Below are 57,671 nucleotides of genomic sequence, written 5' to 3' on the forward strand. Positions count from 1 at the left end.
TGGATGCGTGAACTCATGCTGCAAACTGCTCCTGGTGGGATTGATCACTGGGACTGCTGAACCCAGCAATCAAGTCAGCCAGCATAGCCTTTGCACGAAACAAAGGCCAGCTACGACGCGGAACATGATCACACGAAACTAAACAACTAATCTCCAGATTAAAAATGTGATGGCGTTTGTTCCGGCCAAGGATTTCCGGTTGAGCAGCAGGTTCTATGAAGATATTGGCTTTACTAAGGCCGCCGCGACCGGTAAATCGACACAATTTGTCATGCAGGATTATGGCTTTTGGCTGCAGGACTACTATGTAGAGACATGGGCGGCGAACAGCATGTTATGCCTGTATGTGGAAGACATTCATGCGTGGGCTCTGCATCTGGACGGCCTCGATTTGCTTAATCGTTACGGCGGTGTAGCCATGGTTCTTTCTGCTCCACATGAGCAGGAGGGCGGGGTCATGATGCAATTTTGCGATCCTGCCGGCGTGTTGTGGCACGTGCGCGAGGCGGCCTCACCTCGCTGAAACTCGTACGTCCGTATATGGACGCCTCCTCTTTTGCAAACAATCCGCTTTCAGGCCGTGAGGTACGACTGCTCACGTATATCCGGTCTCGTACTACTGCACCTGCTCGAGGTGCTGGACCCTGATGGGCTATTCGCACGCTGACTCCCTATCGCAATGACGGGCTCAAAGGCCTCAGACGTTATCGGGTTTTGTCAGCGCCGGTTCGACCTGTTGGCCATCATGCGGCTTGTCATGCAATCGTGGTTCGGATTGTTCTTCAGATACTTCTACAGCAGTGCTTATGCGGCTTGCGGTTGGTAGTCAGTTCCTTTAGTCAGCATTGCCCAGGCGATGCGTGTCGTCTTGTTTGCCAGCGCAACCGCGGCAATATTTGGATGCCGGGTTGTCGCAATACGCATTACCCATGTGCTCAGTCGATCTGTCTTGGTCTGGGCCGTTCGGATAACTGCTCGCGCGCCATGCACGAGCAAGCTGCGCAGATAGGCATCTCCACGCTTGCTAATGCCGAGCAATCGTTCCTTTCCTCCCGAGCTGTTTTGCCTGGGCGTGAGCCCAAATGAAGCAGCCATCTCCCGACCGCTGGCAAACTGACTTGCGTCCCCGACCGTTGCCAGCAGAGCCGTTGCGGTAAGAGGGCCAATGCCGCGTACTTTTTGCAGGCGCATTGCTACCGGATCGTGCCGAGCAATCTGTTCGATCTCACGGTCGAGTTCTTCAACGCGCTCGTCAAGGGACATGATGTCGCGCCATAGGCCGCGCAAGAGCCCTCGGAAACGTTCGCTCAGCCCGTTATCTTCGTCCTCGATCCATCGAGGGATCGCCGACCTCAGGTGTAGCAACTCCCTTGGCGCTACCAATCCGTATTCCGATGCCAGGCCACGAAGCTGGTTCGCTTTCGCCTTGCGTTCTTCCATCAATCCCGAACGTACCCGGTGAACAGCCTGAATGTCCTGCTGCTCGACGGTTTTGACCTCTACAAAGCGCATGTTCGGCCGGCTCATCGCCTCGCAAATCGCCTCGGCATCGTTCGCATCATTCTTGTTGCTCTTGACGTAGGGTTTGACGAACTGCGGAGCAATCAGCTTGACTGTAAATCCCTTTGCCTGCAGCAGTCGGGCCCAGTGATGAGCGCCACTACAGGCTTCCATTCCGATTTCGCAACCTGACTCGACTCTGTCGAGCAGGACCTTTATCCAGCTGCCACGGTCAAGTTTGCGCTTCCAGACCTCCTTCTCCGAACGATCTACACCGTGCAACTGAAAGACATTCTTTGCCAAGTCGACCCCAACGCGGATAAGCTTCATGACGGACTCCTTCATCCTGAACCGGTAGTGTGGAAACTCCAGTTTGGCACTTGCGTGCCCTCGCGGGGAGGAGGAGTCCATCCCATTGGAATGGGTCGAAAGCTGCCGTACACCAGAGGCAGCAATCCGAGGCATGCAGGTCGCCTCTTACTTTCAGAAAACGGTTTTTGAAATTTCATGGGCAAGATCCGATCTATAGCTCTTATATTTTGCGGCGGTATTTTGTTGTCGTACTTGTTGCATCGTTCGACTTTCGACCGAGTTATTCTGCAGATAGCGATACAAGATATAGCCATGGTAATGATAATCGGTGTTTTATTCAGGGGGCATATCGGCAATTCCAAATTGTCGAGCCCCGCTGGGCTTGTAGCCGGATTTTTAATTGCGTCGCTATTTTCGTTATTGTTATTCACAATTCTTCACCTCGCCACTAATTCTTTATATCTAGCAAACTATTTCACCTTTAATCTTCTGCTCTCATCTTTTATAGTTTCGATATTTGCTGGCGCACTTGAAGAGCTTGTTTTCAGGGCGCCATTAATATTTATTAAAAATTACAAGCCAAAATCGGCCCGACTTTTGTTAATTTTTATCGTATTACAAGCAATTCTTTTCGGCTTACTACATTATAGCACTCATCGACCTGTTATTTTTGTCGTAAGTGCATCTGTAGTAGGAATGTTGCTAGGATTTGTGTCAGTTCAGTTGAGATCGCTTTGGTTCGCGATTGGATTGCATGCCGGCCTAGATTTTGTTGGTTACGCAGTGAGTGGTGTGCGTTTCGGAAAACAATTGGATTATCCGGGCATTCTTTCATTTGATGATGCCGGCAACTCGATAAAAATGGCAACATCCGCGTTGTTTCCTGTCCTAGGCCTTCTATTTTATTTTTGGCGCAAAAGATTCTTAATTCCAATAGCTAATGTTTTACCATAACGAAGCCTCTACATCACGAACATACGCGATTCGGTCTGCATACATTAAGATAGTCGCGTTAGATGTGACAGTGCTTCCTGAGCCGGACTGGCATTAGGACAAACGTCCGGTTAGGGTCGGTTCCCGCCGGTCGTAACCGCTTTCGAATTTTCTGCTTCGGCAACCTGCTATGCTGTGTCGAACGGCCGAGTTCGGCCACAAGCGGTCCTTGTTTAATAATCGTCTACGCCGAGATTCGTTACCTTTATTGATCTGATTTATGCCGAGAAGCGCACGCTTAACGAACATCGCAGCCGGATTGTGCGGGTCGTTCGCTAGCCGTAACAACGATCTTGCTGGCTATTGGGCAATCGGGAAACTGCGTTCGCTTGCAGAGCAATATTCGCAAAGTGCGGTGTCGCTTGACTTGCTTGCGCCGTCTATGCAGCCGTTGTCTCCGGAGTTCGCACAAGTGCTCGCGGACTATCACCTCCTTCTTCGAAAGTTAGCGAGCCGATCCGGCATCCTGCTCGAGACAATCAATGCGGCGTATATCACCGTCGATTTTTTACCCTCTCCGTGGCCCAGGGCGAACTATGACAAGAAGCAGTGGGGGCAGCAGTTCCTCGTGACTGTGAGTATTAGCAGCGACGGCAGAGCGGATGGCATCGTTAGCCATGCTGGCTATTGTCGGCCGCACGATCCCAACAGAGAACGTCGTCGGTCCGGTGCTTGACGAAGCTGGGCTAGGTCCGCTTTGGGTCGATAGCGGCCTCAGCCAAACGACGGCAGCTGGCTGACAGCGGTTCTACTTGGTCAGTCCAATTGAATCGACACGGCGCAGACCTAGCGGCTGCTCACTATTTTCGTCGTGCCTGCTTTCATTCAATGGTGCTCGAGCGGATAAAGCTCACACCGGGGGCGAGCATTCCAAAGTAGCTCTGCAATGACTTCGAAAGCGATGTCGCGATCAAGCAGGAAAAACGCTGCGTAGGCTATGCCGTGGATGCGGGACAATTCGAGGGCGGCTGCAAGTATGGCTGGGCTCATGGTTGCGTGCGTCATCGTTACTCGTGTTTAGATAGTCTCTCAAGTTGACCACTAAGTTTTGAGCTGTCTCAACACTGGAGGCTGTTATGGTCGAGTGTTCCTCTAACCGTGCTGTGATGTACGTTCGCATGTCGACAGAGAGCCAAGATTACTCGACGGATCACCAGCGCGCCAAGATTCGAGAATATGCAGCAGCCCACGATATCCCGATCATTCGAGAGTACGTCGATGACGGTAAAAGCGGGCTCGATATCAAGGGGCGCGCCGGCCTATCGTTTCTCATGCGAGACGTACAGTCGGCCAAGCCTGACTTCAGCCACATCATCGTGTACGACATCAGTCGGTGGGGAAGATTCCAGGACATTGATGAGGCTGCATACCATGAGCACACTTGCCGCCGCGCTGGGATCGAGGTGATCTACTGTGGTGAGCGGTTTGCCAATGATGGCGGGCTTTACTCATCGCTACTGAAAAGCATGAAGCGGGTCATGGCCGCGGAGTACAGTCGCGACCTATCCGAGAAGGTCTTCGCCGCGCAATGCCGATTCATCGAAATGGGGTTCAAACAAGGTGGCCATGCTGGCTTCGGGCTCAGGCGCCTTGCGATCAAGGCTTGTGGAACGCCACGAGCCATACTTGAGCATGGCGAATCGAAGTTCTCAGCAACAGATCGCGTAGTTCTTGTCTGGGGGCCGGATGACGAGGTGGCTACAGTCCGGCGGATCTACTCGCTCTACATGGAACATGGCTTCAGTGAACGCGCCATCGTCCGGCTGCTCAATGCCGAGCAAGTTCGGAACGAGTGGGGCCGACCCTGGACATACGACATGGTCCACACGATTTTGACCAACGTCAAATACTACGGTGCCCTCGCGTACAACAGGCGCACCTGCAAGCTATCCAAGCCACGCACGTGCAATGCACCAGATAAATGGATCGTGAACCCAGACGCGTTCGACGGCATCGTTTCCCGAGAGCTGTTTGAAGCGGTGCAGGTCGAGCGCGCACGGCGAATGCGACGATACAACAGGTCCGAACTGATCGTGCTACTTCAAGACTGTCATCAACGGCACGGCAAGCTCAGCGCAAAGATCATCGCAGAAGACCCAGCATTACCAGATCCGGACTTGTTCGTCAGGGCTTTCGGATCACTGGTCCTTGCATACGATGCAGCCGGATTGCCTCGCTCTCGCGCCTATACGTTTGCTGGCAGGATAAAGCTGGCGGGCCTGAGGAAGAAACTGCTGGTACAAGTCGAGGAACTCGCCCGAGCCGCGGAGGCGACCGTAGAGCGAACACGAGAGCGTTATGTCCTGCAGCTGAACGATAGTGTGCGAGTACGTGTTGAGGTGGCCGTCCCATACGCCCCCCAAGGTTGCTCACGGACCTGGAGGATATTCGCAAGGCCCAGAATCGACTTCATCATCAGCGGCCGCTTGAATAGGGAAACGGGCGAGATCATTGATTACTTCCTGGTGTCTGCGGCCGACTTGGCGACTCGACCGATCCGTTTGCGGGAGTCGAACCTAGAGCGCTATTCCTCAATGCGGTTCGCATCGCTCGACGGGATGTTCGGTCGTATCACAGCTGACCAACCGGAGGAGGAATGCTGACAGCTTCCGCCGGTCGTGCTGCCCTATATGTTCGTGCCTCTACTGAACACCAGAACTATTCGACCGATCATCAGGAGGCAGCTCTGCAGGAATATGCAGTAGCACATGACTTCCAGATCACGCGCATATACCAAGACAAGGGCCGAAGTGGGTTGACCTTGCATGGCCGGTCCGGCCTGCTACAGCTGCTGACTGATATCCAGTCCGGCAGCGCCGATTTCAGCATCGTTCTCGTCTACGACGTGAGCCGTTGGGGCCGCTTCCAGGACGTCGACGAGAGCGCCTACTACGAGTACGCCTGCCGCCGCGCAGGCATCGCTGTCGCATACTGCGCGGAGCCATTCAGTAATGATGGATCACCGCTCGCTGCTGTGCTTAAGGGACTGAAGCGCGCGATGGCAGCGGAATATAGCCGGGAGCTGTCAGCCAAGGTCTTTCGCGCACAGTGTCGCTTCACTGAGGCTGGGTTCAAGCAAGGTGGGCAAGCTGGGTATGGATTGCGACGCATTGCAATTTCTGCCGCTGGTCAGGCTAAAGGAGTGCTCGGCCCTGGCGAGCGTAAGCCGATGTCGACCGATCGTGTTAGATATGCGCCCGGTCCAGGCGAAGAGATTGCAGTCATTCGGCGGATCTACGACATGTATCTCGTCGAGCACCTCACCGATATTGGTATCGCCCGGCGCTTGAATAGTGAAGGAGTCGAGACTGGGTTTGGCCGAGCTTGGTCGTCTCACCTCGTCAAGCAGATCCTTACGAACGACAAGTATGTCGGCACGCTGGTGTTCAACCGCAGCACGCAACGGTTCAGAACGTCGAGACGCCTAAATGCGCCAAATACATGGATAAAGGTTGAGGATGCCTTCGAAGCCATTGTATCTCGTGAAAAGCTGGAAGAGGCACGAGTCGAGCGCCAGCGTCGGCGGAAACAGTGGACTCACGACGAGATGCTGGACGTGCTGCGAGATCTCTTCGTTGAGCACGGCAAGGTCACGCCCGACTTGATCAATTCCAGCGGTGGGCCAGCCGTGAAGTCTTACGCCTTTCGCTTCAAGGGTATTGTCGCCGCCATGGATTTGGCTGGTGTGAGCAGGCCGTGCCTATCACGCAGCACAATCACCAGGTATCGCATGCGCTGTATCACACGCGATGCGGCCATTGAGCTGGAAAAATGCGCTGCCGCGGCCAAGGCTCAGGTTGAGAAGCTCAGCCCGCGCACCTATCGCCTGAACGGCGTGACGGTTCGTCTCATCTGTACCCGATGCCGGTATGAGCGCAGCCACCCATGCTGGAAGGTGACGATTCGGTTCTCGCCGGCGGCCGACTTCGTTATCTGGGTTCGGATGGACGAGACCAATGAGCATACTTCTCAAATCTATCTGCTACCGACGGCCTCGTTTCCTGAGCATCATTTCCTTTGGCCATCTACCAGAACTTTGTGGCGGTACGACCAGTTTGCCCAGCGGTCGATAAAAGCGCTGTTTGGCCTTGCTTGACGCGCCTTAAGGCTGGGGACAAGTTATTGATCTCGTATCTCGTTGCTCTCAACATAAAAAAGGCCCACCGGAGATAGCGGGCCGGAAGAGAAATGACTCTTGGGATTTCCCTCACGAGAAAGGCAGAATAAGTGTAGCTCATCAATAATTGAAGAATACCAACCAATAGTAACTACCTAGCAAAACTTTCGATAATAGTGCCGGGACTATGGTCGCGTACGCCCGCTATCGACCCGAACCCGACATTCGATGTGCAGTTCAAGGTGAGCTATTGTCCCTGCCGGATTGGGGCTCTCCTTTTCAGAACGCCACAGCCAACAGAAGACCGCCCAGCGCGCAGCCATACAGCGCTACGAACATCGGCCCATAGAATGCCAAAGCCGTTACGCCACCTATCAGCAATACAAAAAAGGTCGCTAGAACCGCCCATCCTTGCCACACTTGAGGAAGGCCCCATCCCCAGCCGTTCCTAGCTGGCATGGTCTGCGACCGCTCGCTTTTGGCCTTACCAGTCTATGACAGGCCGGACCCGACCCGAAGCGGACACAACAAATCGGTTACGTAACAACTTAAGGCCGCTCGCCTCAGTTGCCCTTACTGACTACTCGAAGGACCATGCCGCCAAGCGCGCGATCTTCGTCAAACTCGACTGTGACTGCGTTCGCCCCCTTTGCAGAATCATATGAAAGCGAAAATGTTCCGCGCTCGATGCTCACTTCATTACCAATACGTGAGCTAGGAGATAGGCAAAGCAATGTCTGGAGCGGACGTTCCGCTACTGCCGTTAGTTCGTGTTTTTCCGCTCTTGTTGCGGCTCTTTGACCGACTTCGACACATATCGGAAGACTGGATAAGCGCCGAGCAGAACCGCCACACCCGCCAGGCTTGGCAGGGTATTCCCGGCCAAATAAATGACTACCAAAATGCAAGCGACAATGAAAATTCCGAAAGGAATATATGGGTAGCCAATTGCGCAGAAAGGCCGAGGCAAGTCAGGCTCTTTTATTCTCAATATGAACAGCGCCGCATAGCAAAGGACGTCTCCGATCAGCCCTAAAAAGGCGGCAATCGCGAGCAAGGTTTCAAAGGAGCCCGAAGCTGAAAAGAATGTCGCCATTGCAGCCGTCACCCACAGTGCAACCAACGGCGTACCGCCCGCTGTGACGTAGGTCGCGCGGTCGCTAAGGAGGCCGTCCCGAGCCATTGCGTAGACGGTTCGCGGGGTGTACAAAATCATGGTATTGATGATCCCTAAGATTGCAATCAACCCGAGAACGATGACACCGGTGCGTGCTTTCTCGCCGAATACCTTGGCCATGGCGTCCGACGTTGGAAACTTGGAAGCGCTGAGCTCCTCAAGAGTCAGAACATGCAGAAGCGCCATCTGGACAAGTAGGTACATGGCAATGACGATCAGCACGCCAGTGAACATTGCCCGAGGTAGTGTCCTTCCTGGATCAGTCGTTTCTTCTGAAAAATAGCAGCTGGAGTTCCAGCCGGCATACGTTTCCATTACCATTTGCGTGGCAACGACGGCAGCCGCAAAGCTAACGAGCAAACTCTCGGTGCTCGTTGTAACGGCGGCTACCTTAGCCATGGCGTTCGCTGGCGGACTGCTGGCAAGGAGCGCAGCAGCGATCAGGCCAGCAAGCAGCAGCACCTTAAGCAAGCTGGATATTTGCTGAGCAAGGCTGCTGGTACGCATGCCGAACGAATGCAATATTCCGAACGCCAGGACCACGACAGGGGCGAGCAGGTTCTCGCTACCTTCTAATCTAGGGATGAGTACGCCAAGAAGCTCGCCTCCCGCAACGGAAAGATAGGCGATGGCGATTGTGTTGATGACAAAGTCATTCCACCCGGCGACAAACCCTGGGAACGCGCCGTATGTTCTCCTCACATATACGTAGCCTCCACCCGCCTTGGGAATGCAAGTTGCAAGTTCGGCAAAGCTGTTCACCGCAACAAGTGCGTACAAGCCGCCCACTGCCCATACGACGTAAACCATCCATTGACTGTGCAACTGCGCAGCAACGGATCCTGGGGTCCGCAGTATTCCGGCCCCTATCATTCCGCCAACAACCACAGCGATGCCGAACCCTAGTCCCAAGACACGTAGCAAGGTTCGCTTTGGTTGCTGCGTCGCCATAGTAAGGGCGGACATCATGGAGCTCCCTTGTATTGTCAACCATAGGACACCCAGTCGCCGGATGTGTTCATCCTTGGGGCGATGGGCGCATTAGTCACCGGCAGCTCCTGGCCGACTCCAGCCGATCATCAAGTACCGGCGGCAGTCGGCTGTGAATTCGAGTTAGACCTCCGTCTGCTCCGCGATCTCAAGGGCATCATCGACCTCGATGCCAAGATACCGTACAGTGCTTTCGAGCTTAGTATGCCCAAGAAGCAACTGGACCGCTCGAAGATTTTTCGTTCGCCGGTAGATGAGTGTCGCTTTCGTTCGCCGCATCGAATGTGTTCCGTACGCTGTCGCATCCAGACCGATGGATTCAACCCACCTGGTAACGATGCGTGCGTACTGACGGGTGGACAGGTGCGGCGAGTTTTTCACTCGGCTCGGGAACAGGTACTGGCTTCCTGAGAGATTTCGCCGGTCGATCCAGGCAAGCACCGACTGCCGGGTCTGCTCCGTAATTTCGAACTGGACCGGCCTGCTGGTCTTCCGTTGCATCACTATCGCACGATGAAAGATGCTTCTTCCCTGCGATATGTCCTTAACGCGCAGGCTGATCAGGTCACAGCCACGCAGTTTGCTATCGATAGCGAGGTTGAAGAGGGCAAGGTCGCGGCAACGTTCGGATAGTTGTAAGCGAATACGGATCCCCCATATTTCGCGTAACTTCAAAGGAAGCTTCTGTCCGACAAGACGTCCCTTATTCCAAGGCCCGACGATCTCGGTTTTACAAGTGTTCGAATCCATGACACCTCCTCCGTGGTTGAGGAGTCCCATTGTGGGCGCTCATGGCTGGAACCTTCGTGCACCCATTACTTGTCGCGACAGCAACGACAACCGAATACTCAGCCGTATAGAAGGACAAAAGTGGCTAGGCGCGAACGCATCAAGCGTGTATCGCGCCTGCTAACGCAATTTCCTAATCGGTTCTTGTGAAGTGCAGCCTTTCCAGGCCGCTTGCCCGCGAATACCCCCATCAAAGGCGTGCGTATGCTACGGTATGGCCTTCTCCCAAGCCAACAAACCAGGCCAACCATGCAAGATTTGTCCAAATATTCGATTGCCCAACTTCGTGCGCTTGAAGTACAAGTGATCGACGAGTTGAAAACACGCCATTTTCTCAGTATCAGCAAGGCACGTGAGCAGATCCTTCACATTGCCCAGAGCGCCGGACTATCCGAAAAAGATCTTCGCGCTATCAAAACGTCGAAGACGTTTCAGCAAAGCACTGTCGAGGTTAAGTATCGTAACCCTGCCGATCCAACCCAGCAATGGAGCGGGCGTGGGCGCCAGCCGGCGTGGGTCAAAGCTTGGATCGCGTCGGGAAAGGCTTTAGAGGAAGCGAAAGCGTAAGTGGAAGGCTAATGTCAGCTGTAATCGTTTGCGACCGGCTGGTGTCGGCCAAAAGTAGACTTTCGACGTTAGTGATCCAAAGAGAGTAGTGTGGATGCACTTAGACGTTCCGCGAAGTGAACTAGCAACTCTTCTCCGCGCCATTGTTCCACACGGAGAAGAACCATGTTCCCAGGTCTTGCCTATGTCTGCCGTCGCAAAAACTACGTTCACGCAGCGTATGTAAATGCGGCGCTTACTCTGCTTAACGAAGTGGGTCCCCATCGAGTGAGACTGATGCTTTATAACTACAATGTCCCGGAAGAAGTGATAACGCGTACGCTTTCGCCTAATGGCCCATTTAGGACACGCTTAGCGATTGACAATGTGCAGTTCTCATTACCTCCCTACACGCAATTAAAACCTAACTGAACGTCTGCTTGGGGTCGGTTCCTGCCGTACACTGGACTGCGGTAGTCGGCCAAGAGCAGACGATGTACGATCCAGAATTTTCAAATAAGGCCTCAGATGAGAAGCGGCAGAACAGCCACGATGTTCGGGATTGGTATGGTTGCTGGTAGCTTACCAGTGCACACTGGCTATTTTGCTCTTTTCTCAACTTATGGCGGCACGTGAAGCTGGCCACCCTGCTGGTGGCGACGCTATAGGGCTGATGATGATTTCACTCTTAGCGTATGCGATCGCACTACTCAGTTTTCTAACCGGGCTCATCTACTTCGGCTTTGCCGTGCTCAAGAACAAACTAGTGCTACGCGTTTGGCACTGGATTGGCATCGTGTATTCATTGATCCAAATTACGATCCCGATCATCTATTTCGCTACAACGTAAATACGCCGCGAACGTCTGCAGTGAATCGCTTTAGTCAGTCGTGACGATCCGTTGCTTTCTCGCGATGACAACCCGCTATGCTGAGCCGAAAGGCCGGGTTCGGCCAAAAACGGACCTTCAGTCGAACAGCTATAAAAATGACATAGACCGCAACAAAAGAGAGTGAGCAATGACCCAAATTTTGTTCTACGCGACAAAGGAAGATTTGCTACCGATCTTTGAGTTTGCCGAAGCCAGCAAACCTTTAAAGTACGCACGAACCGGACGTTACGCTCGGCCAGAGCCGGAGGTAATCCTTAGTGGAACGAGCATTCCTAAGCTCGGAACGGCAAACAACGACTCATCAATAGCATGCGACAGCTACCTGATTCTCTGCAAGTCGAGCGCTGTGGTGGTCCGGGAAATGCCGCAAAAAGACGGGCCGACGAATTATCTCGTTGACCAGCTAATAAATCCTGATTCCGTGGTTATCACAGCAGGCGGCGTCAGGATGCCTGGGGTCCTCTTGCATGGGCGAGTGGCAACCGCATCTGAATCGCCTCAGTCGCAGGAGCTCATGAAGCTGTTTGCTTCAGCATTTCGCAAACGGTTCAGAAAAGTTAAGGCGTTCTGGGTTGGCGATCATGCGGTCTCCCAGTTAGAACGCGGGACGAGGCTCACGATGGCTGTCAGTTCACCAGACGAATACGATTTAAAACTTTAACCATCGGACCGTCTGCTTTGGGTCGGCAGCTGCCTATCGCGACAGTCCGTGACTTTTCCGCGTTGGCAACATGCTATGCTGGTTCGCCGGCCGGTTCCGGCCTATTGTGTTGAAAAAGTCGGATGGCAACATTTTCGGAACATTTTTGGACACCTCTGCGCGCCAAACGACCGACGATCGAGGCGTAGCGGCCGTTCTGGACAGTCGAGTTATCGATCTTTCGTTATATGTCGGCAACCGAGTCGAGTTTTTCAACACAATAGGTCGATTGCGGACGTACGCAGGCTCAGTCTGGGCGCTAACATAGCGCCCGTGTTCGTAGACGGACTGATGCCATGGCCCGAGCACTTCTTCCCGAAGACCTGTGGTCGCTTATAGCAGCTCACCTTCCGGCGCATCGCCAATCGCCGAAAGGCGGACGCCCACGTATCGATGATCGCGCTGCTCTGACCGGAATCCTGTTTGTCCTCAAGACTGGAATACCGTGGGAGTACCTGCCGCGCGAACTTGGCTGCGGCAGTGGCATGACATGCTGGCGTCGCCTCCACGAATGGATGCTAGCCGGCGTTTGGCAGCGTATTCACGAGGCGATTCTGCGACGGCTCCGAGAGCACGATCAGATCATGTGGGATCGAGCTTGCGTTGACGCTGCTAGCGTACCGGCACCTGCCGGAGGCGAGCACACGGGCCGAAACCCGACCGATCGCGGCAAACTCGGCTGCAAGCATCATCTGCTGGTGGATGAGCGTGGGCTTCCACTAGTAGCCCAGATCTCGGGCGCGCAGGTGCACGACTCGCGTTTCCTCATTCCGCTGGTAGAGTCCATCCCGGCAGTTAAAGGGCTGGCAGGCCGTGCTCGCAAACGTCCAGGTAAGCTGCATGCCGATCGAGCGTACGCTTCGAGAGCCCATCGGGCTTGGCTGCGCCGTCGGGGCATCGCAGCGCGCATTGCGCGGTACGGCGTGGAGTCGCGCGAAAGGCTTGGCCGATGGCGTTGGGTCGTCGAGCGCACCTTGGGTTGGCTGCACCGCTTCCGCAGATTGCGCATTCGACATGAGCGGCGGGCAGACGTGCACCAGGCGTTCCTTTCGCTTGCCTGCTCGCTCATCTGTTGGCGGTATGTCGAACGGTTTTGTTAGGCGCTCTTAATCGCCTCAACTAGGTCTGCTAGCTCATTGGGAAGTATCTAGCTTCATAAGCCTCGATAAGTGCCGCTAGGTCCTCTCTAACCGCTGCTCGCTGTCGCAATTGGAAAAGCTGTACTTGGCACGGTCAGCTTTACCTAACAGCCCTATCCAGCAAGCGAATTAGTACATGGTGAGCCCACGGGAAACAGATCCAGGCTCGCTTTCGAGCATCTTCACGATTCGCGACAAACGATTTTAAATGAAATACGTGGACGAATTGTGTCGTTTTATAGAACACAAGTTTTTACAATGTAAAAAGTCGCAAATTAACTATAAGTTGCCCAGCATTCGCATTTGGCGTAAATTATTGACAATAATTAAAACCTGAATGAGAAACCATGCTGGAACTTTGTCTCTTCGATTTGGACCAGACGCTTCTTGATACAGAAGATTTAGCAGAACTTCGACTGGCTGGAAAGCGAAATGCAGACCCGGTCTACCAGCAACAACTTCGTGTGCAGCTGAACAGACGTAGTAACCGCCACATCTATACGCTACAGACGCTCAACATGATCCGCCTGCGTTTCCCCCAGATGAAACTGGGTGTTTTCACGCGGTCACCGAGCAGCTATGCGCAGACGGTTTTGCAGTGGGCATACCCGACATTTAGATGGGACGTTGTTGTCAGCTATGAAGACGTGGAGCGAACCAAACCATCCGGTGATGGCATTTTGCTTGCCATGCAGCGCCTTGAAGTTGCAGACCTGCGGCGCATAGTTATGGTGGGCGATGGTGTAAGCGATGTTCGTGCCGCGTACCATGCCGGATGCTGGGTTGTCTTGAACAAGGGATACTGGCCAGCGAAGCCGCAAAACGAGCACTGGTGGGCACTTGAACGGGTGCCTGACGCCATCATCTCCAGTCCGAACGAACTGATTCGGGTTTTGGACAACCCGGAGCCCTTCCTCCCAGAGCTTGAACGACTGCTAATCGGGGCACAAAGATTCACCCCTTGGGGTCGCTTCGACCGGATTAACCACTTCGCTCCCGAAGAGAGAGGGATTTACCCCATCCACTGCGCTGGTCGATCATTTGCAAACTACGAGTCGCTACAACGACGCCAAGCATGGCACGACCTAACAGCAGCAATCCAAGAGCATAAAAATTCCGCAGTGTTCCCGGCAGAGTGGGTTACAGCAGTTCGGACTTTCATCAACCCGATACTTCGTCGCGTTGACCGTATCTTTGTTACAGTAGTACCGCATCGCCCCGGCCGTTCAGCTCGACTAGAAGCATTTTTGCAGCAAATTCAGACCAGTTATGGCGGCGAAGCTCAAGCCAGGGAGCGGGGTTTGTGGTTTGTTCCAGGTTTACTGGCCTACAAAGCCGGGGTACGTTCTAACAGCAATGACCATCTGAAGAAGGATGAGCGATTCGCGAATGTGAGGGACCATCTTTTCGTCAATCGCCCCGAACTGGTACATGATGATGCACTTTATGTTGTGATCGATGACGTGACCACAACTGGCTCTACTTTAATTTATGCCAAGAAATACTTGCAAGCGGCCGGGGCCGGCGATGTAACATTGTTTTCTTTAGCAAAGAACATTAGTGACGTGGAATGATCGAGACCTCTGCAAAAACTGCCTTCCTGTTAGCCTTCTCCATGTTAAAGGGGGTCGGCCCTGCAATGCTCCGAAAGATCGCGGCGGTTCCGGCGTTTGAGTCTCTCCCGGTCGAACACGTTGCAACGCAGGTCCCTCAACTCAGAAAAATTTTAGACGACCAGGACGCATGGCCGAGGGCACTTGAGGCTGCGGCATCCCAACTTGATCAAGCTGAACGCTATAAAGCTTGGATTTTGTCCCCATTCGATCCTAGTTATCCGAACTTGCTTGCGAGGGCAAAAGACGATCCGTTTTTGTTGTTTGTGCGTGGCACCCTTGCACCTGACCCCGCTAAGTCCATCGCGATCATTGGTACGCGTGAGCCAACGCCACATGGAGAAGGTGCTACGGTTCGTCTTACCAAGTACTTTGGTGAGCAGGGCTGGAGCATTGTCAGTGGTCTGGCTCTTGGATGTGATGCAATCTCTCATCGTACAGCCGTAGAAACGGGTGCTCACACCATTGCTGTCTTAGCGCACGGGCTTCATACGGTTTCACCAAGCGCAAATCGAAAACTTGCGGAGAGCATACTCGATGCGGGGGGAGCACTGGTCAGTCAGTATCCTTTCGGACAAGGAGCGCAAAAGGCTTACTTCGTGCAGCGCGACCGCGTGCAAGCAGGTCTAGCTCAAGGCGTAGTAATGATGCAATCAGATGTGAAGGGTGGTAGCCTCCACGCTTCTCGTGCGGCGTTGGATTATGATCGTTGGCTTATTGTGCCGTACCCCACCTCAGCTGATCGAGAGAACAAAGAGCCAAAAATACAAGCTAACCTATTGCTCGCAGATGGGAAAGATTTTGAGAAGGCAGATTTACTACGCTGTCACACGAATAGTCTTGTGCGACTGATGGTAATTCGAACCAAAGAAGACTATCCGGCGATGCTGGAGAAGTTACGATCTAACGAGGAGATTCTGCCCTCACTTCAGGGCAGCCTTGTGTAACACGTGTATGGATTTACTTGGGTTGAGACATCTTGCAAGAGGCTGCGTCGTCACTGCGTGTCCAGTTGCAAGTGCCTCTTACGCTGCTTTCGGTTTCGTCGCACGGGCGAGCCAGGCGATGAGCAGGGCCCAGACCATGCCGCCTGCGATTTTGGCGACCAACTGCGCCAGGACGATCGAGGGCAGTGCGGTGCCGAATGCGAGCAGTGGGAAGATCAGCGAGTCGGCGGTGGCGCCGACGACGTTGGAGCCATTAGCGCGGATCGCCCATGAACGCCCTTCTAGCATGTGGTAGGCGACGGCGTCGGCGAGCGATGCGACACTGAAGGCGACCACTGAGGCGATCGCGATTTGTCCGCTGACGGGGTTGAGTGCGTAGGAGACCACGCCGGCCACGGCGATCAGCGTGAACATCTGCGGCCATAGGCGCTTGCCATGCCACTGGTCGTGTAGGCGGTCACGCAAGGTGAGGTCAAGACCGATTAGAAGGAAGGCGACCACCGGCATCGCGGTGGGACCTAGCCAGGCGATCGCCATGTTGGCGGCGACGAGTGTGGCGATGTAGATGATGGCGTACTGCATATGAGGTCATTTGTTCTGGCCAAGGCGCGTTATGGCGCCCTGGTTGGTTTGTCGTTGATTGCGTCGGGTGTCACTGGTTTCCGTTGTGCTGATCGTTGCAGACTTTCAGCCTTGGGGCATCAGCCTTTGCTGCCATGCGGCTACCCTAGCTTGTTTGGACGCGCAGGATAGCAGACAGATGGGTACACCGCTTGGCATCGATCGGTCTTGTTGTCGGGCTCGGCGGCTTAGTCAGGGACGTCGACCTTCAGGAATCTGGCGCCGTGTTGGCGCATCACCTCTTTGGCGTTGAGTACCTCATTTTGCCAACTGAGGGCGTCGGCGGCGCCTGGGCCGGTCTTCTGGACACCAAACATGCAGACCATGTGCTTGGCGCGGGTGACGGCGACGTAAAACAGACGCATCTCTTCGGACAGCAAGTTTTGCTGGATTTGCGCCCAGTGGGCCTGGAAATCGGTGGATGGGGACACTCCCAGTTGCGGCACGTTGAGTTCGAGGCCCAAGGCCATGTTGGCGACGAACTCGGGTGGGTGGAATTTAAGCCGGTTTTTTTCGATCCCGGGTAAGACGACGACGGGAAATTCGAGCCCTTTCGATCGATGCACGGTCATCACCGTCACCTGCCCTTCCCCATCGCTATCGTGCTGGGCGACGTCGCGCGCTTCTTCATCGTTCATGATGTCGCGCCGTAGCATGTCGATGAAGGTGCGCAAGGTCAGCGCTTGGTCGCTATCGAAGCGGTTGCGGGCGTAGTCACGCAGGCGGTCGAGGTTGACGGCGGCGCTGTCGAATCCTTGTTGACGGTAGCTCGCCTTCAATTGAAAAGTCTGCTCGACCAGGCCGAGCAGCTGGGGAACGGTGACGGTGCGTGCTCGCTGTATCAACGAACGCACCTGCCCGGCATGTTCGGCATAAGTGGCTTCGTACTTGTCGGTCAGGGGCTTACCGCGCTCTTTACCGTAGTTCAAAATGCGGGCTTCTTCGTCCCGCAAGTCCACCGATTCAAACGGCGGCGTGGACAATGCTTCGACCAGGGCAACGTCATCCGGGTAACGGATGAGCAGTTGCAAGAAGCGGTACATAGCGATGATTTCGGGCTGACGCAGGTAAGAGATGCCAGTGTCTGCGCGCACTGGGATCTCGGCTCTTTCGAGGTGCTTTACCCAGGTGTCGACCTCGGTGTTGGTGCGCACCAGCACGGCGATGTCAGCCGGCCGAATCGGGCGCTGTCCGCCATCGTCATTTGGACGGTGCATCTGCTTGCCCAGCAAGTTCCGAATGCGGTCGGTCGCATCGTTGACGGCGGTGGCATCGTGGTCAGGTTCAACGATCACCACGATCGGCGGTAAGCCATCTTGGGCCGAGTGGTTGCGTGCATTGGCCACCAGGGGATCGTCGAGTTCGCGAAAGCGCTGACGCATTTTTTTGAACAATGCGTTTTGGGCGCTGAGCAAAGCGAGGGTTGGTCGCCCCGACATTTTGAGGGGCAAGCAGGTCGTCCTGTGTCGAACCGCGAATCCCTCGAGGAGCGACTCCTTGGCGCCAGCGAATGCGTAGATCGATTGTTTGCGGTCACCGACGACCAGCACCGTCATATCACGCGCCAGCACGTCGACAATCGCCGCTTGGGTTTCGGTCGTGTCTTGGAACTCGTCGATGAACAAGAAGCGAAACCGGGCCGCCAGAGACTGTGCGACTTGAGGGCCAGCTTCGGACTGGAACAATTCCACGGTTTTCTCGAGCAAGGCCGCGGCATCGAGTTGTTGAGCCTCTTGGCATCGTTGCTGGTAGTAGGCTTCGACCTCCGCCAGCAAGTGCGCAAGTTCGACCCGTTCCGCTTTGCCAGTCTCGTCGTCACGCCCTAGGGTAGCGTCGCGTACGGCACTGGCACGGAGGCCTTGGTTGCGGACCCCGTCTAGCATGCGTGCGAGCAGTTTGCGGATTGCATAGATGGGATAGGCACCAGAGCGGACTTGGTAGGCAAGCGCTGAGGTGGTCGCGGTGGACAACCAGTGTTCGAGCCGCTCCTCAATCACTTCGTCGCGCACCCGGCTAGCAAAGCTGATCGATGCGTCACGTGACACCCCTGCTCCATAGCCATGCAGCTTGAGGATTTGACGGCAGAAGCCGTGGATCGTCCCGATGAACGCGGATGACAAACGCTCTTGCTGTTCCAACCAATACATGCGCTTCGCAGGATCGTGCTGCGCGTGCGTGATCTGGGCCCCCAAGGCTTGAAAGAGCTTACGACGCAGGTGGTCTGCCGCCTGGTTTGTGAAGGTGATCAGGATGAACTGATCGGCGCTGGCCTCTCGATGACCGAGTAGTTCGATGATGGCGGCAACGGTCGTGTAGGTTTTACCTGCACCGGCGCCGGCGCTGACGACGGTCAGAGGATGGGTCCGCAGGTGCCCGATGATGGCCTGTTGTTCCGCGTTGACGGGAATCGCTTGGTGCAAAGGAGCTGTCATAAGGACGGATCAGGGTTTTAAGCCCATGCAGGTATCGGCAACGGGGCAGTAGCGGCAATGGTCGCCAGGGTTCTTGCGGAAATTCCCTTGCTCCAGTTTTTGGATGCAATCGGCGAGTTCCATGCGGTGCTGCGGGTGTAAATCCTCATCGTCTCGGATCATCGCGAACCACAGATCCCCCCACCACCTCACGGCCGAGCGTAAGGTTTTAAAGATGTGCGGGTCCGGGTCCGCATCTTCGCTGATCGGTTGGTTGTCGCTTCCCACGATCAGCCATACGCCCGACTGATTCGTTTCCCGAATAAAGTTGAGGTAGGGCCCGCGGCAGATTTGGAAGTCGGCTTCGGCGACAACCGCAACGCTACGGTCGGCGCCAATACCAATGTGGGAGGTTTGGCTACGCGGATGGGGGACGACCACCCCTAGCAAAGGCAATTGCCGCTGGCCGGTCGGTTTGAGTAGGTATCCGATGGTGTTGCGAACGCTATGCTCGACACCGATCCAGGCGAGTTGGTGCAGTCCGGGCAGACGCAGTTGCACTTGTGGACGCACGGCGACAATCGCCGTCTCAATCAGCGCGCAAAACTGCTCCGCTGTGTGGCGTCCAGGCGCCTGCGTCGCCACATAGTTGAAAGTCTCAGCCAACCAGACGCCGCGTGCTAGCCACTCTAATTGCCAAGGGCTCGTATACCGTCCCGCCCATTCAGTAAGGACTTCCATTTTGAAGCGGTAGGGGCAGAGACGGAAGGTGGCGAGTTGGGCCAGGGTATAGGACTCGCGCTTCATCGGGATGAGGCGGACACTGGCCTGATCCTTGGGCGCTGCGGTGGCAGCGCTGGTACGCGGCACCTCTAGGCGACGTGCCAATAGGCGTGCGGCTTCGTCGAGGTAAGGCGAAGCTTGATGCTCCTTATCCCAATCTTGGTGCGCATACGAGACCAGTAAGCAGTGATGCGCTGCGCGCACCACCGCCAAGAATCGATAGCGCTGGCGTTCAACGTGTTCATCTGCGGACCACACCATCCTCGGCCATGGCGGCGCGCCCGGCGCGGGCATCCGACTCTCGTCTGCGCCCAAGAAGAACACGGTGTGACAACTGATGTTATCGACCCCTTCCGGCCCCACCACCCAGACTTGGTGTGGGTGCTTACCCGGCGAACTGCCGGGCAAGTCACCGTCCTCATCATCCTGACGCTCATGAATCAAGCTGCTGAGTACTTCGCCAAATTCCCTGGCGTCGATCGCCACCGAGCGGCTCTCACTTAGGTCGGCTAGCGCTGCCTGTATCTGGCTCAGCACCTGCCGTTCGGTCTGGAGCATCTGATAGGGGTCGAGTTGCTCGATCTCGTCGAGCAGGAAGCTGATGTGTTGGCCGATCGGCTTTTCGCCAGTGGTAAAAATGCGCTGACACAGTCGCATGATGCTGGCGAGCGCCGTCCGCCAAGCATTTAAGTCGTCGAGCGTGACCAGCGACGAAGGTAAGCGGTCCGCCAAGCTGCCGAGGATGGTATCCCCATCGGCCTGTTGGCCAATGGTGTTGAAGGCGTCAATCCAGTCGGCCTCGCTGCGGCAAAACGTGAAATGCTGATGGGCGACGGCAACAAAGAGTTCTGCACTGCGTTGGGCTGGTGCGCCCAGCCAACCCGCCGCAAGCAAGGTCGCGAACTGCTGCGGTTCCATCTCGAGCGTGCCATCGCGCCAGATTTCGTACAACACCAAAATGAAGCGGCCGACCGGGGTCAACAGCAGTTGGCGCGGCGGCACCGTGAACAGTTCAGGGATGCCGTGCAATTCCGCTTCTTCGCGTAGCAGTGGTGCCATGCTCTGCGGATCACTGCAAACGATCACCAGGTCGTCGGGCGCGAGGTGATCCAGCAAGCGGATCACCTCTTTGACGCAGAAGGCGACCTCGTCATTTCGATGCGGGAAGGCGTTTAATGACACAGCTTGGTCGCCGATCGTGCCGCCCGTCGGGCTGGGGGTTGCACTGGTCGAAAACAGCGTCGTCTGTAAATGCGCTAAGGACGGCGTGACGCCCAGCGGCGGCGTAGCCAGTGGCACCAAGCGGGCCCGCGCCATAAACGGCGCATAGGTACGATCGAGCGCGCTAAAACCAGCTTGTTGAGCAGGGTTGTATGGCAGGACAATCCATAGGCTGACGCCAGCGCTACGTGCGCAACACTCAATAAATTCTTGCTGCAGCGGTGTCAGGCGTGTAAATCCTTCCATGACCACGATCGGGGTCGGCACGTAGCTTAGGCTGAGGTAGTGACGCGCCGCCTCTTCGAAGGTGAGCTTAGTGCCATCCGCACCGCACCGGAGTTTGCGATAGATCCCCTGCAGCGATGTGGCGATCGTTTCGAGTTCGGGATGGGCCCACTGTGCGGGATGCGGGTCGCCAACGCTCAGGTCCACCCCTTGTTCTTCTAACTCGGCCAAGACGTCGCGCCAAGCGAACACGTCGCGCCGCAATTGGTCAGCCACCGTACGATCGTCTTGCGCGAGGGCTTTGATTGCCCGTTGAATCAACACGCGCTCTTCGGTCCTGGTCAGCATGGGTCGGGCCATGAAGTGACGCAGCGCTTTATGAAAGACGAGTTGCATCTCTTCGGGACGCTCGACATGGGCACGCAGATCTTTTTTGAGCTGATGCTGTCCACCAAAACCCTGCTTGCGACGGCGCCGTTCTAGGCCAGCCGTCGCGACCAGATAGGTGTAAGGCGTCCCCTCATCGATGTGCAGCATTTGCCGCAGTTCGTCCGCGGTGGGCGGCCGACCGGGATAGCGCAGGATGTTGATGCCGGGCCCACCCTGCCCTTGTGGCACCGGGATCGATACGGGCGCGGAGGAACTGCTGGCAAGGCGCACCGGCGGCATAGGCTCGTCATCGACGAGCCAGCGATCGCGGGCGCCTAATACTTCGGCCAAGCGGTTCCACCCTTCGGGGCTCACTGGCGAGTTGGAGACGGCGTCAAGGATGCGGGCCGCAAAGCGCTCGGGTAAAGCGAGGTCATCGGCAAACACGAGCCCAGGCGTGAGCGCCAGTTCGCCCAGCCGCTGTTCGAACTCTTGGCGACCAATAAAAGGAAGCACAACCAAACTGTGCACTGTCGCGCTGGGCGCTTTGGCATCCGCCAGCATCTTGCGCAAGGCGATCGCTTGATCGCGTGCTTGATTCAGCGGGCTTTCTTTCGCGCGATACCAGGACTCGCCCATGGTCCAGACGGCGCCATTGACGCGCTCAATGTCCGCTAAACGGCAACCTTTGCACTCGAGGACGAGCGGCATATAGCCACGTAGCGCGACAACCATATCGGGTTCATACAGAAACCCGCGTTCTGCACTGACAATCGGGAAGCGATAGAAGGTGTCGCCGTCGCGGTCACGCAGCGCGGCTTGCAGTTGCGTCCACACCGAGGTTTCACCGTCGAAGGTGTTGAACAGCGATTCCGGATGGAAATTCATCTTTGACATGACTTATTGTTTGATTTTAGCAACAATAAGTCAATAGCCAGATCGTTGTTAGTCGATCACATCTGCGTTCTCAACGAACTTGACAGGCACACCATCAGGTAACTGGAACAGTTGTGTGTCATTTGCCATTCAAACATCCAAATAACTGCAACATGCCGCATGGCATATCTAGTAATTAAGTGCGCCAAATGCGAAAATATGGATGCGCTACCAGCGCAGTTTCCTTAAATTTTACATTAGCAACTTTACAATGAGCCCAGCGCTTGACGTTATCGTCATCACGAGTTGCACGAACAGGAAGAAAAAAAGTGGCACCGTGCTGACCCTCGAGGGCGCAGAGCATGCGCCCTCTGTGGTCGCGCTGGCACAGCGCTGGTATCAGCAAGTCCAGTCCCTAAGCGCGGACGGTCTATATCCGGCACGTGAGCTGTATATGGGTCGATCCATGAGCGAAGCGCGGCAGGCGGCAGAAGCCGCCGCAGCGCCGCTGTATATCGCGTCGGCGGGGCACGGTTTAGTGCGCGCCGATGAGTGCATTCCTTCATACGACGTGACGGTGGCCGCCGCCGCCGATAACAGCCTATACCAGTGCCTGCTGCGTTTGCACGCTGGGCCGGCGGCATGGTGGCAAGCGCTGGTTCAGGCATTTGGGGCGCAGCGCTCATTAGCGCAACTAGTCAAAGCGTCGGCGTCTGCGCTGATTCTGCTCGCGGTGCCGGCGGCGTATCTAGAATTATTGGCGGACGAACTCGCCCAGCTCGATGACGCTGCGCTGGCGCGCTTGCGGATCGTGACCTCACCGCATGGCGCAGCAAGCCTGGCACCCCGCTTGCAAAATAGCGCAATGCCCTACGACGAGAGGCTAGAGGGGCTGAATGGCTATGCGGGTACGCGCAGTGATTTCCCGCAGCGGGCATTACGCCATTTTGTGGAGGTCGTACGCGGTCACGCGCTGTCACTTGAGCAGGCACACGAGCAGGTGCGCCAAGCGCTCGCAGTGTTACAAAAGCCGGCTCTGCCCGAGCGCCAAAGAAAGAGCGACGAGGAAATCATCGCGCTGTTGCGCGAACAGTGGCAGCGTCTGAACGGGTCGGCGACCGGATTACTGCGCTACCTGCGCGATGAGGCCTTGGTGTCGTGTGAGCAGTCGCGCTTTCGTACGCTGCGCCAACACGTGCTTGTCGAACGCAATGATGAGAGGCGCGGCAATGGATAAGCAAGAGTTAGTGGTGCGCGCCTTGCACACGATCCAGGGGCACGGTTTAGATGTGTACGCCTTCTTCATTCGAGGCGGCGACATCATGAAGATCGCGGACATTTCTCGGGTGGAGCGTGATGAGCGCGACCTCTTAAAAGGGTTTCAGCGTCCGGAAATTCAACAACACGTGAAGGAAATCGTCGAGTACCTCGACCAGGGCAATGTCTTGTTCCCTAACTCGCTCATCTTGGCGATGTCGCCCGGGGTGCGCTTCACTGCCTCACGGGGCACGCGTCCGAGCGGTGATGAAGGTGTTGGGCAGACTGGGACCTTGACCATTCCTGTGTTTGAAGCCGGTAGTCGTGTAGCGTGGATCGTGGATGGCCAACAGCGCTCGCTCGCCCTATCGCGGTCGACGAACCAGGCGTTTCCAGTGCCGGTGGTGGCGTTCGTGTCCGACAGCCTTGAGGTGCAGCGCGAGCAGTTCGTGTTGGTCAACAAAGCCAAGCCCTTGCCCCGCCGCTTGATCGATGAATTGTTGCCGGAGACACGCAATATCTTGCTGCCGCGTGATTTGCGCAAGAGGAAGGTGCCGAGCGAGCTCTGCAATTGGCTTAACCGAAATAACAAGTCTCCTTTTTATAACCTGATTAAGCGCCCGTCGGACAAGAAGGAAGACAGCACTGCGGTCATCACGGACACCTCGGTGGTCGAGATGATCCGGCAAAGCTTATCGAACCCCTTGGGCGCGCTGGCCCCGTATAAGCCGACCGACACCGAGCCTGGCGACATCGATGCGATGTGCACGATTCTCGTAACTTATTGGGCGGTGGTGCGGGATGTGTTCCCTGACGCTTGGGGCAAGGATCCCCGTCAGAGCCGCTTGATGCATTCGGCTGGCATTTTGGCGATGGGCGTCTTGATGGATCGCATTTATGCGCGCCTGTCGGGTGCGAATGAATCGTATGCGTCGGTGCGCAGAGAAGTCGAAAAAGTTGCGCCCTACTGTCGATGGACCTCTGGGGTGTGGGAATCGATTGGGCTGCGCTGGAACGATATCGAAAGTACGTCGCAAGACAAAAAGCGCCTCCAGGACGCCCTGGTACGCGCTTATACAAGTGAAGCAAGAAAATGAAGTTCCTTTACTCTGACACCCAGGACTACGTTGATCCTGAGTACGATTTTATTAACGATCGGAACGCGGCGGGACGACGCCGTTACTGGGACGATCGCTATGCGCATGAGATGATGCGTCCCACCCCGTATGACGGCTTGCTCGTAGCAATGAGCGCCGTGCGTCCCGCGCCTGGGGTCGCGTCATCGAAGGTGCGTTACTCGACCGCCGAGCAGCAGCGTCTGCTGCGCGATGGCGTGCGTAAGTTCTTGCGCTTGGATGGGCCGCAGTATAAGGATGCGATGGTAATGGGCGACTGCGGCGCGTTTGCCTACGTCCAGCAAGAAAAGCCGTCGTACTCGCCGATGGAGGTGTTTGAGTTTTATGCGGACGCCGGGTTTACGCATGGCGTCTCGCCCGACCACATCATCTTTGCCTGCGAGACCGATAACCCGCCGCGCGAAGCGATGGAAGAGGATATCCGCTTTCGCTACGACTTGACCTTGGAGAACGCGCGCGAGTTTCTGCGCATCTGCATGGCCGAGGGCATGCCCTTTGAACCCATGGGCGCCGTACAAGGCTGGTCGCCGCAAAGCATTGCGCAAGCGGCCAAGCAGCTCGAAGACATGGGCTACCGCTACCTGGCGATCGGGGGTTTGGTCCCATTAAAAGTCGATGTGATCCACCAGGTGCTGCGCGCGCTGCGCGACGTGATCAAGCCAGAGACGGACATCCATCTGCTCGGCTTTGCGAAAGCCGACTCGATCCAGCATTTCACGGGCTACGGCATCACCAGCTTTGACTCGACCTCGCCCTTGATCCGCGCCTTCATGGACGAAAAGGCGAATTACTATGTGCCGCAAGCGGATGGCAGCCTGGAGTACTACGCGGCGATCCGCATCCCGCAAGCGACCGAGAACAGCCGCCTGATGCAGGGCACCAAGCAAGGCATCTTCAATGCCGAAGATTTGGTCCAGCGCGAAAAGCGCACGCTGACCGCCATGCGCGCTTTCGATAAGGGGCAAGAGACGCTGGAAGCGACCATCGAGGCGGTAATGGACTATCAGCAGTTCTTGACGCTCAGTGGCGACAGCGACAAGCACGCCAAGAGTTTGGTGAAGACCCGACTCCAGGTGGAGCGCACGCTCAAAGCGGCGCCCTGGAAGCACTGCCGCTGCGACATCTGCGCCGCCATTGGTGTGGAGGTCATCATTTTCCGCTCGGCCAACCGCAATCGTCGCCGTGGTTTTCATAACCTCGGCGTGTATCACCAACACGTTCAACGCATCCTGGAGAACACCCAGTGAAAACTTTTCAATTCAAAGCCATCCGAGCGCAACAAGCTGCAGGGCACGACGTCTTTTGCTTCGCGGCCGAACCCGCCGATGTGCTTGGCTTCTCCGAGATCGACCGCGTTGGACGCCAAGATAATGGCGAACTCAAGGGTTTCCAGCGCCACCAGGTGGCACCGCATATCAAAGAGATTCGTGACTATCTGTCGCGCGAAGACGCGTTGCTGCCGAACGCCGTCATCGTTGCCTTCCTCGACAATGTCGAGGTCCGCGACCTGGGCAATGGGATCGTCGACGTCATCATTAGCGTTCCGGAAGGTCAGCCCCGTCCGGGCTTCGTGGTCGATGGCCAGCAGCGCCTGACTGCCCTGTCCGGGATTCGCAAGGCGGGTTTTCAAGTGTTCGTGTCGGCACTGGTATGCAAGGACTATAACGAACTGCGCCAGCAATTCGTGTTGATCAATAATACGCGTCCGCTGCCCAAGGCTTTGATTTATGAACTGCTGCCGACCGTGGAAGGTTTGCCTGAGCGCTTCACGGCTCGTAAATTCGCGGCGCGTCTGGTCGATCGCTTGAACTTCCGCGAGGACTCGGTGTTACACGGCGAGATCCGCCAGCACACGAATCCGAAAGGCGTATTGAGCGACACGGCGATGCAAAAGATCGTCATGAACTCGGCCTCCGACGGCGCGGTGCGCCGCTTGATTGAGCAGTGTGGCGCCACCCCCGAGGGTCTGGTGGCGCTCGAAGAAGATGCCTTCCAACTCTTGAACGACTACTTCCGGGCCGTGAAACAGGTGTTTGGCGCAGAGTGGGATGGCATGAACCCGAAGACCTCGCGCTTGCGCCATGGTGCGGGCCTGGTGGCGATGGGCTTCGTGATGGAGCAACTGTGTTCGGCCGATCTGCCGAACTGCCCGACCACCTACGACAAGTTCGTGGTGGGCTTGGAAGCATTGCGACCCCATACCGCTTGGACCCGCGGCATGTGGCAGTTCAGCGAGGTGCTCGTGACCTCGTGGAACGGTGTGCAAAACACGCCGACCGACATCAATGTGCTGACCGATTACCTGGTGCGTATGCTCAAGCGTAGCCTGCGTCGCCTCGAAAAAGCGGCTGCGTAAGGGGCAGGATGATGACGAGCGCATTGGTACTGTTTTCGGGCGGCCAGGACTCGGCCACTTGCTTGGCGTGGGCACTGCAACGCTACGATCGCGTCGAGACGATTGGTTTTGATTATGGCCAGCGCCATGCGGTCGAACTCGCGTGCCGCCAAGAGATTTTGGCGGCGCTGCGCGCGCAGTTTCCGGCTTGGGCCGCCAAGTTGGGCGAAGACCACGTGTTGGACATGCGCTTGCTGTCGACCATCAGCGAGACGGCGATGACCTCGGGTCGCGCGATCGAGATGGAGAAGAACGGCCTACCCAACACCTTCGTACCCGGGCGCAATCTGCTGTTCTTCACCTATGCGGCGGCGGTCGCGTATCGGCGTGAACTGAAGGTACTGGTGGGTGGCATGTGCGAGACCGATTATTCGGGCTACCCGGATTGCCGCGACAACACCCTCAAAGCCCTGCAAGTGGCGCTCAGCTTGGGAATGGAACACCCATTGGTGATCGAGACACCACTGATGTGGTTAGATAAGCGCCAGACTTGGGCCTTGGCACAGGAACTCGGGGGAGTACCCTTACTCGAGATCGTGCGTGCAAAGAGCCATACCTGCTATCTCGGCGATCGCCAGACCTGGCATGACTGGGGATATGGCTGCGGACACTGCCCGGCCTGCGAATTACGACGCAGTGGCTATGAAGGTTTTATGCAGTCGGCGGAGGCGCAGTGAAGTACGAGCTCAGCCAAAAGTTTTTTTTCGAGGCGGCGCACACCTTGGAGCGCGCAGTGGACGCCGAAGGAAGCCGCCGCATCCATGGCCACACGTATCACGCGGAGATCACGCTGGCGGGTACGCCAGATGCGAATGGGATGGTGGCGGACCTGGGCTTTGTGCGCCAAGAGATCGCGCGCGTGCGCGATCTGCTCGATCACCGCTTCCTCGATGAGGTGGAGAATTTAGGGCCGGCGACGCTGGAAAATCTGTGTCGGCTCATTTTTGTCGAACTGGCGGACTTTTTGCCTACCTTGACGAAGGTGTCGGTAGAACGTCAAGCGAGTGGGGATCGCTGCTGTCTGTCAAAGTAGGCAACTTGACAAAGGAATGATGCCCTTCAGTGGGGTCAGATGCGTTGGTAGAGTCTGTGCATTGCACTACAATGGGCGCGCATTGACCCGAGCGCCGGATGTGCGCTCTTCACTGGCATGGCCCTATGGTGGGCCGCCCTCTCGTCATCAATTTCAACCGGAGCAAGCATGCAGGACACCATGGCATCCCCAGCGTTTTCATCTGCAGAGTACATGCGCGACATCGCGCTGCAAGTCATGCGGATGTCGGAAGCGATCCATCACACCTTGCGCCAACTGACGTCGACATCGTCGGCGGATCAGAGCACGTCGCCCTATGCGCTGCTGACGGAAGAGTACGCGCTGCGGGCACGTGCGAATATGCTGCTAATTGAGGCGGCACGGCTGGCGCGTCCGGATTTTCCGGTTACGCAAGGTGCTGTGCTCGAGATCTTGAAGGGGGTCGAAGCCCAGCTGTCTCGCGCTGGTTCGTTGGAGGAGTTGAGCGACCTAGTCGTTGCCTTGTTGCTGTTCACGAGTTCGATCATCTCGCGCCGCAACCAAGTCATCTCGACCCTGCTCCAGAACCTTGACGACACAGTGGTGGTCGCTTAATAGATGCTTGTGGTGGAGTGCTCTGCTGAGAGCAATTGGTCCGAGATCTCGCTTGATGCCAGGTCCGCTGCGCCCCAGTGACCGGCTCGCGCGCCCGCGGGACGCAGGTGCTGAGCGAACGGCGTCCATGTAGCAAGGGCTCGCTATGCTTGACCGTCACACGATGGCGCACGTTTGCCGACCGTAATTGATGGCCAAATGCCCGACTTGTGAAAGTTCGACATGGACAGTGAGCCACTCAAGCGCTTCATAGTCGCGGCTGGAATGGACCCGGTATTTGATTGACGGCCTGATCAGCGACGAAGTATCCCAGCAATGCCCGCGAACTAGGACCATCCTGGATGGAGAGACGGGCTAACGTCTGAAGGGAAGCAAGCTTGTCCGTATTGGTAAGAATGGCAATTTGGTTCACTGCGAGAGAGCTCGGCTCCGTGCTTCGGAGCGAGGCGAAAAGTACCTGGGGTGGGACTCGTCTAGACCCGCTGACCTTTCTGGTTCAAAGAGATGCCTCAGCGCGGTTCTCCTGGCGCGTTGTGGCGGACTGTGCCAACCCGTCACGCACAGGCTTTGGGGGAGCCGAACAAATCCCCCTGCGTACGTTTAAAGGATTTACGACGAAGGAAGGTGCGATTGGTCATCTCTCTGAAGTGGCCGCCCTTCTTGCGCCACGCTTCCCTCAGGTGCGATTGGTGATGCGGGCGCTTCCGAACGATCCTTTATGGTTCAGCAAGGAAGAAAACCAGTGGCGGCCCTTCCCCGAACGAACATGGGCTTGCCCAGGCTGCAGCAAGGTCGTGGTCTGGCCGCCGTTTCTCGGCGTTGCTGATGGCATCCCGCTGTGTGAGGACTGCAACTTGGTCATGTGCAAGGCCAAGTGAGCGTGGTCCGGGACCAAGGCTGTAGGTTCGACGATCTGTGTCTGGATGCACTCGTCAACATCGATGTCGAAGCATTCTTAGTCTTCGCCCGCATGGATCGGTTGAATGATGTTTTCATCCGTCAGCAAAGCTAAACACCATTGAGAGGCAGCGGCAAACCTGAGGCCTCAGCATTAGGAATCTTTTCCCACACGACGGTGCTGCCATTTGGCAGCACTACATCGTCTCCAGTCCGGATGCTCTGGGCGAAGGCCAGCACGACCTCATCGTTGACTCTACGGCTCAATACCTTTTCCTCGTCTCGAGCCCGATACCAGATGCCGCCCAAATATTCCCACGTTTTATTGCTGACATTTTGTGGGTAGAAAGCCCCTATGGGCCTACCGTTATCTTGAGCGCGACTTCCAAAAACAAGATGGATGGCGGCGGTTAAGGGGATGAGTACACCTTGAATATTCCTTCGGTGCTCAGGATTTGGTCGGTAAGTCATGCTTGTCTATATCTCCTGGTTGTTTTGCGTGTATGCTGCGCGAACGACCTTCAGGCCCGGCCGAAGCGAAATCTGTAGTTTTCGCCGTCCAACAGTATCAGCTCGCCGATGAGATCCGTTCTTGGATCGAACGATTTTTTGACCGTACTGGCATCCTTACCCGATTGGACGTAGTCGACCTCATGGGTGCTTGCGACGACCAAGCGCACGACACTACGCGCTTCGTAGGCGCGCGTTAGATTGTTACGGAACTCAGCGTTTCCTGGTCCTCGCCAGCGGTCGAGCCGGTCGAAATACTCAGCGACCCCGGCCGGGCTGTTGCGGTCGTAATGGTGCGCCCAGAGGCTGACGACCAATTCGTTGTTCGTGTTCCATGCTGACACGGACCACTGAACGTTATGCAACTTTGCGCCGAAGCGGGCGAAAGCTCGTTCAATTCCAAAATCTGCCATACGATCGATTCTTTCCAAATATGCGCGCGACGACGATGAGTCCGCGTCCGCTTCGCAGGCAAGCTTACTGTTCGGGACGCGCAAGCGCCGCCGCCGTGATCGCAGCGGCTTCTTCGAGGTGGGGTCTTGCCCACCCTTGCCATTGGTTCCAGGCTGGGGGCGCTAGGCTGGGCAGCAACACGATCGCCGTGCTGCCGACTACGATGTTACTTGGCGTACCGGCTGCGGACTGGGGCGCAGGCAGCGTGGTGCCCAGGATTTTACTCAGATCACCTAGCGTGCCGGCGCCATGGGCGATGACCACGCGTGGCTGGATCGCTTCAAGTAGGTAGCGGAAGATGGCTTGACCGGCAGCGCGGCCGCCCCTGTGCTCGGGCTTGCTTAAATCTGCGCTCATCGAACTTGCGTAGCAAATGACGTTGGTCTCGAGTACGCTGTGTACCCCAGCTTGTTCGAGCAAGTTGCGCAAGAGGTCGACGTTGTGGCGCGTAGGTGAGGCTGGGCCCGCTAGTTCGTCGTAAAGCGCACGGCACGACGCTCCGTTCCGGTTAAACAGTGCGTCCAGGTGGCGTTCATGCGTCACCAGGCTGGCATCGTAGCTGCGCGCAGGGTTACGGCCGAGGATAAACACTTGGGCCGACAGCGGGTCGACCAAGTCGGTCATCCATGGCCGTGGCAGTTGACCATTCAAGGGGCGCGTGGCTTGCGCGATTGATTGCTCAAAGGCTTGTCGATGAGCGGAAGAATCTAACATGGGCTCGATGGGTCCGTACAATAGGGTTCGTGGCTTATTGCGGGCACGCTTCAATGCAGGCGCGCTTCTTCGATCGCTGCCAAGGCGGCTTGCACGATGCTGGCGGCGCCCTTCCCGGGCGGCATACTCAAGGGGCGCCCTGCCCTATACTCTTTGACGCAAAAGTAGGCTTGGTGCTTACTGCTGCGCCAGGCGAACACAAAGACATCTGCCTTCGATGACAAGTGGCGTAAGCGGTCCGTGGCCACGGTATCGGCGCTCAGTTCAATGTGGGCATGGGGGAGAAGGCTGCGCAGCACATCGCGCGCACGCTGCGCCGCGGGTTCGGTCAAGGAATAGATGGCGATCAGGCCGGTGAAGGCCGCCAGTTGGGTCTCGACCGCCGTCGTCGGCTCGGGCAGGCCGGCGAGCAAATCTTCACATTGATAGTCTTGCGCAAGTAGTTGCAGGACGCGACGCTGCGCCACTGAGATGCGGTGGCTGTTCGCACGCACCAGGTCGAGCGCTGCGGCGAAAAAGCGCAAGCGCGCTTCCTGGTCAGGAGCAGGATAAATCGCTAGCAGTTCGGCGACATTTATGGCCCAGTCGATGTTGGTGGCGGCGCGATTCGCATTGAGGATCTCACCAAGGTCATCCAGGGTGTCGACGTAGGTCGTCTTGTCAGGTACCGCGCCGGACATCGACAACAACAGAGCCGCGACCAGTTCGAGTTCGTCCGCCGATGCGCCGCCATTCCAGGCGACCATTTTGATGAGCATGGCGTACAAGGGAATAAAGCCACGTACGGGACTGGGTGGGCGGTTGACGAAGAAATCAACGAACTGGGGGAAGGCATCCCGAAACACCATGCTTGCCTTGCTATCGGCATTGCCCACCACCGACACCAAGTCAGCGCACTTGGTCGCTTCATGGACGTAGTCTTCGATCGGCCAGCGTGCCACGGCATCCATCAGCACAAGGATGTCTTTGCCTGCGTAGCGGTGCGACGCGACGTCTTGCGCCCACTCAAGCCACCCTGGCGCCGACGTCGGCGCCACGGGCGACGGTGCTGGGCCCTGCAGGCCGGCCAAGCGCTTGCGGTCACGGGTCCCTAGTTGTTCCACGATGGGCGCGGGGATGGCGCCTAGGACCTCACGTACCTGCGCGGTCAAGACGGGATCGTCCAGTTCGCCGACACAGCGCAGCAAACCGCTATACGCGGCCAGTTCGGGCAGCATTTGCAGGTAGAGTTGGGCGGCCGTCTCGTAGTCGTCATCGGCGATCGCTTGGCTTGCCGCGGCGGCACGGTCCTCGACGACTTGGGTCTTGGCTGCTCGTAGCAGTTGCTCAGCCCAGTGCTGGAATAGGCGTCTGCCCTGTGGATCGTCGGGGTAGGCCGCTTCGATCTGCTGAATGCGGCTCGGGTTCGGGACCTCGCGCGTCGCTTCGTAAAGAAAAAAGGCTTTAAGGACGTTGGGCTGACGAACGCCTTTGCGTTCCTTGAACAGCGCGCCAAAGTGTTGGCCGATGTGGCGTTGAAAGACGGCGGCCACCTCGCGTGGTGCTTGCTCCTCAACGCCGGCGACAAAGGTGACGTAGAGGGCGTCGACCAAGTCCGCGATAGTCTGCGGCGGCAGCGACAAGTCCATCACCGCCTTGAGCAGAGTCGCGTTGTGCGCCAACTCTTGCTGCCGTCCTAAGCCGGCGAACCAACGGATCTCGAGGAATTTTCTTTGCTCGGCGTTGACCCGTCCGCTGGCACACATGGCTTCCAGCAGTTGCGAAGCGACGAGCTCATTTCCCGCTAATAAGGCACGGTCGAAATCGGCGCGCAACTTGCCAAATGGCTGCTGGGTGCGGTCCTGGATGGCGGGACGACGGCGCAGCAAGCCCAGGTACAAGCTCAGGGCACGGGTCATGTTTGCCCGTGCGCTTTCATGCTGGGGCATAATGCGATAGACGTGCGGCCCAAATCGCGCGTGCAAGGCCGCTTCGATGGGGTCATTCAGGTCGATCGGATGTGGATGGCCACGGAAGTCGCTGTAGCTCGGTCCAATAAATCCGTTGAGCTCCTCCCCGAGTGCGACGGCGACGTGGGGGTCGACAGCGGCCGCGTACCACATACAAGGCCCGTGCTCATCGAACATAGGGAGGACGATCGGCACTTGTCCTTGCCGCTGGATGAATAAATCGATCCAGGGCGTGACTTGTGCGAGCCAAGCGGGCGCAGCAGACCGATTCACGAGCGCCTCCCAGCGCAAGGCATTCGGCGCCGCAAAAAAGTGCTCGAGCCACGCGCGCTCAGGCGTTGGAATGCCCTGCATGGGAGCTCCTCAGATACTGTTCGAAATCGCGCTTGGTACGCGCCAGTTCTTCTTGGTCGAGCGAAAATTCGACCCGCTCGTCATTGATTTCCATGCCCTTGTAAGTCCAATTCATCGAGCCCATCAGTAAGCTGTTGGAGAGCAGCACGCCGCCTTCGTTGTGCAGCTTCTCCCTCAGCGTGATCGAGTACTGGTCGTCCAAGCCCAATTGCAGCGCGCCGTCGCGCAATTTGCTGATAAAGGGGTGGTTGATTTCATCATCGCGCGTGACGATACGCACCACGGCGCCGCGCACCATGAGCGCCACGAGCACGTCCACCAGCCTGACCTCGCGCCGCCCCCACTCTGGGTTCAGCGCGTCGAAGTTCCCCGAGCGGTTATCGATCAGGACGACGTTGCTAATCGAAGGCGAAACGATCCATAGTTCGCCCGTCGAGATCAACATCTCGGCCACGAACATCGACTGCAGCAATTCTTGGATGGTGACGGCACCGGTCGCCTGGGTCTTAAAGATGCGTCGGTACTGGTCATTCACTGGGTCGCCTCCATCAATTCAATGTCCGCCTCGATCCAGTCAGCCGCTTGGCGTACGCCTTGCAGGCGTGCGTAGGCGCGTAAATAGCCTGCGTCAATGGGATTGGTGATCAAGGCGTTGAGCGCTTGCCCAAGGGCCGCGCGGCGCGCCTCTGGACAGGCTAGGGTCACCAATTGGCCACGCGCCAGATGCTCGGCCGTACGAGCGAGCCAGTCGTCATCAGTCACAACAATCCGGACCCGATCATCGGTCAGCACCTCGGCGATAAGTAAGCGCTCGACAGGGGGCAGTTCGCAGAAGGGATTGCGCACCTGCAGACCCGACTGCCGCACGGCACGCCCGCGTGCCCACAACAAGCCGTACATGGCGCTCATCCGCCAAGCGCGCCGGTCGCCCGCGATCGCAGCACTTAACTCGGGCACGACCAAGTCGATGTCGCTGGACTGACTCAAGGAATAGCTCATCACCCGCAGATCGATCTCGATGCCGAGCTGCGCTTCCAAGGCGTCCCAACGTGCCAAGGCCTTGACAAGGTATTGGTCGCTCGCCGGTCCGGAACCTTGGCGCAGCACCCGATTGCCCATCGATGCAAGGAAGCCGTGGAAAGGGGCGAAGCCCGCTTTGACCAAGGCGGCGCGCACTTGTCGGATGCTAGCCGCCATCTCTTGCTGATTACGGGCCGCGCGGAACGCCAGCACGCTTTCACCCAGGTCTGAGGTAGGATCCGAGGCCAGGATTCGTACCAAGGCTTGCAGCTGGTGGTCGATCATCTCGAACTCACCCATTTGCAAGTTGGCGCGGACGATCGAGAAGAAGCGGCGCGGGTCCTCGGCGTAGCGGCGCATGAATTCCTCGATCAAGCCGCTTCCGCCAGGGCCGCGTTCACTGATCCAAATGTCGTCGAGCGCCGGGTCGCTGCCGACGGCGCCGGCCGGGTCAACCGGGCCACGACTCAAATCGACGTGCAAATCGTCCGGATCAATGGTGGGGCACAAGTCAATTATCGAGCGCAGTAAAGCGGCGGCAAAGGTCGACTGGTAAGTATTGCGTAACCATGACTCCCATTCGTCGCTGACCTCTTCCCAGAGCACGCGAGCGGCTTGGTACAAGGCAGCGACGACGTCGTGACGATGCAAGCAGGCTTCCAAGTCTTCACGTAAGCGATCTTGTGGCGACTCGTCGGCCTGCTCCTCTTCTGTTTCGACAAGGGTCGATTGGAAGAGGAAGCGCAATACGTCGAGCAAGGACATGTGTGCGGTGCCAGCGGCAAGACGCTGCGCTGCTTCGGACAGCGATGTGTTGCCTTCGATCGCTTCAAATGTCACCGCTGACAAAAAGATTTGCGCTAACCACTCGCGCATAAACGGGTTCGCTACCATCGCCAGCGCATGTCCGCGCCACGCCGCATCCAGAAAACGGGTGGTGCGCAAGGCTTGCCACTTGCGTTCGCTGCCAACGCTGTGGCGAGCATATAAATCCTTGGGGATGCGTAGTTGGATTAGGACGGCATCTGCGGGAAAGCTGGCGCCCAAGCCCACCGCTTCACCCTCTGCGACGAACTGCGTGTCGACACGGACACGCTCCTGCGCTACCCCGATTTCGGCGCTCGCCCCTACCGTAAACCGGCGCACCTCGAGCGGCGCATGGCGTGCGTGGGTAAAGAAGCCTAAGCGCTCGACGAGTTCGCGCCAGACACCGCCTTCCGGGGGTTGTAGCCAGACAGGCTCAACACTCGCCAACAACTGGCTATGCCAGTGTTGCGAGGCATTCGACGAATCTTTGACAGCGCCCGGCGGCTCAGTGGGTGTGAATGCGATTGGACGCCACACAGGCAAGGTACGGACCGTCTCGCCATCGCGCACTAAAAATTGGCCAATCGGGAGGTGGGCGCCGATGCCAGCAATCTCGAGATGCTCAGCCCCGGCGACAATATCCGCAGCGGTCTGCATCGCCAGCGAAGGTGGTAGCCAATGGCGTTCGCCTTTGTGGCGTATGCCATAGCGGCGGCTGACACGCCCCGGCGCAAATTCACGTAGCGCCGCAAACACCGGCATGACTTGTCGCTCGCGCAACTGGTGAGTCTCAGCGCCAGGCAGGCGGATCTCCACTTCGGCCAAACTCAGGTCTGCAAACAAGTTGGCGGGGACGAAGTCTGGCAGCGGATTGTTGGCGATCGCATAGTCTGCGTTCGGTTCGCCGTTTGCGCGCCAATCGCTCTCCACTCGTCGTAAAGCCGTTGGCACTGCCGTGGTCATCAAGGGCCGCGGGAATTCCCACAACAATGCGTCCACCTCGTCGGCGTTGAGTCGCAGCGCCTGTTGCAGGTAGTCCGCCAAACGGCTTGCCGCGTTATCTGATTCAAGGATGGCTCGCAGCTCTTGGGTCAGGCGCAGACGGCGATGTTTGTCGGAGACGGAAGCACTGAGGTCGGTCCAGACGCTGCCGGCCGGTGCATCTTGTAATTGCTTGCCGAGGTAATCGATCAAGGCATACACCGCCTGCATGCGCGTCAGGTAGCGGTTCGACAGCGGCAAGGTACGGACCGGCAGCTCGGGATCGAACAGTAAATCATAGGATTGGTAAGCCGCGCGGTCGCGACCGTAGTCAGACAGCACCAGGGCGGTCCACGGGCGCATGCCACGGGTACGGCCGGCGCGGCCTTTGCGCTGTAAGAAGCTGGCCATGCCACGCGGCGCTTTGTGTTGGATGACGGCGCCCACCCACGGGTCGTCGAAGCCAACCTCGAGCACGGCGGTGGCGACCACGACTTCGGCCTCCGGATCGACGCCGCGGTCTTGCGAGCTAACCCGTTTAACGACGAGCCGATGTTTTAAGCTGTCGTGCCGGAGAGCCTCAAAAAAGCGCCAATCTTGACCGTTCGCGTAACGCAAGTAGGAACTAGCACGGGTGCGCAAGAGTGCCAAGCCGCCGTTCAGCGCGTTGCGGGTGTCGGGGTTCCCAGAACTGGTCCGGCCCTCAGCGCTCAGCATGTCAAAGTAGAGGCGGTTGATGACATCCAGGTTGTCGGTGAAGACGAAGGTCTTGCGACCATACAGATCGTGACTTATCGATGCCCCAGCTGTGGCGGGGGGATCGAGGCTGCGCTGTAGCAGCATCGTGGTTTGGATGGTGGTCGACAACAGCGCAGTGCGGGAGACTGGGTCGCCACGCAAGGCAATCAGGTACTCGGCACCTTCCGCTTCGATTTCATTCGCTTGCGGCGAGACTTCGTCGACGAAGTTGCGGGGGCAACCAGTCAGTACTGCGAAAAACTCACTGGCTTCACGTAGCGTCGCGGACAAGCCGACAAAGCGCAAGCGACGCTTGAGGACTTCCTGCCAGCGCCGCATCAGGTAGGCGACTTGAGCGCCATGGCGCCCTTCGTAGGTGTGGACTTCGTCCATCAGCACCAGTTCTGGCGGGCGCACAGCAGCCGGTCCGATACCGAATACATGCGCCATGCTGTTGTCCGCCATCCGCTGGTTGAGCATTTCGGTGGTCGTAAACAGCAGATCGGGAGGGCGCTTTTTGATCGACTCCCGAGTGAGCGGGAAAATTTCGCCAGCGAGCTCAAACCCGCAATCGGCACACACCAGGCGTTCACGTCCCTGTTTGCGATCGACTTCGCGCCAGCGCATCTCGCCTGCGCATTCGAGACAGGAGACGACCGGGCATACCGCATCGCCACCAACACGTTGCCAATCACAAAAGCGCGCGGAATACGGCGTGTCACCGAACAGCGCGCCGACGCTGAGCGTGACCTTGGCAGCGGCGGGTAGTGCTTGCGTGAGCGAGCGCGAGCGCTTGAGAACCTCACGTAATTGGTCTTTCAGCAGTTCGGTGCGCGGATACAAAGCGACCGCTTTGACCCAGGGCGGATCACCCGTCCCCGTGATCAAGTGACGGGCGATGGATGCCAGTGCTGGCAAATAAAACGCCAAGGTCTTGCCGCTGCCCGTACCCGCGCACACGATGGTGGCCAGCGCCAGGTCTTGTTCAATGGCACGCAGGATGCGCTGCGCTGCGCGCAATTGAAAGCCGGCCAAGGTAAGGGGTCGGTCCGCTGGACTGAGCATGGCCTCGGCAGCGGTGAGGACAGCATCGCTCTTGGTCGACTCACGCAGTTCCTGCAAGGCATACTCGGCCGATAAGTCGCGCCGTGGGTAAGTTCGGCGGCGGCGCATGAACCGGAAATCCGCGACCAGCGTGGGCGCCTGTTGCCAGCCTGAGGCCCCCGCATGTTTGGGGAACAGTTGGCGCAAGCGCTGCAGCAAACGCACGGTTTCGGCCATGCGTGAGCGGTAGCCGATCGATCCATTCGCGAGTTCGACTTCGGTGATCCAGCCACGCTGGCACATGACCTCGATGACTTCTTGCGGTACCAGGTAAGTATCGATCCCCTCCTCAAGCGCTGCATCGAGTAACGGCTCAATCAAATCGTGGATCTCACGCGCATCGAGGAAGCCATCGACGATGCCCCAGGTGAGCAGACCGGTCTCACCTTGCTCGATTTGATCGAGCACCTTACGTAAAAACTGTTCGGCGTCTTCCAACATGCTCATCCGTTAAACACGCACACGTACAACATAGTTTTCGAGCGACCCATCCTCGCGTAGCCAATCCAAGACTTCGGGGGTCAATAAGCGCAAGCTGGCGCCTAGCGAGGCCGCGTCAATGAAGGCAGCGACCGCCGCGGGCACATCGTCTTTGGCTTTGAACTTGATTTGACTAAGTTCTTCCGACCAACGGTGTATGTCGTCGAGTGCTTCGCCGCTTGCTGGGACAGTGTTCCGGTAACGCGAGAACTTGTCGTACAAGCGGCCGTACTCTTCCAAAGCAGCCTTGTTAGCTGCGGTTTGTAAAAGACCTACTTTGCGCTTTTCAGGGGACAGCGCACTAAACAAGCGATTCGCGAAATACTGGTTCCAGTCTCGCCGCTGGCTCGCGTCAAGGCTTGCCACGATGGTGTCGAGCATCGTCGACAAGTTGTCCCAATGCTTCCCTTTGGTCAGTGTGCGCGATTCTGGTTGCTCATCGAATCGTTCGCGCAGGTTGGCGATGGTTTTACGCATGGCCCCAAAGTCCGGGCAATCCGACAGCGGCACTCCGTACTCGCGCAGCAAGGCAGCGCGCGCGACCAAGCCGTGTAAAGCACTGGTTTTCGCGGCTAAGGGTTTATGCAAGCCACTGAGCGCCTGGGCTTCGTCAAACTGGTCTCGTGCGGCTGCGGCCGTTTGTAGGCGCGCATGCGCCGTTTTGGCATCGGCTAGCAGCATGCCTGTTCTCCTTTCGCTTCCAAGGCATCGAGATCCTTCAACAGGCTGTCGAAAGTGTCGCGAATCTTGTTGGCCTCGCCAGCGACATCGATATCTTTCATATTTTTGTACTCGGTCTCCGCCCGCCGCTGCGCTTCCTTCGTCACCAAGCGCGACGTGGTGACGAAACGGTGCGCCACAATCAGCGGGCTGATGTCCAACTGCGCGATCCGGCTCAGCGCCTTGCTGTCGGTCTTCTCTTCGTCCAGCTGCGCGGCGGCTTGTAAGGTATTGAGCGCCTCTTTGAGGGGGCTGGCACGGAACTCGTCACAGAGTCCTTTAAAGGCGCTACTGCTCATGCCGATGTCGAGGCTAGACCAGATGCCGTGTAAGCTATCGGTGAGCGCTTTTAGTGTGTCGGCCACCTCATTCTTATCGAAGTTGTCGCCCAACTCGTCGTTCAGCACCTGCTGAAGGCGTAGTGCTTCGTTTCGCACCTTCTTGGCGAGCGCATTAACCACTGTCTCCTTCATATAGGGCAACAGCTTTTTTAGTTCTGGGTCGATCTCACCAAGAACGTCAGTGTTGATCTTTCCGGCCTCGTCTGGGTAGCTGTCGAGTACGCGGACAATATCGATGCCGGCCACCTTGCCGCCACTGCCCTGGAAGCAGCCGCCATGCTCAAGCAGCATGTCGGTCAATTTGCCACGGATCGCCAGTGCGTCATTTTGCAGTTGTCGCCACTCTCGCAACTGTATCGGCGCCTCGGCGGGCAAGGCTCCAGGCGGTTTCGGGGCGCCAAACAGGAAGTCGGATAAGCCCTTCGGCGTACGACCGCGCTCGAGGATGCCCAGTAAGCGACTATTCGTACTGAGCAACTTGCTGGCATGGTGAAGGCGGAGCTTGGCCAACTTACGAACCAGGGTCAGCACCTGTGGCATCAAACGCTGCACCAAGTTACCGATGCGGGCCAAGTCCTCATCGGCTTCGTCATAGTCGGCCGTGCGCCTTTGGAACTGGTAGTAGCGTACGACGGCAAGGAGTTCGGGACGCAGACGTCCCTCTGAGTCTTGGTGGTCAGGGGCGATGCGAATGGCGTCGTCTGGCTTGCCTGCTTCGCCGAGCGCATGGGGAATCGAGATGTAGTTACTGCCGATCGAAAACTTGCTACAACGTTCGGCGTTCCAATCGATGCGATCGGTGATCGCTTGTTCAAGGGCTTTGCGAATCAGGTTGGCGTTACCTTGCTCCAAGCGAATGCCCTCACGGACCCAACTTGCAAGGCTCGCGCGCAAGTCGATCACCCGTTGATCTTCGGGCGGTGAAGCGTCGATCCTTGTCCGCGACTTGTCGTCGTTCGAGCGGCTTTCCTTCTCCTTATGCTCGGGCTTTGGTGTGGGCCGCGGTGTCGTCTCCGGACTGGCAAGCTGCGGCGACTCGAGGCCGAACACCTTGAAGACCGCAGGTGGAATGCGGCCGACGTCGGCGACGGTTTCCGGCAGATTGCCCCAGATGGTCACCAAGCGCGCGTAGCGCTCCCGCACATCCGGAGACGCGTTCAGCGTCGCTAACCATTCCGCCACCTCAGCCGATGGTGGCGATACAATTAAAGTGGATGGGGGGAACTGTTGTTCGATGAAGGGCTGGCGACTGCGTGTAAGGACGTCGATCAAAATATGATCGATGACGTAGCGCGGGGTGAACACCAGGCGGTCGTGCTGCTTCAGCCTGAGGCGCGCCAGGCCCTCGATAGCCAGTTCCGTAAAGGGGAACAGAGGAATGCCGTCGATGGTGCCAAAGGCGGTGATCTCTTCGGCTGCCGCGTCATCGTCAAGGAAGGGACCGATCCAAGCCTCGTCACTCGACCAAGCGTGTGCATGCTCTTTGTAACGCTGGAGTAAAGCCTCGTAGCCCCAACGCGCGGCATTCAAATACGAGGCGACCAAGCGCTTGGTGCGGTGGAGAACCTCTTCGTCGCTACTCAGGTGACTCTCGACGATCCACTGTCGCTTCGCGCGCGTCGCGATCGTATCCTGACCCACGAGGTAGCCGTCCGTGACGGCGATCGCCGAACGCATGGTGGCATAGGTTTGTTTATTGTCGCGGATCCCTTCTTGGATCAAGACATTCAGCAGCGTTTCTTGGATACCAGTCAGGGCCTTAAAGTCTTCTACGAGAATGACGAGCTCGCGCTGATCACGCAAGAGTAGGCGGCGGATTTCCAAGATCACGTCTTGGAGCGTCATGCCGCCAATCGCCTCGTGGAGCTGGAACAGTTGGCCTATCGCTTGGTCGACGACTTTGTCGTTAAGTATGTCGACGGCGACGTCGATGCCGGTGCCGCCGTTCGTGCGTAACACATGTTTGTAGTAGTTTGCGGTCGTGCTTGCCGCGAGACTTAAATCGATCGAATCGGGAAGATCGAAATCGGCCGCCGTAAAATCGGTGATGCGTTCGGCTTCCGCGTTCTCTCGCTGGCCGGCGAGGGCACGTTGGACGATGCGCAGAAACACGTTCTTCCGAAAGTGCTCGACCAGGGCTGCGTCACCCATGAATCTGGACAAGTTCCGCGCGTGCCCGAGTTTTTGTTTGGCCAGGGTATTCTTCGGGTCTCGGTTGACCTCGAGCTCTAGCTGCGCCGCCTTATCCTGTAATGCGATCTCGAGCTGCCCCTGAAAGCGAATTACAGCGGTGGCGAGATCGACCTCCGCCATGGCCTTCTTGAACGCTTGCTTGACCTCGGCATAGCCCTCCTCCGGCAGCGGCGCGAGAATCAGGTCCACGACGGTACGCAAGCTGGCACTCTTCGGGATACGGATGACCACGTATTTGTTGTCGGTATCCTCGCTTTTGAGTCGCGCCGCGAGCATCCGGACCATGTGCGATTTGCCGACCCCGGACTCGCCGGTGATGGGCAGGACATGGACGCCCATGGGCAAGTCCGGGGTCGTGAAATACGCGTACAAATCGTCTTCGGTGGTGGCGACCTTGGGCTCTTTGTTGATTTGGTAGCTCAAGGTCGACGGCTGGTGCACCGCCAACAGCACTGCATCGTGGGCCCCTTCGGCTTCCGGCTTGATGCAGTCGACAACCGCGTCTTTGTCCGGCCAATACGTCATCAGATTCATGCTGGCTCCCCGATCATCCGTACGTGCGAGAACGACGCCCAACTCCGATAGTTGCGGCCGGTAAGGCCGATGACATTACCGGTACCGGCATCGGCCCTTAACTCCAACACGATGGTGCCGTTGAGGTGTAGGCGGCGCAGCGCGATCGACAAGGACATCGACAGATGCCCGGTCGGCGGCTTGCGCCAAGTGTCCGTTTTCAAACTCATTTCGATTTGGTTGCGATAGCTGCCGCCATCAAGCACGGGTACACGTGCGCTCAATTGGTCCAGAAAAACTTGGGCGGTCATCGTTTCGTCCTTGCCCAGGATATGAGGCAGTTCCTGACGCACCACTTCGGTGGGATCGAATAGAAAGTTATTGTCCGGCCCGCTTCCAAAGCCGAGATAGCGTGCCCACATACGTAGGCCAGGCCAACGCGTCCTGTTGAGGAAAATGTTGCGCGGTGCGGTCACTTGAGAGCCCTCCAGCGCTTCGATCTTCTCGGCGGCCTCAGGGAGGTTATAGATGTCTTGGGCCAAGGCCCAGGCGATGCCACGTGCAAAGTCGGAAACGCGGCCAACCCCCACTTCGGTGGGCTCGGCTCCTGGCCCCCACAAGGGAAGACAATGCTGGTCCTGTAACAGCATCTGGCGGCAAACACCCGGTAAGCGGTCGATTGTGTCGTCCAGCGCGGCGCCCCGTTTGATGTCGAGATTGAGCTTGATGGTGCCGGCCTCTTCGGTAAATAAGCCAAGCTCGAGCCAACGCGCCAATGCAGCGCGCATACGGCCCACGTCGTCCGGTACTGAGCACACCGAGATCAGTTCGTCTCTGTCGGTTGGTCCCTGCTTGGCGAGAACACTGGCCAGCACGATGACCTGCGGATGTAGGCCGTCACTCGCGAGGTTTAGGATAGTCATTGGCGAATAGTGAGAAGCAATTGCTGAAGATAGGCCGCGGCTTGGGTCACCTCGGCCAGTGTGCGCGTTGGGTTGCTCGGGTCGGGTAGGCTGCGCGGCAACAGCACAAGGTGCTGAGGCCGTATCAGCATTTGGACCGGTTCAAGCATGGTGATCGCCGATGTGGCATCGAGGACCGTGACACGCGCGAGCGGCGTGTATGGCTCGATATGCAGTTCCTTGATGTTACGCTGGATGACGACTCCATTCGGCGCGCGTCGGTATAGATGCTGCCACCCCGGCAGTTGTGACAGGCCGCTGTTCGCATCCGATGCGACTTCGCGTACCCCGCACTCTTGCACTAACCATTCGACGAAGCGCACGATCGCTTGGTGGACTTCAGCGATGGGGCGCTCGTCGTCATAGAACACGTAGGCGAAGGTCGGATCAATCCAGGGAAAACGTCGGGTCCATTCAGCGAAGTTGGCGGAGTCGGTGGCGGTTAACAAGGTCGGCTCGGGCACGCGGTACTCACGGCTGACTTCGGGATCAAAACGATCCATCGGACAGCCACCGCACACACGCGTCACTGGCACAAAATAGGTTTTGGTGTTTACCCGATACAGTTGCGCCAAGGTCTCTCCGACCTCCCGTTCGCCCTTCAGTAGATCCTGCATCAAGGCGAGATTGCGGCCTGCGGCATTGAGTGTGGTGCGGCGGGATTCGCTGACGCGCCGCTCCCATACTTCTGGCAATAGATGGCCATCGTCCAAGATACGCACGTAGATGCTAGCGAGAACGGCCAAGAGCGACGAGGCCTCGTCCTTGTCCACATCGCTCACTGCTTGGTTGGTTGGAGGCGTACCAATCTCGAGAGAAATCAAACCTGCGCGTGCCATCAAGATCAGTGTGCGCATGTTCCAGTCGACGTTGTACTCGCTGGTTCTGCGCAACTTCGCGCGACGAGCTTCGACGTCGATGGCGAACACGTTTGCTTGGTCCGTGGCACGGCGTGTCTCGTACATGGCCTTCCAACGACTGATCCCCAGTTCTTGGGAGATGATCATGGGCCGTGCGAGACGCTTTGGTAAGCGCCAATCTTTGCCATCGTAGACCAGTAAACTCACGCAAGGACTGCCATCGCGCCCGCCGCGTCCGACTTCCTGGTAGTAGCGATCGAGCGTCTCTGGAATGGTCGCGTGAATGACGGTCCGTACATCGGCCTTGTCGATGCCGACACCGAACGCAGAGGTTGCGATGATGCCGTCGAGTTGATTGCCGCTCCACGCATGGATAATGGCATTGCGTTCGCTGCCCGAGGTGCTGCCGTCGAAGCAGGCCAGGCGCGTCAATCCCGCTTGCTGCCGCAATAGTTCATTCCACAGTCGTATTTCGGCCCGTGTGGTGACGTACAAAATGAAGGGCCGAGGTGCGTGGCGTAAGGCTTCAAGAACCCGCTCTTGTTTTTTGTGAGGATCGGCAGCGTGCGAGAACCAGTATTGTGGTTCAGGCCGCAAGTGCACGGCCGACACCATGTGGGCTTGCTTGGGTGGTCCAAACAAGGTCGCCAGGGTGTCGATCGTCTCTTGGGTGTAAGTCGCGCTCAGTAACACAGTGCGAAAACCGTGCGGCGCCACCCGCATCAAATTGTTCCGCAGCCCTGCGAGGAGTTGGAAGGCGGGACGGAAGGAGTCGCCCCAGCCGGTCACGAGATGGGCTTCGTCGATCACGAGGTATTGCAGCATACCGGCGCGCGTCACCTCGGCCACCGTACTGAGGAGCGTTGTCGTGAGGGCTTCGGGTGAGGTGAAGAGGATACGCTGGGTCCCGGCACGCAAGCGCGCGCGGATCTCCGCCCGCTTGGTGTCATCAAGGTCTGCATGCCAGGCCAGCGGCCACACTTTCTGGTTCGGCGTCGTCTGGCGAATAAAATGTTCCATGGCCCGTGCTTGGTCCAAGGCCAGTGCAACCGTGGGCACGACCACGATCGTAAGCGCCCCCTCAAGTTTTTGCAGCAAAGCAGGCGCTTGGCCGACCAGGCTTTTACCGGAACCAGTCGGCAGGTTCACGAGCAAGGTGTCGCCCGCCTTCATCAAAAACACGGCGCGCAGGGCTTCTCGCTGTCCGGGCGAGGAATAGGTCTTAAAACCGGTCGCCTCGGCAACGAAGGGGTCGGCAGCACAGCTGGCTTCGGCGCGCACTTGCTGGTCAGTAAAGGCCGCATGAAAGACGCCGGCATCGGCGCTCCCTAACCAGTCGGGATACCACCCCTCGGCAGACAGGACCAACCCGTGTTCGCCACTTGATAGCGATTGCACGGCATGGGCGTCCCAGTCTTGCTGGCTGGGCCAGCCGTGACCCAGCGGCACACGTAAGACGGCCTTCTGACCAGTCCGCGCCGTTTCCTTGAGCAGACAGTGGCGGACCAAGGGCGCTAAGTCAGCCTTGAACCGCGACATGCGCCGTTCTGCGCGTGCGGCGCGCACGATTTGGCAAAGGCGGTCGTAGATACCGTCGCGAAAATCGCTGTCGGGAACGGGCGTGAGCCCGTTCCAATCGCCGATGAGCTCTTGCAGGTCGGTGAATCCGAAGGTCATGCGGCACTTCCCATAAGCGGGGCGAGTTCGGCCACCGAGCGGTCCGTCAGGTACACGAATCCAGCCACGTCGGTTTTCAGCTCAGGGGTGGCGATGCCCTCGTACAGCGCATCGTTCAGGCGCTGCTCGAGCTCAAATTGTTCGATTTCCGCCCGTGCTTCTGCCCCCGCCAGGGATTGGATACGACTGCGCCGCTGGGCATGACGCACTTCATCCTCGGCGCGAGCATGCGTTAAAGCCGCGTGTTTGCGTGCGGCTAACTCGGGGCGGGCGAGCACGAGTGCTTGCGCGCGCTCATGCATCCTCAGGCAGCGCTGCTGCCAGTTCGAGAAGGCATCCGGCGCGAACCTGTTTAGCGCTCGCAAATGTTCTCGACCCAGGTTTTTATCGATGTAGTCTTCGGTCCCCGCTTTTTCGTAGCCCGGCGCTAACAGGCGCTCGACGACATCGGCGGAGAGTTCATCGCCATCTTCGTCCAGCCAGATCTGGACCATAAAGGGTGCCAGTAAGGCATCGCCGCGGCGGGCGAGGACGGAGCGCGTTGCGTCTCCCTGGTCATCCAAGGCAGCAGCGAGGACGGCTTCGGCTTTGGTAAGACGTGTCTCAACCAAGAAATCGAAACGAAAGCACAGCTTTGATTGGCCGGCAGGCAGTTCGGCATGGACTTGGCGCCACATTGCAAAACTGCGGCCGCGATCGTCGATGTCCGAAAACGCCTTGACGGCTTCAACAAACTCATCGCCATAGCGAAGCGGGCGGACTTTGCGTGTAACCGCGGTTTCTCGGCGTGCCGCATGCGGATACGAGCGCGGCTCGCTGGCGCGACTTCCGGGCGCGTTGTAATCGACGGCGCCAAGGAAGTCGCCCAAGAAACCAGTCAAGGGGATTAGGGTGGCTTGGCTCGCGGACTCCGGCGGATGGTAGTGGAAACGCACTGGTGGATCGATGTTGACGACGGAAGTGGCACCGGGTACGGGCACGGCCGAGAACAGCAAGGTGTCGGAGATCCAGTACAGCATCGCATGGCGGATCATGCGCCATGCGCTGTCGACGTCGAACAGGTCATCCGTTGCGCTTTCTGGCAGCGGCGACAACTCATCGAGGGCGTCTTGCTGATCGATCAGCTTGAGTTCGGTGGCGACTAAACCACGGGGACCGGCCAAGCGCGTGCCGAGGTCTTGAAGCGCCTCGACACCATCGATGAATAGTCGTTCCTGCAGTCGGCCGACTTCGTCTTCGACCAGGTACTGTAGGCTCGAAATGGACTGGTCAAAGACGCGCCACCCTTCTTGTAGAACGGCATACCAAGCGTGCTGTAAAGGCGTACCTTCGTCCAAGAGCACATACGACGGGATTTGGTTGCCGGCGCCGTAACGGTCGACCCGCCCCATGCGCTGCTCGATGCGGTTTGGCGCGACCGGCAGATCAAAGTGGACGAGCGTTTTGTTGCCCCCTTGGAGATTCAAGCCTTCCTCCGCGTGTTGATCGCACACCAATATACCAATGCTCGGATCGGTCATGAAGGTGGTCCACGATTCAGCCGTATCGAGGTCGTCGTCGCCCAACTCGGTTTGGTGGCGAACAGCCATGACACCTGCACTTTGAAGGCGCGCAAAGACGTCATCGGCGACTTCTACGGTCGAACAGAACACCACGGCCTTGGTGGTAGCCGATAAGGAACGGAGGCCATCAATCAGCCGGTCGCAACGCGCGTTAAGCCAGCGCTCGTCGTCGCACAGGGAGATCAGGCGCGCCAACAAGGCGTCTTCTTGTTCAAAGCGCCCAAGTGCTTCGTCAACGGGCCACGCAGGTAGCGCGAGGCGGCGCGCACACAGGCGCGGTAGGGCTGCAGGGTTTTCGAGATAGGCGGTAGCGATCGACCAATAAAAACGCGCTAGCGCTTGCACAGTCGGCTCGGTCGTATCGACGCCGTATGCGGCAGATGCAGCGATACGCCATTCTTCAAGAAGCGCTTCGACGTGTGACAGCGGCGAATCAATGGCCAGCCAAGCACGTGCGCCTTTTCGATTCGGCGTCAGGCCGGTGACTTGTTTGCGTCGATTGCGTAGGATGCGGCGGTTTAAACGGTAGGTTTCGGAAACATGTGCCTTCAGTTGACGGATCTTCGCGATCAGATCTTCGTCGGCTTCATCGGGCATCTCGAGCAGCTTCTCTTTGAGGACATGCACCAGCCCCTGTAAGCGCTCATCGTTCGGAAAGCGCGCAGCTAAACCGTCGAGCGGGTTGTCAAGGAACAGCGCATTCTCGGGCGAGAGCATGGCGACCACTTCCGCCAGCGTCTGGCGCTGCTCGATCTTGTGCCGAAAACCTTCGTAATCCTCGAGCGGGTAAGCGACGGGGTCAAGCAGGTGGAGCATGCGCAGAAACCCTGCTTCATTGCGCAGGATCGGCGTGGCCGACAGCAGGAGTACGCTGTCAGTGCGACGCGCGGCTTGGCGCAAGGTCTCGTACAGTGCCGACACCTGGGCTTCGTCTTCGGACGGTGCCGCAACGTGATGGGCTTCGTCGACGACAAGTAGGGTCGCGCCCTTCAGCGCAGTGCGCAGATTGTCGCTCACGTGATGCGGCAGTACAAACACGGATTCGTCGATGAAGACGTCTAGACCGAATCGCGTCACCAGTTCCTGACGCCATTGTCGTACCAGCGGCGCGGGCGCCAAAATGACGACTCGGTGATCGGGGTCGTCCAACACGGCCTGTCGAATTACGACCCCAGCTTCGATGGTCTTGCCGAGGCCAACCTCGTCCGCCAGGAGGTAGCGTTGCGAAGGGTCGTTCAGGACGCGTCGCGCGACGTCGATCTGATGCGGGTTGAGTTCGACAGATGACGAGAGAAGCGCCTTGATCCCGGACGCGGCACCGCGTTGTTGAGTGTAGCTCTGCAAGAAGGCCGAGCGGGCTTCTGCGTACTGTGGGGTCTCAGTGATAAAACGCGCCAGATATTCGGCCGGATTTTGAATGGGTCGCTTCCAACGTACGAAGGCGTCGGCATAATCGACATACTGATCGTCCTTGTGGCTGAACCGGACGTACAGGCCACTGCCGTCGTCTTCTTGCACGCGACCGACGCGCCAGGCGTTTTCTAACTCGCGGTACACGTAGACCCGGACATTGCGGCCAAGACGTTTGGGAAAAATCGCGGATTTCGGAATCTTGCATCGGGCGATACCGCCGTCAACTGGGGAATCAAAATACTCGACGGTGCACTCTGCACCAGTGCTCACAAGCTTGCTCAGACCGTCGCGCTCACGGCCTTTTACTACGCAAAACATCGTTTGCTTCCTTTAATTTGCATTGTTGACGAGCGGCATGTGATGTGCGACAAGCGTTCAATCAACACGCAATCGTCACTTGACTGGAAGGCTACTTACAGGGCCATGCACCAGGTACTGAAAATATGGAAAGTTAGTAGATTTCAGTTCCGTGAAGAAAGGTTATTTTAATTAAGTTAACGAGATTGAGGCAATGTATCTTTGTGCATTTTTCTTATTAGACATTTATACAACAATGCAGTAAGTGTTAAGCTGCTAAGCGCGAGGGAATCTGACCTGATCGGAATTTTGTAGCCAACTGGATAGTTAGTCTTCATGTTATTTTTATACATGGAGGCTAGATGAAGAAACGTTTTACCGAAGAGCAGATCATTGGGATCCTGCGCCAGGGCGAGGTTGATGGCGTAGTCATCCGCGATCTCTGCAGGAAGCACAACATTACCGAGCAGACCTTTTTCCGGTGGCGGAACAAGTACAACGGGATGACGGTGCCGGAAGCGCGCCGGCTGAAAGACCTGGAGGCCGAGAACGCGAAGTTGAAAAAGCTGTTGGCTGAGCAGTTGCTGGCGATCGAAGGACTGAAGGAGATCGCCGGAAAAAAATGGTAACCCCGGCAGCCAGAAGGCAAGCGCTTGAGATCCTGAAGAGCAAAGGCTTATCCGAGCGCGTAGCCTGCCGATTTGCCGGGGTAAGTCGACGCGTGGGCAATTATGAGCTGAAGCGGTCGGCCAAGGATCAGGCGCTGGGAGCACAGCTGATGGAAGCGTCGGGCCGTTATCCACGGTTTGGCTATCGGCGCATCGCAGTGATGACGGACACGAAGGTAAGCCGTGTATGGCGGCTGTGGAGCAAGCTGGGGCTGAACCTGCCCAAGCGCCGCCCGAGAAAACGCCGCTGTGGCAGCGACATACGCATCCCTGGTTCGACTGCGCCCAACGGCGTGTGGACATATGATTTCGTGCACGACCAACTGGCCAACGGTGGACCGCTCAAGATGCTATGCGTCCTGGACGAAAACACGCGCGAATGCCTGGCCATTGAAGTCGGCAAATCGTTGCGCAGCCAGGACGTCATCCTGACGCTGTCCAGGCGGATGCGCATCTATGGCAAGCCGGCCTTCATCCGCTCGGACAACGGCGCTGAATTCACCGCCACGGCTGTCATGAAATGGCTGCGCGACCAGAACATCGGGCCGGCCTACATCAAGCCAGGCAGTCCGTGGCAGAACGGCTTCGTCGAGAGCTTCAACGGCAAGCTGCGTGACGAATGCCTGAACCGGGAGTGGTTCGTCAGCCGGCAAGAAGCCAAGCTGATCATTGAGAAATGGCGGCACTTCTATAACAATGAGCGTCCGCACTCTGCTCTTGGCAACCGGACGCCGGCCGCAGTCGGACGTGAAAGACGCCAAGGACAGGCTGCCTGAAGTCGAAGACTAACAATCGCCGTGGCCACAAATTAGCCGATCAGGTCAAATCTGTGTATTTTGGGAGGACGAATTGATACTAACTCGAGAGTAGCTGTCGAAGGCCGGTAGATGGGAGTGAGCAGTTTGAATGCGGCCGGACTGCTTTCATGGCAGCGACATGGGGGAAGGATCGAATGCGTTTGGAACTGGTAGTTGACTTGGAAGGGCTTTCAGACCGGCAAACCTCACGGCGCTACAATTATCGCGTAGTCCAGTGGAACGGCGTCGCGGCCTTGGCTTTCGCCCTTGCTAAGGCGCGTTCTCCGCAGAAAATGTGGGTTAGTTTGCTCGGTAGTACGGCGCTGGAGAGCACGCCTTTCCAGAAGCGGGTACAGTTAACGGCTTCGCGCAAAGCCTAACGAAGTCGACAGTGGGTATTAATCCCAGCGCAGCATACCACCGGTCTGATACTCGGTCACGTGGGTCTCGAAGAAGTTACGCTCCTTCTTCAGGTCGATCATCTCGCTCATCCACGGGAAGGAGTTTTCCTCGTTCGGGAGCAGCGCGTCCAGGCCGATCTGGACGGCGCGGCGGTTGGCGATGAGGCGCAGGTAACCCTTGAACATCGGGGCGTTCAGGCCCAGCACGCCGCGCGGCATGGTGTCTTTGGCGTAGCGGTATTCGAGCTCGACGGCCTTCAGGAACAACTGCTTGATCTCTTCCTTGAACTCGGCGGTCCACAGTTGCGGGTTTTCCATCTTGATCGTGTTGATCAGGTCGATGCCGAAGTTGCAGTGCATGCACTCGTCGCGCAGGATGTACTGGTACTGCTCGGCGGCGCCGGTCATTTTATTTTGACGACCGAGCGCCAGGATCTGGGTGAAGCCGACGTAGAAGAACAGGCCTTCCATCAGGCAGGCGAAGACGATGATCGAGCGCAGCAGCCTCCGCCGTGACGCGCTAGAAAAATCAAGAACCCTTGCGGTCGTCACTTGCTCAATGTCCGACCGCGCTACTCAACGCTCTCGAAGTCATGCCACGTATGTTCCTTTACGCTGGCGTGCAGCGTTGATGATCTCGTCAACTCGCCCTAACGCGTCTTTTGGCGATACAGGAAACGGCCCATTGACGCTATCTACTGCAATCCAAGCGTTGGGAAAGTAAAACCATGCTGCAACAGACCAGGCATCGTCGTACTGTCCGAAGGCTTGTAGAACCTCTTTGATGACTGCTAAGGGGCGATATAAGGAATCGAACTGATATCGAGCGAAATATTCCTCGCCTTCGTAGGTGACACTAAACACACGTCCGCAGCGCTTCCATTCGCCTGCGAGGTTCGATATCACCTGTGAGCCCCCCTCCTGATGATGATCGATCTCGTCTGCCATGAGCCAGTCACCGCCTTCGAAAACCTTTTTGATTGCTGCCTTCATTGCGGATTTCCCTGTCTTTGCTAAGAGCAATTTTCCAAGGCTTGAAGGACTGTCAGCGCACAGTTAAATGGTCTCACTACCCTGCCCGTTTCCAGGATTGGGAAAACTGGTATGCGCTACGTTAGACGCAATATTGCAGAAGTATCAACACACGTCTGTACGCTCGTTCCACTGCATTTAAGAACTAAGGGATCGACCGCGCATGGATCACCAAGCGCAAATGTCGCATACCTGCGTCAATTGCGTCAGCCTTGCATATTGAACACCGTTGCTGAAAGCATCATAGTTCCGCACACTTCCAATCATCTTGCTGAGTTCCCTCTCAAATCAGGCTGTGCTCTACCTGGTCGCCTCGAGACAACGCGCATAAATCAGTAACTAGCGTGGCCGATATCGATCGCTTAAACCAAGCGCCAAGCACGGGCAGCGCTCAAGGCATCAAACGCTGGCGGCGCTTGAATCGCGGCCGACCTCCACATCGCCCTAGCCGTCGCCGTCGCCGTCGCCGTCGCCGGGGCGCATTCTGCGTTCTGCTTGCCCTTTATTCGGCGATACTTGGTTGGCGCCAAACAGGCGCCTTACGGACGATATCGCCGAGACTCAACCCGCTGAAACCACTAATTTCGGTCGAGCCATCTGCACAAGAGAATACGTACACGAGTTCGCCGCTGGTTGCGCTTCCTATCGAAATCTCGACCACGCGCTTCAGCTGGTAGTCCGAGCCAGGCATGCGCCTTGTCTGAAGATGAATATGGAAGTCGACAATTTCTTCGGCTTCAGCAAACTCAAAAATGGTTGCAGGGTTTTCGAAAATGAAGCGCTGCCACCTGCTTTCCTCGCTGACCGGGGCGACATCGACGTGGAACAAATGGGTGTTAACTGGAAGCTCGACGAACTGGTACATGTGCAGCCCAGGCTGATCGAACAACCTCCGGAGAACGTCGATACGATCTGCATATTCTTCGTTCTGGTAAGCGTGAAACATGTGTGATCTCGATTAATCAAGGTATAGCGCCGCCTGACAACGTTCAGGCTTGACCAGCGAATTGAAGTACGCAGCACGAAACGAATCCGAAGCACAGCCTACTGCCAGAAGGCCATGGCGCGCCGCACTATAGGAATATACACGACATTGCTTTGTCGTGTATACCATGCGTAGATACGTCGTGTATGGCATGTCGCTTGTTGCGCGTGCAACAGGCATCATTTGCCCCATGACATCTACGCCAGAACACGAATCCTTCGAGAAAAATCCGGTCTTTAGGTCGGTTGGCGACAATTTAAAACGATTACGTATTGCCGCGGGCATGAGCCAGGCAGAACTTGCGTTTGCCGCCGAGATTAACCGGACGTTTGTGTCGGACATCGAGCGGGGGCTTGCCAACCCTTCTGTTCTGACGCTCGCCACCCTTTGCTACGTCCTCCAGGTGACGCTGTCTGAACTCTTTAGCGAAGTAGAGTCATGCCCCCCAGGCGTTGTTGAAGGTCGGAGGCAAAATGCAGCGAAGCCAAAACAGCCGACACGAAATAGAAGGCTTCGCTGATCGGGGGCTCGTGCACACCGTACAAGCGTAGAGAAACCAATAAACGAGTTTGGCCGCAAGTTACCAGGTTGGCCTCGACTAGACTCCTCTTGGCGGCGACGTACGATCGATACGTGGATAAGGCGTTCACCCGCCGCGCCCGAGCATCCGACAAGTCCTCGCGATCAACCTTCCCCAGAGAAGAAGCAATGGAAATGAACCTGATGGAGGTCGCCGTGCCCCGTCTTGGCGTAGCTGTTTTCGGAAACCAGGAAGGAACCGGGCGCCAGCCCAATGCTCAGCACTATCCATCGAACCTTTCGGGTGACGCCTCTTCTGGCGCACCGTCGACGTTGCCATTCAATAACACGTTAACGGCGTTCTCCAAAAAGCGATCCGCTTCTTCGATGTACCCGTGTACTGTGCCGTCATGGCGCCATCCGCCCTGCTTCTTGATTTCCTTGAATCCTGCGCCGGCACGACGCGCGCTTGTGGCCATGCCTCGACGCAGGCTATGACTCGATAACGAGGGGGTGTAATTCAGGCCCGCCAACTCTGCAGCAGCTGAAAGTATCTCGTTGACGCTCGATGCATGCAGCGCCGTCTCTTGGATCTGCCCCCACCGTGAAATAGCACGAAACACGGGCCCCTCGGAGATAGCGGCGCGTTCCAGCCATGCCTGAAGGGCGCGTACAGGGCAACGCTGTCCGCGACCGAATGGCAAAGCTTTTAGGATGCCCTGCCCTGTCTGGTCGGTTTTTGATCTAGGCAAGAGAATCGTTAGCCCTTCCCTCTCCCAACCGAGGTGCTCGATGTAAATGTCGACCAGTTCACTGCGTCGAAATCCGCCAAAGAAACCGACCTGAAGCAATGCGTTATCGCGAACTGCGCGGAGGGCGTCGCTTTTGATCAAGGCGGACGAAATACGATCGAGATCTTCAACGGGCAGCGCCCTCGCCTGGCGTTTCGGTTTTCCGTTCTTGCGCGAGATGCCCAGCAGCGTTTTGCGGACTGTCGCGGTCGCGGTTGGATCACGGAAATCCTGATGGACGTGCCAACGCGACAACGCTGTGATTCGCAGGGCGACCGTTCGAGGGTTATGGATCTCGGCGCACGCCAGCATATAGCGGATCACCATGCTCTCGTCTGCGGGCAGTCTTCCACCCCACGACAGGTAGTGACGGATCGCACTCTGGTAAGTGCGGCGCGTGTTGGCCGACGTTGCCGACTCGAGAAAACCTGCATGTTTCTCCCTGAGCGCAAGCTCGTCGGAGGAACTGCCGGTAGCTGTGATGTCCGGCCCAGGCAATGTTTCAAGGGGAGCGAGCGTAGATGACATGGAAACTCCAAACCACAGACAGTACAGTCAAGTGTAGCACTCCCTGCCCCTAACCCGCGATAAATTGCATTATCGGGGGTCAGAAAGAAAGCACATACGACCCGGCGGGCACGGGTTTTAACGTACTATTACATATTATGTACTACGTTACGAAAGGTGTCGGAAAATGGGCCGAGCTGGAATTGACTACTCGCAAGTTGCCAAGGCCGCACTGGGGCTATTGGATCGTGGAGAAAATCCGACTGTCGATGGCGTCCGTGCTGTGCTCGGATCCGGCAGCAAGAGCACGATCGCTCCCCTGCTAAAACGTTGGAAAGACGAGCTGACCGGTACTGCCAACGCTGCAGGTGACCGCCTGCCGCCTGACCTGCTCGACGCCGTGCGGCGTTTATATGAAGACACCCGCCAACGCTTCGATGAAGCACTCGCCACGACGAAGCAAGAGGCGCAATCGCGCATCGAGGAACTGGAGAACGCGGTCAGCACGATCACTGCACAGTTGGCGCAATGCAGCGCACTATGCGATGCGCGGACCCAGGAACTTGCGCGCGCGTCGGATGATCTCGCTTCGCTGCGGCGGCAGCTCGACGTTGAGCAAGTCGAACGTGAAAAACACGCGCTGGCCCAAGCATTGCTTCAGCAACACCTGGAAGAACGCCACGCCGACATCGCCAATTTGCAAGAGCAGCTCAGTTTGGGCCGCCAACAATTCGAGCATTTTCAGGCGGCCACGCAAGCGCGATGGGAAAGGGAACGCGAGCGCAGCGACACCCAGCTCGCCGAGGCAGCGCACGCCACGATGCTGCTACGCGACCAGCTCTCTCAAGCGCAAACCGAGGTTGCTGCCGCGAATGCCAAGTTCGACCAGTTGAGTAACGCGCACAATCAACTGACTGCAGAGCATGCGAAGCTGCAGGAAGCTGCCGAGGAGCTTCGACGAACATCCATCAACATGGAGCAAACCATCGGTCGATACGAATCAGACTTGGTGCAAAGCCGAGCGATGCAGGAGCGTGTCCAGCACACCAATGACACCCTTTCCGAGCAAGCTCGCGCATCGGAAACGCAGTTGGCAGTCAGCCTCGGTAGAGAGTCGTTGCTCCAGTCGAATCTGGAAGCCGCGGAGCGGCGTGTACAAGAGCTACTCCAGGAACAAACCGTGCTGCTACGCAAGCAAGCCGAAACCGATGTGGAGCTACGCTATTGTCGACAGGGTCTTGACCGAATAGACCCCGGCCATACCTGACGGCCGCCAGCGAATCGGCCTCGTCGATGACCAGGAACGCGCGCCGGGTCTTGCCAGCAGTCTGGAGCACTTCGGCAAACGCCTGCGTGAGCAAGGTCCCCATTTCCGACACGGCCGCTGTCCCGACCCTATTGCTTAGACGAAACAGCAGCGGGTCTTCACTGCGGGATTCGGGGGCCAGACGGTTGGCAACACACTCCGCAGTGGCCGGGTTCCATGTCTGCTACTGGCCGAACCCGGCCGTTCGTAAGGCTCAGTGTACGGCCTGCATTGCTTTCTTGGCAAGTCAGGTTTTGATAAACGTACTTAAATTCTGAAGCCCACCTCACGCAACAGTGCGCTTGCTTGCGCGCTGACTGCCTCATCAAACAGTCGCCGGTCGCCAACGAACACCACTTGTTGGCGCGCTCGCGTCAAGGCCGTGTAGAGCATCGTCCGGTCAAGCAGCCGCGACTTCAAGATTGGAATGATCACGCGCTTGAACTGGCTTCCTTGCGCCTTGTGCGTCGTCACCGCATATGCCAAAGCCATTTTGTACAGGTATTCTGTCCCGATGAAGTCCACATAGTCCTTGCCCTCGAATCGGCAGAATAGACCCGGGTTCGTATCGTCGCGACCGATCCCGGTGATGACGCCGAGCGTGCCGTTGTACAAATCACGGTCGATGTCGTTCTCAAGGTAGATGACCGGATCGCCAACGGCAAACTGTTCGCCCATCAGAACTTCTCGGCATCGGCTCTCTGCGAGCCATTGATGGAAGCGGCGGTTCGTTATCAGAGTGCCGGCCTTGCCGCCCTTCACAGCGCCCACGATCTGGGCATCACTGATGCCGCCAAGTTCATTAAGTATTTCGAACATGCGATTAACCATTTCTCCCGGCTCGCATTGCACGAAGCTGATACCGTCGCGCAGCCCTTGGTATTCGCCTATTGTGGGCACGATACCGTTCCGCACATCTGCGGCGATCTGCGGAATGCCTGTTTCTGCGGCCTGGCGGTGAACCTTCGTGAGTTCGATTTTCGGTGCTGCGCTGTCGGCGCTGGCTAGGACATGGAAGGTCAGCCCAAACTCAATCGGCGGCAGTTGTCCTGGGTCGCCAACAAGAAGCAAGTGGGTCCCCTCGGGCAAAACATCGACGATCTGGTACAGCGTGGAGAGGCCGATCATGCTCCCCTCATCCACAATCACGAGATCGTTGTGCGTCACCGTAATCTTCTTCAAGCGCACATCGCGGAGGAACTTGGCGATAGTCGTTGCGTCGTACCCGGTTGCCTCCCGCATACGCTCCTTCGCTCTACCAGTAAGCGCCATCTGATGGATCGTGCAGCCTTTGCCGCGCACCACCTCATGTATGACACGCATAACAGACGTTTTCCCCGTACCGGCCCCGCCAGTAAGGATGACGATCTGGCGCTCAATGACTGCAGCGACGGCATCCTTCTGCTGTTGCGTAAGCTTGGGGTTCGACTGCTCATACAGGACAAACATGTCGCGCAGATAGTACCCGTCGAACAGGGTCTCCT

At 57.4% G+C, this 57,671-nt stretch carries 43 protein-coding genes and 2 pseudogenes (1 of these 45 running past the window's edge); 21 read left to right on the forward strand and 24 right to left on the reverse strand.

Annotated elements, in window-relative coordinates:
* The first annotated feature begins 169 nt into the window (after window positions 1-169).
* Window positions 170-523, forward strand: coding sequence for a glyoxalase (locus AB4Z32_RS20730; protein ID WP_442123763.1), 354 nt, complete (start codon window positions 170-172; stop codon window positions 521-523).
* Window positions 524-804: 281 nt separating this feature from the next.
* Here AB4Z32_RS20730 and AB4Z32_RS20735 read toward each other — a convergent pair whose 3' ends face one another.
* Window positions 805-1,830 carry an IS110 family transposase gene (locus AB4Z32_RS20735; protein WP_442123764.1) on the reverse strand — a complete coding sequence of 342 codons (1,026 nt, stop codon included), beginning with the start codon at window positions 1,828-1,830 and terminating at the stop codon, window positions 805-807.
* A gap of 177 nt (window positions 1,831-2,007) precedes the next feature.
* Between AB4Z32_RS20735 and AB4Z32_RS20740 the strand changes: the two genes are divergently transcribed.
* On the forward strand, window positions 2,008-2,766 hold the full coding sequence (locus AB4Z32_RS20740; protein WP_442123765.1) for a CPBP family intramembrane glutamic endopeptidase: 759 nt from the start codon (window positions 2,008-2,010) through the stop codon (window positions 2,764-2,766).
* An 864-nt stretch (window positions 2,767-3,630) separates the two neighbouring features.
* Here AB4Z32_RS20740 and AB4Z32_RS20745 read toward each other — a convergent pair.
* Window positions 3,631-3,810, reverse strand: coding sequence for a hypothetical protein (locus AB4Z32_RS20745; RefSeq protein ID WP_442123766.1), 180 nt, complete (start codon window positions 3,808-3,810; stop codon window positions 3,631-3,633).
* 101 nt (window positions 3,811-3,911) lie between these two features.
* Between AB4Z32_RS20745 and AB4Z32_RS20750 the strand changes: the two genes are divergently transcribed.
* Both AB4Z32_RS20750 and AB4Z32_RS20755 read left to right on the forward strand, forming a co-directional pair.
* A complete protein-coding gene (locus tag AB4Z32_RS20750) occupies window positions 3,912-5,408 on the forward strand; it encodes a recombinase family protein (protein ID WP_442123817.1) in 1,497 nt (498 codons plus the stop codon).
* Window positions 5,402-6,901, forward strand: a complete 1,500-nt coding sequence (locus AB4Z32_RS20755; RefSeq protein WP_442123767.1) for a recombinase family protein — start codon at window positions 5,402-5,404, stop codon at window positions 6,899-6,901. Before AB4Z32_RS20750 ends, AB4Z32_RS20755 begins: the two co-directional genes overlap by 7 nt.
* A gap of 784 nt (window positions 6,902-7,685) precedes the next feature.
* On the opposite strand, the gene AB4Z32_RS20760 is transcribed toward AB4Z32_RS20755, so the two are convergent.
* Both AB4Z32_RS20760 and AB4Z32_RS20765 read right to left on the reverse strand, forming a co-directional pair.
* The gene (locus AB4Z32_RS20760; RefSeq protein WP_442123768.1) at window positions 7,686-9,068 is read right to left on the reverse strand and encodes an APC family permease; all 1,383 of its coding nucleotides are present in this window, start codon (window positions 9,066-9,068) and stop codon (window positions 7,686-7,688) included.
* Between the two features lie 144 nt (window positions 9,069-9,212).
* Complete coding sequence (locus tag AB4Z32_RS20765; protein WP_442123769.1) at window positions 9,213-9,839, reverse strand: tyrosine-type recombinase/integrase; 627 nt, start codon at window positions 9,837-9,839, stop codon at window positions 9,213-9,215.
* A gap of 288 nt (window positions 9,840-10,127) precedes the next feature.
* On the opposite strand from AB4Z32_RS20765, the gene AB4Z32_RS20770 reads away from it, so the two are divergent.
* The 6 genes from AB4Z32_RS20770 to AB4Z32_RS20795 all read left to right on the forward strand — a co-directional run bounded on the left by AB4Z32_RS20770 (window position 10,128) and on the right by AB4Z32_RS20795 (window position 15,715).
* A complete protein-coding gene (locus AB4Z32_RS20770; protein ID WP_442123770.1) occupies window positions 10,128-10,445 on the forward strand; it encodes an H-NS histone family protein in 318 nt (105 codons plus the stop codon).
* A 550-nt stretch (window positions 10,446-10,995) separates the two neighbouring features.
* On the forward strand, window positions 10,996-11,274 hold the full coding sequence (locus tag AB4Z32_RS20775) for a hypothetical protein (protein WP_442123771.1): 279 nt from the start codon (window positions 10,996-10,998) through the stop codon (window positions 11,272-11,274).
* 169 nt (window positions 11,275-11,443) lie between these two features.
* Window positions 11,444-11,977 (forward strand): hypothetical protein, encoded by a 534-nt coding sequence (locus AB4Z32_RS20780; protein ID WP_442123772.1) that lies wholly within the window; start codon window positions 11,444-11,446, stop codon window positions 11,975-11,977.
* A 335-nt stretch (window positions 11,978-12,312) separates the two neighbouring features.
* Window positions 12,313-13,116, forward strand: a complete 804-nt coding sequence (locus AB4Z32_RS20785) for an IS5 family transposase (RefSeq protein ID WP_442123773.1) — start codon at window positions 12,313-12,315, stop codon at window positions 13,114-13,116.
* Window positions 13,117-13,502: 386 nt separating this feature from the next.
* On the forward strand, window positions 13,503-14,729 hold the full coding sequence (locus tag AB4Z32_RS20790; RefSeq protein WP_442123774.1) for an HAD hydrolase-like protein: 1,227 nt from the start codon (window positions 13,503-13,505) through the stop codon (window positions 14,727-14,729).
* On the forward strand, window positions 14,726-15,715 hold the full coding sequence (locus AB4Z32_RS20795; RefSeq protein WP_442123775.1) for a DNA-processing protein DprA: 990 nt from the start codon (window positions 14,726-14,728) through the stop codon (window positions 15,713-15,715). Before AB4Z32_RS20790 ends, AB4Z32_RS20795 begins: the two co-directional genes overlap by 4 nt.
* A gap of 78 nt (window positions 15,716-15,793) precedes the next feature.
* Here the strand turns inward: AB4Z32_RS20795 and AB4Z32_RS20800 are convergent, their stop codons facing one another.
* The 3 genes from AB4Z32_RS20800 to AB4Z32_RS20810 all read right to left on the reverse strand — a co-directional run bounded on the left by AB4Z32_RS20800 (window position 15,794) and on the right by AB4Z32_RS20810 (window position 22,242).
* Window positions 15,794-16,297 carry a VUT family protein gene (locus AB4Z32_RS20800; protein WP_442123776.1) on the reverse strand — a complete coding sequence of 168 codons (504 nt, stop codon included), beginning with the start codon at window positions 16,295-16,297 and terminating at the stop codon, window positions 15,794-15,796.
* 227 nt (window positions 16,298-16,524) lie between these two features.
* Window positions 16,525-18,756 carry a UvrD-helicase domain-containing protein gene (locus AB4Z32_RS20805; protein ID WP_442123777.1) on the reverse strand — a complete coding sequence of 744 codons (2,232 nt, stop codon included), beginning with the start codon at window positions 18,754-18,756 and terminating at the stop codon, window positions 16,525-16,527.
* A 21-nt stretch (window positions 18,757-18,777) separates the two neighbouring features.
* Window positions 18,778-22,242 carry an NERD domain-containing protein gene (locus tag AB4Z32_RS20810; protein WP_442123778.1) on the reverse strand — a complete coding sequence of 1,155 codons (3,465 nt, stop codon included), beginning with the start codon at window positions 22,240-22,242 and terminating at the stop codon, window positions 18,778-18,780.
* A 202-nt stretch (window positions 22,243-22,444) separates the two neighbouring features.
* Here AB4Z32_RS20810 and AB4Z32_RS20815 point away from each other — a divergent pair, with 202 nt between their 5' ends.
* The 7 genes from AB4Z32_RS20815 to AB4Z32_RS20845 all read left to right on the forward strand — a co-directional run bounded on the left by AB4Z32_RS20815 (window position 22,445) and on the right by AB4Z32_RS20845 (window position 28,636).
* Entirely contained in the window at window positions 22,445-23,458 is a 1,014-nt protein-coding gene (locus AB4Z32_RS20815; protein WP_442123779.1) for a DUF6884 domain-containing protein, read from the forward strand.
* Window positions 23,451-24,575 carry a DGQHR domain-containing protein DpdB gene (gene dbpB, locus AB4Z32_RS20820; protein WP_442123780.1) on the forward strand — a complete coding sequence of 375 codons (1,125 nt, stop codon included), beginning with the start codon at window positions 23,451-23,453 and terminating at the stop codon, window positions 24,573-24,575. Before AB4Z32_RS20815 ends, dbpB (AB4Z32_RS20820) begins: the two co-directional genes overlap by 8 nt.
* Complete coding sequence (gene dpdA, locus AB4Z32_RS20825) at window positions 24,572-25,861, forward strand: tRNA-guanine transglycosylase DpdA (protein ID WP_442123781.1); 1,290 nt, start codon at window positions 24,572-24,574, stop codon at window positions 25,859-25,861. Before dbpB (AB4Z32_RS20820) ends, dpdA begins: the two co-directional genes overlap by 4 nt.
* Window positions 25,858-26,970 (forward strand): DGQHR domain-containing protein DpdB, encoded by a 1,113-nt coding sequence (gene dbpB / locus AB4Z32_RS20830; RefSeq protein WP_442123782.1) that lies wholly within the window; start codon window positions 25,858-25,860, stop codon window positions 26,968-26,970. The genes dpdA and dbpB (AB4Z32_RS20830) overlap by 4 nt, the downstream gene beginning before the upstream one ends.
* A gap of 8 nt (window positions 26,971-26,978) precedes the next feature.
* Window positions 26,979-27,686, forward strand: a complete 708-nt coding sequence (gene queC, locus AB4Z32_RS20835) for a 7-cyano-7-deazaguanine synthase QueC (protein WP_442123783.1) — start codon at window positions 26,979-26,981, stop codon at window positions 27,684-27,686.
* Window positions 27,683-28,042, forward strand: a complete 360-nt coding sequence (locus AB4Z32_RS20840; protein ID WP_442123784.1) for a 6-carboxytetrahydropterin synthase — start codon at window positions 27,683-27,685, stop codon at window positions 28,040-28,042. Before queC ends, AB4Z32_RS20840 begins: the two co-directional genes overlap by 4 nt.
* A gap of 168 nt (window positions 28,043-28,210) precedes the next feature.
* Complete coding sequence (locus AB4Z32_RS20845) at window positions 28,211-28,636, forward strand: hypothetical protein (RefSeq protein ID WP_442123785.1); 426 nt, start codon at window positions 28,211-28,213, stop codon at window positions 28,634-28,636.
* 1,008 nt (window positions 28,637-29,644) lie between these two features.
* On the opposite strand, the gene AB4Z32_RS20850 is transcribed toward AB4Z32_RS20845, so the two are convergent.
* The 11 genes from AB4Z32_RS20850 to dpdE all read right to left on the reverse strand — a co-directional run bounded on the left by AB4Z32_RS20850 (window position 29,645) and on the right by dpdE (window position 49,202).
* The gene (locus AB4Z32_RS20850) at window positions 29,645-30,004 is read right to left on the reverse strand and encodes a hypothetical protein (protein WP_442123786.1); all 360 of its coding nucleotides are present in this window, start codon (window positions 30,002-30,004) and stop codon (window positions 29,645-29,647) included.
* Window positions 30,005-30,054: 50 nt separating this feature from the next.
* Complete coding sequence (locus tag AB4Z32_RS20855; protein WP_442123787.1) at window positions 30,055-30,456, reverse strand: hypothetical protein; 402 nt, start codon at window positions 30,454-30,456, stop codon at window positions 30,055-30,057.
* A gap of 64 nt (window positions 30,457-30,520) precedes the next feature.
* On the reverse strand, window positions 30,521-31,210 hold the full coding sequence (locus AB4Z32_RS20860; RefSeq protein WP_442123788.1) for a hypothetical protein: 690 nt from the start codon (window positions 31,208-31,210) through the stop codon (window positions 30,521-30,523).
* 50 nt (window positions 31,211-31,260) lie between these two features.
* On the reverse strand, window positions 31,261-33,513 hold the full coding sequence (gene dpdD / locus AB4Z32_RS20865) for a protein DpdD (protein ID WP_442123789.1): 2,253 nt from the start codon (window positions 33,511-33,513) through the stop codon (window positions 31,261-31,263).
* Window positions 33,491-34,048: a phospholipase D-like domain-containing protein DpdK gene (gene dpdK, locus AB4Z32_RS20870; RefSeq protein WP_442123790.1), complete on the reverse strand. Its 558-nt coding sequence runs from the start codon at window positions 34,046-34,048 to the stop codon at window positions 33,491-33,493. Before dpdK ends, dpdD begins: the two co-directional genes overlap by 23 nt.
* Window positions 34,045-38,604 (reverse strand): protein DpdJ, encoded by a 4,560-nt coding sequence (dpdJ, locus tag AB4Z32_RS20875; protein WP_442123791.1) that lies wholly within the window; start codon window positions 38,602-38,604, stop codon window positions 34,045-34,047. The genes dpdK and dpdJ overlap by 4 nt, the downstream gene beginning before the upstream one ends.
* 9 nt (window positions 38,605-38,613) lie before the next feature.
* Window positions 38,614-39,324, reverse strand: coding sequence for a hypothetical protein (locus AB4Z32_RS20880; RefSeq protein ID WP_442123792.1), 711 nt, complete (start codon window positions 39,322-39,324; stop codon window positions 38,614-38,616).
* A complete protein-coding gene (gene dpdH / locus AB4Z32_RS20885; RefSeq protein WP_442123793.1) occupies window positions 39,315-42,431 on the reverse strand; it encodes a protein DpdH in 3,117 nt (1,038 codons plus the stop codon). Before dpdH ends, AB4Z32_RS20880 begins: the two co-directional genes overlap by 10 nt.
* A complete protein-coding gene (dpdG, locus tag AB4Z32_RS20890; RefSeq protein ID WP_442123794.1) occupies window positions 42,428-43,333 on the reverse strand; it encodes a protein DpdG in 906 nt (301 codons plus the stop codon). Before dpdG ends, dpdH begins: the two co-directional genes overlap by 4 nt.
* Complete coding sequence (dpdF, locus tag AB4Z32_RS20895; RefSeq protein ID WP_442123795.1) at window positions 43,330-45,909, reverse strand: protein DpdF; 2,580 nt, start codon at window positions 45,907-45,909, stop codon at window positions 43,330-43,332. Before dpdF ends, dpdG begins: the two co-directional genes overlap by 4 nt.
* Window positions 45,906-49,202 (reverse strand): protein DpdE, encoded by a 3,297-nt coding sequence (gene dpdE / locus AB4Z32_RS20900; protein WP_442123796.1) that lies wholly within the window; start codon window positions 49,200-49,202, stop codon window positions 45,906-45,908. Before dpdE ends, dpdF begins: the two co-directional genes overlap by 4 nt.
* Window positions 49,203-49,543: 341 nt before the next feature.
* Here dpdE and AB4Z32_RS20905 point away from each other — a divergent pair.
* Window positions 49,544-50,625 (forward strand): IS3 family transposase gene (locus AB4Z32_RS20905; protein WP_442123797.1). Its coding sequence is split into 2 segments (ribosomal slippage): window positions 49,544-49,793 and window positions 49,793-50,625, totalling 1,083 coding nucleotides; the frame shifts between segments, so codons are not numbered across the junction.
* A 419-nt stretch (window positions 50,626-51,044) separates the two neighbouring features.
* Here the strand turns inward: AB4Z32_RS20905 and AB4Z32_RS20910 are convergent.
* The 3 genes and pseudogenes from AB4Z32_RS20910 to AB4Z32_RS20920 form a co-directional block, all read right to left on the reverse strand.
* A pseudogene (locus AB4Z32_RS20910) lies at window positions 51,045-51,557 on the reverse strand (ribonucleotide-diphosphate reductase subunit beta); the annotation flags it as partial.
* A gap of 81 nt (window positions 51,558-51,638) precedes the next feature.
* The gene (locus AB4Z32_RS20915; protein WP_442123798.1) at window positions 51,639-52,040 is read right to left on the reverse strand and encodes a hypothetical protein; all 402 of its coding nucleotides are present in this window, start codon (window positions 52,038-52,040) and stop codon (window positions 51,639-51,641) included.
* Between the two features lie 541 nt (window positions 52,041-52,581).
* Window positions 52,582-53,025 carry a hypothetical protein gene (locus AB4Z32_RS20920; RefSeq protein ID WP_442123799.1) on the reverse strand — a complete coding sequence of 148 codons (444 nt, stop codon included), beginning with the start codon at window positions 53,023-53,025 and terminating at the stop codon, window positions 52,582-52,584.
* A 166-nt stretch (window positions 53,026-53,191) separates the two neighbouring features.
* Here AB4Z32_RS20920 and AB4Z32_RS20925 point away from each other — a divergent pair, with 166 nt between their 5' ends.
* On the forward strand, window positions 53,192-53,584 hold the full coding sequence (locus tag AB4Z32_RS20925) for a helix-turn-helix domain-containing protein (RefSeq protein ID WP_442123800.1): 393 nt from the start codon (window positions 53,192-53,194) through the stop codon (window positions 53,582-53,584).
* A 283-nt stretch (window positions 53,585-53,867) separates the two neighbouring features.
* On the opposite strand, the gene AB4Z32_RS20930 is transcribed toward AB4Z32_RS20925, so the two are convergent.
* A complete protein-coding gene (locus tag AB4Z32_RS20930; protein WP_442123801.1) occupies window positions 53,868-54,902 on the reverse strand; it encodes a site-specific integrase in 1,035 nt (344 codons plus the stop codon).
* Window positions 54,903-55,068: 166 nt separating this feature from the next.
* Here AB4Z32_RS20930 and AB4Z32_RS20935 point away from each other — a divergent pair, with 166 nt between their 5' ends.
* A complete protein-coding gene (locus AB4Z32_RS20935; RefSeq protein WP_442123802.1) occupies window positions 55,069-56,148 on the forward strand; it encodes a DNA-binding protein in 1,080 nt (359 codons plus the stop codon).
* A gap of 306 nt (window positions 56,149-56,454) precedes the next feature.
* On the opposite strand, the gene AB4Z32_RS20940 is transcribed toward AB4Z32_RS20935, so the two are convergent.
* Window positions 56,455-56,865, reverse strand: a complete 411-nt coding sequence (locus AB4Z32_RS20940) for an ATP-binding domain-containing protein (protein WP_442123818.1) — start codon at window positions 56,863-56,865, stop codon at window positions 56,455-56,457.
* On the opposite strand from AB4Z32_RS20940, the gene AB4Z32_RS20945 reads away from it, so the two are divergent.
* On the forward strand, window positions 56,839-57,195 hold the full coding sequence (locus AB4Z32_RS20945) for a hypothetical protein (protein ID WP_442123819.1): 357 nt from the start codon (window positions 56,839-56,841) through the stop codon (window positions 57,193-57,195). The genes AB4Z32_RS20940 and AB4Z32_RS20945 overlap by 27 nt on opposite strands.
* Here AB4Z32_RS20945 and AB4Z32_RS20950 read toward each other — a convergent pair.
* Window positions 57,082-57,671: pseudogene (locus tag AB4Z32_RS20950) on the reverse strand (AAA family ATPase); its annotated part runs 1,024 nt beyond the window's last position; the annotation flags it as partial. The gene AB4Z32_RS20945 and the pseudogene AB4Z32_RS20950 overlap by 114 nt on opposite strands.

The organism is Massilia sp. 2TAF26, assembly GCF_052115005.1.
GTDB lineage: Bacteria > Pseudomonadota > Gammaproteobacteria > Burkholderiales > Burkholderiaceae_D > Telluria.

Coding starts and splice junctions, on each gene's coding strand:
- AB4Z32_RS20780 (WP_442123772.1), top strand. CDS start 11,444: ATGACCCAAATTTTGTTCTACGCGACAAAGGAAGATTTGCTACCGATC.
- AB4Z32_RS20920 (WP_442123799.1), bottom strand. CDS start 53,025: ATGTTTCACGCTTACCAGAACGAAGAATATGCAGATCGTATCGACGTT.
- queC (WP_442123783.1), top strand. CDS start 26,979: ATGATGACGAGCGCATTGGTACTGTTTTCGGGCGGCCAGGACTCGGCC.
- dpdG (WP_442123794.1), bottom strand. CDS start 43,333: ATGACTATCCTAAACCTCGCGAGTGACGGCCTACATCCGCAGGTCATC.
- AB4Z32_RS20815 (WP_442123779.1), top strand. CDS start 22,445: ATGCGCTACCAGCGCAGTTTCCTTAAATTTTACATTAGCAACTTTACA.
- AB4Z32_RS20730 (WP_442123763.1), top strand. CDS start 170: ATGGCGTTTGTTCCGGCCAAGGATTTCCGGTTGAGCAGCAGGTTCTAT.
- AB4Z32_RS20770 (WP_442123770.1), top strand. CDS start 10,128: ATGCAAGATTTGTCCAAATATTCGATTGCCCAACTTCGTGCGCTTGAA.
- dpdD (WP_442123789.1), bottom strand. CDS start 33,513: ATGCAGGGCATTCCAACGCCTGAGCGCGCGTGGCTCGAGCACTTTTTT.
- AB4Z32_RS20935 (WP_442123802.1), top strand. CDS start 55,069: ATGGGCCGAGCTGGAATTGACTACTCGCAAGTTGCCAAGGCCGCACTG.
- dpdF (WP_442123795.1), bottom strand. CDS start 45,909: ATGACCTTCGGATTCACCGACCTGCAAGAGCTCATCGGCGATTGGAAC.
- AB4Z32_RS20915 (WP_442123798.1), bottom strand. CDS start 52,040: ATGAAGGCAGCAATCAAAAAGGTTTTCGAAGGCGGTGACTGGCTCATG.
- AB4Z32_RS20755 (WP_442123767.1), top strand. CDS start 5,402: ATGCTGACAGCTTCCGCCGGTCGTGCTGCCCTATATGTTCGTGCCTCT.
- AB4Z32_RS20765 (WP_442123769.1), bottom strand. CDS start 9,839: ATGGATTCGAACACTTGTAAAACCGAGATCGTCGGGCCTTGGAATAAG.
- dpdH (WP_442123793.1), bottom strand. CDS start 42,431: ATGAATCTGATGACGTATTGGCCGGACAAAGACGCGGTTGTCGACTGC.
- AB4Z32_RS20845 (WP_442123785.1), top strand. CDS start 28,211: ATGCAGGACACCATGGCATCCCCAGCGTTTTCATCTGCAGAGTACATG.
- AB4Z32_RS20925 (WP_442123800.1), top strand. CDS start 53,192: ATGCGTAGATACGTCGTGTATGGCATGTCGCTTGTTGCGCGTGCAACA.
- dpdJ (WP_442123791.1), bottom strand. CDS start 38,604: ATGTTGGAAGACGCCGAACAGTTTTTACGTAAGGTGCTCGATCAAATC.
- AB4Z32_RS20860 (WP_442123788.1), bottom strand. CDS start 31,210: ATGTTAGATTCTTCCGCTCATCGACAAGCCTTTGAGCAATCAATCGCG.
- AB4Z32_RS20785 (WP_442123773.1), top strand. CDS start 12,313: ATGGCCCGAGCACTTCTTCCCGAAGACCTGTGGTCGCTTATAGCAGCT.
- AB4Z32_RS20790 (WP_442123774.1), top strand. CDS start 13,503: ATGCTGGAACTTTGTCTCTTCGATTTGGACCAGACGCTTCTTGATACA.
- AB4Z32_RS20855 (WP_442123787.1), bottom strand. CDS start 30,456: ATGGCAGATTTTGGAATTGAACGAGCTTTCGCCCGCTTCGGCGCAAAG.
- AB4Z32_RS20750 (WP_442123817.1), top strand. CDS start 3,912: ATGTACGTTCGCATGTCGACAGAGAGCCAAGATTACTCGACGGATCAC.
- dpdE (WP_442123796.1), bottom strand. CDS start 49,202: ATGTTTTGCGTAGTAAAAGGCCGTGAGCGCGACGGTCTGAGCAAGCTT.
- dbpB (WP_442123780.1), top strand. CDS start 23,451: ATGGATAAGCAAGAGTTAGTGGTGCGCGCCTTGCACACGATCCAGGGG.
- AB4Z32_RS20800 (WP_442123776.1), bottom strand. CDS start 16,297: ATGCAGTACGCCATCATCTACATCGCCACACTCGTCGCCGCCAACATG.
- AB4Z32_RS20880 (WP_442123792.1), bottom strand. CDS start 39,324: ATGCTGCTAGCCGATGCCAAAACGGCGCATGCGCGCCTACAAACGGCC.
- AB4Z32_RS20940 (WP_442123818.1), bottom strand. CDS start 56,865: ATGGGCGAACAGTTTGCCGTTGGCGATCCGGTCATCTACCTTGAGAAC.
- AB4Z32_RS20850 (WP_442123786.1), bottom strand. CDS start 30,004: ATGACTTACCGACCAAATCCTGAGCACCGAAGGAATATTCAAGGTGTA.
- AB4Z32_RS20810 (WP_442123778.1), bottom strand. CDS start 22,242: ATGTCAAAGATGAATTTCCATCCGGAATCGCTGTTCAACACCTTCGAC.
- AB4Z32_RS20745 (WP_442123766.1), bottom strand. CDS start 3,810: ATGACGCACGCAACCATGAGCCCAGCCATACTTGCAGCCGCCCTCGAA.
- AB4Z32_RS20930 (WP_442123801.1), bottom strand. CDS start 54,902: ATGTCATCTACGCTCGCTCCCCTTGAAACATTGCCTGGGCCGGACATC.
- AB4Z32_RS20760 (WP_442123768.1), bottom strand. CDS start 9,068: ATGATGTCCGCCCTTACTATGGCGACGCAGCAACCAAAGCGAACCTTG.
- dpdA (WP_442123781.1), top strand. CDS start 24,572: ATGAAGTTCCTTTACTCTGACACCCAGGACTACGTTGATCCTGAGTAC.
- AB4Z32_RS20740 (WP_442123765.1), top strand. CDS start 2,008: ATGGGCAAGATCCGATCTATAGCTCTTATATTTTGCGGCGGTATTTTG.
- AB4Z32_RS20735 (WP_442123764.1), bottom strand. CDS start 1,830: ATGAAGCTTATCCGCGTTGGGGTCGACTTGGCAAAGAATGTCTTTCAG.
- AB4Z32_RS20795 (WP_442123775.1), top strand. CDS start 14,726: ATGATCGAGACCTCTGCAAAAACTGCCTTCCTGTTAGCCTTCTCCATG.